Here is a 56224-nt window from a genome sequence, read left to right as displayed (position 1 = left end):
GATTAAGCAGATCCGCTACCCGTGAGGGTGTTGCGACGACCGCTAGAATCCGCCTGCGGGAGTGCGAAAGTTTCCCCTACTTTTCTCCAGGGGCGCATAGGCGGGCACGACCGTCGGCGGTAGACTGGCCGCCATGAAGAAGTCCTCCTTCGTCCACCTGCACAACCACACCGAGTACTCCATGCTCGACGGCATGGCGAAGGTCGACCTGCTGGCCGAGGAGGTCGCCCGGCAGGGGATGCCCGCCGTCGGCATGACCGACCACGGCAACATGTTCGGCTCCGACGCCTTCTACCGGGCGATGACCGGCGCGGGCATCAAACCCATCATCGGCATCGAGACCTACATGGCCCCGGACTCCCGCCTGATCAAGGACCGCATCAAGTGGGGCGAGCCCGAGCAGAAGCGCGACGACGTCGCCGGCGGCGGCTACTACCTGCACCAGACGATGATGGCGGAGAACGCCACGGGCCTGCACAACCTCTTCCGCCTGTCCTCCCTGGCCAGCTACGAGGGCCAGGTCTCGAAGTACCCGCGCATGGACGCCGAGATCGTCGCCGAGCACGCCGACGGCATCATCGCCACCACTGGCTGCCCGTCCGGCGACGTCCAGACCCGTCTGCGCCTCGGCCAGTTCGACAAGGCCCTGGAGGCCGCCGCGATGTGGCAGGACATCTACGGCCACGACAACTACTTCCTGGAGCTGATGAACCACGACCTGGACATCGAGAAGCGTGTCCGCGACGATCTCCTGGAGATCGGACGCAAGCTCGACATCCCGCCGCTGGTCACCAACGACTGCCACTACGTCCTGCAGAAGCAGGCCAAGCCGCACGAGGTCATGCTGTGCGTGCAGACCGGTGCGACCATGGACGAGCCGACGCTGGACCAGGGGGGACGCCGCTTCGCCTTCTCGGGCGACGGCTACTACATCAAGTCCGCCGAGGAACTGCGCAGCTACTGGGACCCGATCGTCCCCGACGGCTGCGACAACACCCTCTGGATCGCCGAGCGCGTCCAGGACTACGGCGAGGTCTGGGAGGAGCACACCCACGACCGCATGCCGAAGTACGACGTGCCGGAGGGCCACACACCGACGTCCTGGCTGCGGCGCGAGGTCGCCGAGGGGCTGACGGAACGCTTCAACGGCGGCGAGGTCCCGAAGGAGTACCTCGACCGGGCCGACTACGAGATCGACGTCATCGACATGAAGGGCTACCCGTCCTACTTCCTCGTCGTCGCCGACCTGATCAAGCACGCCCGCTCCATCGGCATCCGCGTGGGGCCGGGCCGTGGTTCGGCCGCCGGTGCGCTGGTGGCCTACGCGCTGACGATCACCAACATCGACCCCATCGACCACGGGCTGATGTTCGAGCGCTTCCTCAACCCGGAGCGTCCGTCCGCACCCGATATCGACATCGACTTCGACGACCGCCGCCGCGGCGAGATGATCCGCTACGCCGCGGACAACTGGGGCGAGGACAAGGTCGCCCAGGTCATCACCTTCGGCACCGTCAAGACGAAGCAGGCGATCAAGGACGCCGCCCGCGCCCACCACGGCCAGCCCGGCTTCCAGATCGCCGACCGGATCACCAAGACCCTGCCCCCGGCGCAGGCGGCCAAGGACATCCCGCTGTCCGGCATCATGGACCCCCAGCACGACCGCTACGCGGAGGCCGCGGAGATCCGCAGCCTCATCGAGACCGACCCGGTGGTCAAGGAGATCTACGACGACGCCCTGGGGCTGGAGGGCGTGGTCCGGCAGGCCGGCGTCCACGCCTGTGCGGTGATCATGGCGTCCGTGCCCCTGATGGACCACGTCCCGATGTGGAAACGCCAGCAGGACGGCGCGCTCATCACCGGCTGGCCCTACCCTGCCTGCGAGGCCATCGGCCTGCTGAAGATGGACTTCCTGGGGCTGCGCAACCTTACCGTCATCGGCGACTGCATCGGGAACATCAAGAAGAACCGGGGTGAGGACCTCGACCTGGAGTCCCTGACCACCGACGACCCGCGGGCCTATGAACTGCTGGCGCGGGGCGACACCCTGGGCATCTTCCAGCTCGACTCCGGCGGCATGCAGGAACTGCTGAAGCGGATGAAGCCCACCGGTTTCAACGACATCGTCGCCGCGCTCGCCCTGTACCGCCCCGGCCCCATGGGTGTCGGCGCGCACTGGGACTACGCCGACCGCAAGAACGGCCGCAAGCCCATCGAGCCGATCCACCCGGAGCTGGCCGAAGCGCTCGACGAGATCCTGGAGGAGACCTACGGTCTGATCGTGTACCAGGAGCAGATCATGAGGATCTCGCAGAAGGTCGCGAACTACACCGCCGGCCAGGCCGATGGTTTCCGCAAGGCCATGGGCAAGAAGAAGCCGGAGGTGCTGGCCAAGGAGTTCGAGAACTTCGAGGCCGGGATGAAGTCGAACGGCTTCTCGGACGCCGCGATCAAGACCCTGTGGGACACGATCCTTCCCTTCGCCGGCTACGCGTTCAATAAGTCGCACGCCGCCGGGTACGGCCTGGTCAGCTTCTGGACCGCCTACCTCAAGGAGCACTACACCGCCGAGTACATGGCGGCGCTGCTGACCTCGGTCGGCGACAAGAAGGACAAGTCCGCGATCTACCTGGCGGACTGCCGCCACCTGGGGATCAAGGTGCTGAGTCCGGACGTCAACGAGTCCGACTACACCTTCCAGTCCGTCGGCGAGGACATCCGCTTCGGCCTGGGCGCGGTGCGCAACGTCGGTGAGGACGTCGTCGACTCGATCGTCGCCACCCGTGAGGAGAAGGGTGACTTCAAGGACTTCTCCGACTACCTCGACAAGATCGATGCCACCGCCTGCAACAAGCGCGTCACCGAATCCCTGATCAAGGCCGGCGCCTTCGATTCCCTCGGCCACCCGCGCAAGGGGATGATGCTGGTCTTCGAGGACGCGGTGGACTCGGTCACCGCCACAAAGAAGGCGGCCGCCCGCGGCCAGTTCGATCTCTTCGCCGATCTGGGTGGGGATGACGGCGACGGTGTCGGGGACGCGTTCAAGGTCGACGTCCCCGACCAGCACTGGGAGCGCAAGCACGAGCTCACCCTGGAGCGCGAGATGCTGGGGCTGTACGTCTCCGGTCACCCGCTGGACGGCTTCGAGGCCTCGTTGGACGCCCAGGTCGACACCCCACTGACCACGGTGCTCTCCGGCGAGCTGCCGGACAAGCGGGCGATCAAGGTCGGCGGGATCATCTCGAGCGTGGACCGACGCGTGGACAAGAAAGGCAATCCCTGGGCGATCGTCACCGTGGAGGACCAGCACGGCGCGCAGATCGAGCTGCTGTGCTTCTCCCGGACGTACTCCCTGGTCGCACCCATGATCGCCGAGGACAACATCGTCCTCGCCCAGGCGGAGGTCAGTATCCGCGACGACCGCACCAGCCTGTTCTGCAACGACCTCAAGCCCGCCGAACTCTCCGCGGGCTCGGGCGCGGGCGTCCCGCTGCGACTGCGCATGCGGGTCGACCAGTGCACGCCGGACAACATGGACCGGCTGAAGACCGTACTGCACAACAACGAGGGTGACTCGGACGTCTACCTCACCCTCACCGACGGTGCGGAGGAGCTGCAGTACATGCTGCCGTCGACCCTCCGTGTCACCCGGTCGTCGTCGCTGATGGGGGATCTCAAGGCGACGACCTGGGCCGGGATCCTGGGGTGAACCCGGCAGAGCGTCCAGGGGAGAGCTACCGGCGACCCAGCACTGCCCGGCCTGTCGCGGAGACCGAGGTGAAGCGGTCCCGCTTCATCGCGCTGGCCGCCCGCACCGACGGTCCGGGCAGTACCGGTGAGGACGCCGCCCGGTCGTTCCTCGCCGAGGTCAGGGCGTCCTACCCAGACGCGCGCCACCACTGCAGCGCCTATGTCCTGCACGTCGACGGTGCGAACCCGGTGGAGCGCTCCAGTGACGACGGCGAACCGTCCGGTACCGCGGGCCAGCCCATGCTGGAGGTGCTGAGCGGCTCCGGGCTGCAGGACATCGCAGTGGTGGTGGTGCGCTACTTCGGCGGGGTCAAACTCGGCACCGGCGGGCTGGTCCGGGCGTACCAGGACGCGACCCGTGCCGTGCTGGACAAGGTGGATGTGGTGTCGCGGGAACCCCGCGTGCTGTGGACGGTGGATCTCGACCACGCCTCGGCGGGGAAGGTGGAGGCGGAGCTGCGGGGCAGGGGAGTGGAGGTCGAGGCGTCCTACGGGGCGAGGGTGACGCTGACCCTGACAACGGGCACGGCGGCCGGCGACGACCCGAACGGGCTGGTGGGTGAACTCACCGGCGGGGCAGTGGAGGCGGTCCGTGGGGATACCCGCTGGCGGGACGTGGCGCTGCCGTAGCCGCGTGGGTCTCTGACCCGCTATCCCACCCCGTTCCTCGTGGCCACCCGCTGCAGGGGGTGTGCCGCTGCTCTGGCTGGCAGGGGTCTGCCCTGGACGCAAGGGTGCTGCCCTACCGGAGAGGCACCGGAGTGAGAGGGCCCACCGGTAACTCCGCACCGCTTTGGCCATTTCTACTTCAGTCGATGTGCCGAAAACGGTGCGGTATTGCCGGTTCCGACTCCCGGACCTTCTCCTGCACGGAGACGCGTCCCCTCGGGCACCTGCAACGGTGCGGCCCCGCAGCTGTGACATTTAACGCGGATGCCCAGAAGCAGCCCGCGCTGCACGCAGCCTGCTGCGGTAGACTCGCCACATGACAATGGACAACTACCCCGACAATCCCGTCGCCCGCCGCAAGGCGGAGGTCCGCAAACGTTCCCGCGCGATCCAGGTGTCCGGGGGTGTCGCCGTGGTCGGTGGTGTCCTCGGGATTCTGAGCATTGCGCCCGGCCTCTTCTTCACCATCGCCATCGTGGCGCTCGTGGTCCTCGGCTACAACGGTGTGAAGGTCAGGGAGGTCATCAACCACAAGGACGAGTGGTGATGCCCCAGTGACCCGGATCGACGCCTGGGTGTGGTCCGTGCGACTGTTCAAGACCCGTTCGGCCGCCGCGGAAGCCTGCCGTGCCGGACATGTGAAGCTCAACGACGCGGCGGTGAAACCCGCCCAGACCGTGGTGGTCGGTGACCGGGTGCGTGCCTGGGTCAACCACCGCGAACACGTCTACGAGGTCACGGAGCTCGTCTCCAAGCGGGTGGGCGCTCCGCGGGCACGCGAGTGCTACATCGACCACTCGCCGCCGCCACCGCCGAAAGAGGTCCTGGCGTCCATCCCACGACGGGAGAGGGGAGCGGGACGTCCCACCAAGAAGGAGCGCCGCGAGATGGAGCAGTTCCGGGGGATGCGCTGACGGGCATGCGCTAGCTGCGGGGGTTGAAGAGCTTCTGCCCCATCCGCTGCCACCGGTTGCCGAGCCGCCCGGGCCGCGACGCCGGATTGTCGCCGATGTGCACCGTGCGCCGGATGTGGTCGCGGCCGTAGGTGAACAGCAGCAGGTCGTCGATCAGCCGGACCTGGCCGGGCGGGTAACCGAAGCCCATCACGTCCTTGAGCTGGTCGAGCGCCTCGGGTGAGCACAGCGTCTCCAGTTCGCCGATGGTGGTGACACCGTTCGCGGCAAGCATGTCCACCGCGAAGCCGTAGTACTCCGCCTTCGACATCGGGTACTCGCTGCCGACGACCATGGTCAGCACCCCGGGCAGGGTGGTGGCGGTCAGCTCCGTCTCCTCATTGCCCGCACCGTCCGCATTGGTCTGCCGGACGATCTCGTCGAATTGCTGGTCGGCGACCTCGATCAGTCCGGCGGCCAGGGTGAAAGCACGGTGGACTTCGGGGGTGAGCTCGTGGCCGGGGTTCTTGTAGCGCACGTCGTGCTCGAACTCGGCCCACGCGTGCTGCAGCACCGTCCGCAACTGGACCTCGATCAGCCGTCCGTCGAGTTCCTGCAGCGACGGCAGGGTCTCGCCGGTGATTCTGGCGATGACGTGGCGCGAGGCGTAGCCGAAGACACCCTGGGCCGCGGTCTGCGCCGACTTGTCCGTCACGGACTGGACGTCGAACAGGCTCCGCATCACGCTGACGAGCTGGGGGATCTCCGAGTTGGTGAACACGGTCACGCGCACGCCGAGCACATCGTGGGCGCTCTCGAAGTCGCGGTAGTCCGGGTGGCCGGGGTCGTTGAGCTTGCGCAGGTAGCTGCCGCGGTCCTTGATCCGCACGGACACCTGGTCGAAGGCGATGCCGTCGTCCGCAAGCTCCTCCGCGATGACCTGCTGGATGTCCGACACCACCGTCGGGTGCGCGGCGAGCCAGGCATCGAAGTCGCGGAGTGCGGCGCGTTGGGAAACGGCGGAATTCATACCGTCGACTCTATCCGCATCCGTTGGCAGTGCCCCGCAGACAGGTCGAGAGGACCGGAGATCGAGTCCGCGACGAGGTCGGCACACAGGCCGGGGTGCAGCCGGTGGGTCACCAGGAGACGCTGGTCACCGGTGATGTACACCGCCGCGTCCGCCAGGCCGCCGGGCAGGCACCCCAGGATGCGGTGGGTCGGGACGGCCAGTAGTGGGTGGGCGACCAGACCCGCTGCGGGGAACGGGGTGTCGATCACGGCGATCTCCCGTACCCCGTCGCCGGTGTCACGGTGGCGCAGGGCGGTGCCGTGGCGTGCGGTGGTCCGTCCGAGGACGGTGAGCATGTCGGTGGCTGCGTCCTGCCACAGGCGGGCGGCGGTGGTGCCCATCGCCGCCAGGTCGCCGTTGCTGACGGTTCCGGAGGGCCCGGAGCCGGGTTCGCCGTGGATCGTGGCGCACAGTCCTGCGCCCAGCGGGATCAGGACGGCGGCGTGGGGGTTGTAGGGGTCGTGGTCGGTGGTCGCGGGGACGGTCTGCACATGGAGTTTCCGGCTCATACCGGTAGAGAGACTCCTAGAACGGCGCTGAGGTTCCCTTGATTTCCTCGAGATCCGGGCGACGGCTCCTGCCGAGGGCATCCAGGAACTCGTCGAAGGTCCACAGGGTGATCTCCTGCCCCTTCTCCTTCAGCTCCCGGGCGCGCTTCTCCTTGCTGGTCACGGAGTTCCACTCGCCGATGACGAGCAGGGTGGTCTTCTTGGTGACGTTCTTCCCGACGGTCCCGCCGGCCCCGGCGATCATGTCCCACACCTCCCCCTTTTCGTAGGGGGCGAAGTCCCCGGTGACGGTCACGTTCTGCCCGAAGACCGGGTTGTTGGCGTCGGCGTCGGTGTTGGTCTCCGGGATCGTGTCCGGGGTGGCGACGGCACGCCAGTTCCCGCGCTTGGCGGAGGACGCTCCGCTGTCGTCTTTCCTGCTGTCCGTCGGCTCCTCGATCTCGACAGGGAAGAGGGTGTCCTGCTCTGCCTCCGCCGGCGGCTCCTTGGCGGCCTCCACCTCGGCCTCTGCCTCGTCGAGTGGGTACCCGGCCTGCAGGTTCACCAGGAGGTGCTCGGCGGCGGCGAACTCGTCGGCCTGCCCGGGGGCGAAGGTCACGATGTTCGCCGCGCCGCGGGTGGCGGGGAAACCGCGGACAGGACGTTCCACTGACCCGTCCGGTGCCTCCGAGAGCGAGAACTGGAGCCAGCCGGGGGAGGACTCTGTCGGGGCCTGGTGGTACCAGCCCCGCAGCCGGTCAGGGGAGAAGGACAGTTCCGCGGGCAGCAGGTTCTGGGCCATCGGTCCACGCCGGACGGTCACGCCGTCCGGGGTGATCCCGATGGTCGCCCCGTGGGCCGGGATGGTGCTGGTGTCGCTCGGGTCGCTGTCGCTCATGGGGACCGATTCTAGGCGGAATCCCCGTCGCGGTGTCCCGGTCGCGTCCGGACACGGAGGAGCCGGGGGAATGACAGCTGACTGTTACCCCGCGAAGCCGTTGAGCACGAGGTCCACCCCGGCGAGTACCTGGGACACCGGACGTGGGGTTGCACCGGCGGCAATGGCGTTCTGCAGATCCGTCGCCGCCCCGAGGAGGTAGCGCGAGAGCACCCAGCCGGCGAGCTCGGCGTCCTCGGCGCCGTCCCCGTCCAACGAGGACGCCAGGATGGCGGCGGGGTCGGCGGTGCACGTCCCGGCGGCCAGCGAGGCGGACACGATCTCCGCGCCATCGCGCGTGCCGAGCAGCCGGTCAAGCAGGTCGGATGCCGTCGCATGCGCCCCGGAACCGTCTCCACCGCCGACCGTCCCGGCCCCCTCCAGGATCCGGTCGGCGATGCCGCCCAGCAGTTCCTGCTTGCTGGGGAAGTGCCAGTAGAGCGCACCGGGGGCGACATCGAGGTTCCGGGCGAGCCGGCGCATGGTCAGGTCGCCGAGCCCGTACTCGTCGAGGATGTCGAAAGCGGCGGTGAGGATGCGTTCCCGGTTCAGTTGCACAACCCCCGAGTGTACCCAGGCACTAACGTTTCCGGGCCCGGAGGCGATAGAGTGTCGTACCGGCTATATTGCGCACCAGAAGGGAACCACGAATGTCACGACGCGGTATTGGGATCAGCAGGGCTGTGCTGGCGGGGGTCGTTGCCTCGACCCTGGCACTGTCCGCCTGTGGTGCCGAGGACGACAGTGAGGCCGACGAGGTCGACACCGCAACGTCGTCCAGTGCGGAGGGGACCAGCGAGTCGGCGGCCCCGGGCACGTCCGCGGAGTCCGAGCCGTCCTCCGGGGCGCGGGACGACACCCCCGCGCCGGAGGACGAGCCCCCGGCCGACGAGCCCGATCCGGAGGCCGAAGGCGCCCCTGACGCTCCCGAGGCCCAGGGCGAGGACGCCCCGCCGCCGCCACCGCCGGCGGCACCGCGGGCCTCCGGCGACGACGCCTCACAGATCCGGGGCGTCTCCGAGGGGCTCCAGGGTGACCGCAAGTACGCCGACTACTGGCAGTACGTGTACGACACCACCTGCACCGGCGATCTCGATCGCCTGGGAGGCAGGGAAGGCGTCCAGCAGGAGATCGACAGGGCCCGCGCCGAGAACCAGATGTGGAGCGAGGTCGCCGGCGGTGTGGAGAACATCCCCACCGTGCACGGCGTCAACGACATCGCCGTCGAGGGTGACCGGGCCACGGCTACCGTCGACCGGACCATCGGTGGCAACCGCGGCACCGAGAACGTGGTGTACATCCGCGAGGACGGCAACTGGAAGACCTGCAGCTCCGCAGCATGACGGTCACCGCACAAGAACGCACGGACAGTAAGCGCTCCCGCCGCCGCTCCATCGGACAGGCGGTGAGGGTGCCCACGCTCTTCCTCGGGGTGTTCGCCGTGGCCGGGCTGCTGTGGGGTTGGTGGCGTCCGGTGGTGACCGCCGTGGTCACCGACACCGGTGGTGCCGAGGTCGACCCGTCGTCGTCCACGGCCGCGTTCCAGTCCTTCGCCGTCTACGCGGTGGCCACGGCGGTCCTCGGGGCCCTCCTGGCCGGGTGGGCGTACTGGAGGATCCCGGCGCTGCGTGGCCCGCTGATGCTGTTGGGGGTGGTGGTGATGGCAGTGGTCGGTTCGGCGGTGTTCCTGCTGTTCGGCAACTGGTTCGCGGACTTCCTTCATGACAGTGACCTGTCCGGCGAGCTGTCCCCGGGCCAGGAGATCACAATCGTCTCGCGCATCACCGGTGCCGCCGGGTACCTGGCCGCTCCCGCAGCGGCGGCGGTGGTCTACTGGACCTGTGCCCTGTTCTCCCCGGACGAGGCCTTCTCCCGGAAGTAGGGCCTCTCCCGCTGCGCCGCTAGTTGCCGCGCAGGTGGCGCAGCTCGTGGTAGGCCTGCCAGGCGGTGTGGTCCAGGTCGTCGGCGTCGCCGTCGCCGACCTCATCGGGCACCCGCAGCAGCTCACCGTGGGCCCGGTCCAGGGCCGTGTCGCAGGACGACCCGTCGCCGCGTTCCAGGTGCATCGACGCCGCAGCCACCCAGTTCGCCGCCGCACTGCTGTGGTCCTGGGCGTCGGTGAAGGAGCGGGCGGCCCGGGTGGCGTAGTCCAGCGCCAGGTCCTCGCGTCCGGCCTCCTCCCAGATCGCCGACATGTCCTCGTTCCAGTCGCCGAGGTGCCAGGAGAGCATCGGGTCGTCCCCGGCCTCCTCCAGGATCGTGCGGGAACGCTCCATCAGCTCCACTGCCCGCGACGTGCGGGACGCGGTGAGGTACTCGCGGGCTGCGGTGCGCAGCGACTGGGCGGCGGCCAGCGGGCGTTCCAGGTCGAGGTACAGCGAGCAGCTGCGCTCCAGCAGTTTCGCGGTCCGCTCGTGCTGTTCGGAGGTGGACGCCGCGACCGAGGCCATGGTCAGGCACGCCAGGGTGCGTTCCACGTCCGGGGTGAGCAGTGACCAGTCTGCCGTGGCGGTGGCCAGCGCCAACCCCTCCTCGGTGTGGCCCAGGCCGATCGCGGCCCGGGCCTGCACGGCGCGCAGGTTCAGCACGGCCGGGGAGACCGGTGCCCCGGCGGCGGCGATGTCGTAGCGGACGGCGAGGTCATGGGAGTCGGCGTAGTCGCCGGCGGCGTTGAGCAGCTGGCAGGTCTGCTCCGCGCGGTGCATGCCCTCCAGGGGCGCACCGAGCTCCAGTGCGAGTTCGGCACAGGCCCGCCAGTGCTCCAGCACTGAATCGTTGCCGGTGCCCTCGGGGCCGTCGGCGCCCGGGCCACCGGTCAGTGCGAAGTACCCCAGCAGGTCGTGGGCCTCGTAGCGGGTGGTGGGGGACTCGGAGGCGAGCATGCCGGACGCGACCTCGACCGCCGCGGCCACGTCCCCGTCCGCGTGGAGTTGCTGGGCGCGGGTCAGTTCGCGGTCACCGGGTGCCGCCGAGGCGACGGTGAAGCGGTCGGCAAGTTCGCTGAAGACGGGACGCAGCGCGTCCGCCTCCGGGGTCTCCAGTGAGGTGGCACAGGTCAGCCCGCCCATCGCGGCCAACGAGAGGCACGTCGCCTGGTTCTTCGCCAGCGTGGACCCGGTGATCGTGGGGTCGTTCGCCACGCTCGCGGAGTCCGGGGTGGGCCTGAAGGACATGATCGAGCCCTGCAGGTCCTCCAGCAGGCCGATCGCCGGGGGGAGAGCGTCCATGACGACGCCGTCGGACTCCACGACCATCGCCACCAGGCACAGCGCGGAGTTCGCCAGTACCGCCGAGGCATGGTCGCCGGATTCGCGGGCCAGGTGGCGCCACTGGAAGACGGCCTCGGCGGATTCCTCGTGCAATTCCAGGCGGTCGGCGACGGCGGCACGCAGGACGAAGAACTCGGTGCGCAGGGTTGCCGGGACGTCCTGCGGAAGCTCTGAGGGCTCGGACAACCAGAAGCGCGTCCCGAACTCGCTGGTGAGACGCCAACTGGCGGCGTGGTCGCCGGCGGATGCCGCATCGGCCGAGGCCTGCAGCAGTTCCGCGAGTGTTGTCTGTGATGCCACTGGCGACCCTCCATCCTTTCCATGTCCTGTACGGGGGCTAGAATCACAACACGTTACCCGACGACATCAGGAGACGATCACTCACCATGCTTCCACGCCTGGACCTGAGGGGGCAGCGCCCCTCGACCGCTGAACTCCGCCGCATCCTGCCCCGCGGAGGCACGGACATCGACCATGTCCTCCCCGCGGTCACCCCGGTGGTCGAGGCGGTGCGCGAGCGTGGTGCCGAGGCGGCCCTGGAGTACGGCGAGACGTTCGACAAGGTCCGTCCTGCGTCGGTGCGGGTTCCGGGCGACGTCATCTCCGCGGCGCTGGAGGAGCTGGATCCGGCGATCACCCAGGCGCTGCAGGACGCGATCGCCCGCGTGCGCGCCTTCCACGACGCCCAGGTGCCGCAGGACGCCACGGTGCAGATCGCCCCGGGCGGGACGGTGTCCGAGCGGTGGATCCCGATCAACCGCGTGGGACTGTACGTCCCCGGAGGCAAGGCCGTGTACCCGTCCTCGGTGATCATGAATGTGGTCCCCGCGCAGGCGGCCGGGGTGGGCAGCCTGGTGGTCAGCTCACCGCCGCAGGCCGATTTCGGTGGCTGGCCGCACCCCACCGTCCTGGCCGCCTGCGCCCTGCTGGGCGTGGACGAGGTCTGGGCCGTCGGCGGCGGGCAAGCCGTGGCGCTGATGGCCTACGGCTCCGACGGCTCCGGTGACCGGGACCTGGAGCCGGTGGACATGATCACCGGGCCGGGCAATATCTTCGTCACCGCCGCCAAGAGGCTGTGCCGTTCGGTGGTGGGCATCGACTCCGAGGCCGGCCCCACCGAGATCGCGGTGCTCGCCGATGACAGTGCGGACCCGGTGGCCGTGGCCTTCGACCTGATCAGCCAGGCCGAGCACGATCCGATGGCCGCGAGTGTGCTGATCACCGACTCCGCGGAGTTCGCCGAGGCCGTGGACCGCGAGATCGAGTCCCGCTGGAAGGTCACCCTGAACCACGACCGCGTCGAGGAGGCCCTGACCGGCCAGCAGTCCGGGATCATCCTGACCGACACGCTGGACGAGGCCGTCCGGGTGGCGGACGCCTACGCCGCCGAGCACCTGGAGGTCCAGACGCAGGACGCAGCCGCCGTCGCCGCCCGGATCACGAATGCCGGGGCGGTCTTCGTGGGCCACTACTCGCCGGTGCCGCTGGGTGACTACGCCGCCGGCTCGAACCACGTGCTGCCCACGTCCGGCACCGCGCGGCACTCCTCGGGGCTGTCCACGCACACCTTCCTGAAGCACGTGGACGTCATCGACTACGACCGCACCGCGCTGAAGGAGGTTGCGGACACCGTGACCACCCTGGCCGATGCGGAGCAACTGCCCGCCCACGGGGAAGCCGTGCGGGCCCGTTTCGAGGAAGGGGATCTGCGATGAGCAGCTCCGTGAGTCTCAACGACCTGCCGTTGCGTCCGGAACTGCGGGGCAAGTCCGCCTACGGCGCCCCGCAGCTGACCGTCACCAACCAGCTGAACACCAACGAGAACCCCTACCCGCCGTCTGATGCGCTGGTGGACGACCTCGTCGCCGAAGTGCAGCGCCTGGCGACGACCCTGAACCGCTACCCGGAGCGCGACAGTGTGGAGCTGCGCACCGAGCTGGCGTCCTACGTGAGCCGGCAGACCGGCGTGGACGTCGGCGTGGACAACGTGTGGGCGGCCAACGGCTCCAACGAGGTCCTGCAGCAACTGCTGCAGGCCTTCGGCGGGCCGGGGCGCAGCGTGCTCGGGTTCACCCCGAGCTATTCGATGCACCCGATCCTGGCGTCCGGCACGCAGACCGAGTTCCTCGATGTGCCGCGGGTTGGCCCGCACTTCGAGATCGACGTGGACGCCGCGGTCGCGGCGATCGGGGAGAAGACCCCCGCAATCGTCTTCGTGACCACGCCGAACAATCCGACCGGCGGGGTCACGGGCGTGGCTGACCTGCGGCGGATCATCGATGCGGCTGGTGAGGCCGGGGCCATCGTGATCGTCGACGAGGCCTACGCCGAGTTCTCCGACGAGCCCAGCGCGACCGAACTGCTCGCCGACTACCCCACGACGCTGGTGGTGTCGCGCACCATGTCGAAGGCCTTCGACTTCGCCGGGGGACGTCTCGGCTACTTCGTCGCGGACCCTGCCTTCATCGAGGCCGTGATGCTGGTACGCCTGCCGTACCACCTGTCGACCCTGTCGCAGGCGGCGGCGACCGTGGCACTGCGGCATTCCCACGAAACCCTGGAGACCGTCGCTGCGCTGCGTGAAGAACGCATCCGCGTGGTCGACTCCCTGGTGGACCTGGGATACGATGTGGTCCCGAGTGAGTCGAACTTCGTGTTCTTCGCGCTGCCGGACGGTTCAGACGCACACGAGCTGTGGCAGAGGTTCCTCGACCTGGACGTCCTGATCCGGGACGTGGGCGTGCCCGGCCACTTGCGGATGACCGTGGGGCTGCCGGCGGAGAACGACGCCTTCCTCGCCGCCGCCGACAAGATCATGGGAGAGTACAAGTGAGTGACAGAACAGCACGCATCGAGCGCGCGACGAAGGAGTCGTCGATCGTCGTCGAGATCAACCTCGACGGCACCGGCGCGACCGATATCGCCACCGGCCTGCCGTTCTTCGACCACATGTTGACCGCGTTCGGCTCCCACGGCTGCTTCGACCTGACCGTGCAGGCCACCGGCGACATCGAGGTGGACGCCCACCACACCGTCGAGGACACCGCCATTGTGCTGGGCCAGGCCATCGGCGAGGCTCTGGGTGACAAGAAGGGCATCCGGCGCTTCGCCGACGCCTGGATCCCGATGGACGAGACCCTGGCGCAGGCCGTGGTGGACGTCTCGGGCCGGCCCTACTACGTGGGCACCGGTGAGCCGGAGACGATGCTGACGTCCGTCATCGGCGGTCACTATGCCACGGTGATCAACCAGCACTTCTTCGAGACCCTGGCCTTCAATGCCCGGATCGCCCTGCACGTGCGCTGCCTGTACGGTCGCGACCCTCACCACATCACCGAGGCGGAGTACAAGGCCGTGGCCCGTGCCCTGCGCGCCGCCGTCGAGTCCGATCCGCGGGTGACGGGGGTGCCGTCCACGAAGGGTGCTCTGTGAGCGTTCTGAAGGTCAGGGGCCTGCCCCTGATGCTGCTGAGCGTGTTCTGCGCGTTCCTCGGCTGGTCGATGCTGTTGCCGGTGATCCCGGTGGCGATGCTGGACGCAGGCTACGGCGATTCGTTGGCTGGCCTGTCCACCGGTGTGTTCATGGCCGCGACGGTGATCACGCAGATCTTCATCCCGCGGTTGCTGCGGCTGTGGGGCTACGTGCCGGTGATGGTCTCCGGGGCGGTACTGCTCGGTGTGCCGTCGGTGCTCTACCTCATCGACGGCGGATCCTGGCTGGTCCTGGCCATCTCCGCGGTGCGCGGCGTGGGCTTCGGTGCGGTGACCGTGGCGCAGTCCGCGCTGCTGGCGGAGCTGGTGCCGCCCCGGCAACTGGGACGGGCGAACGCCTTCTTCGGCGCGGCGATCGGCGTGGGCGAGATCATCGGCTTCACCATCGGGCTGCCGCTGTACACCAACGCCGGTGACACGGTCTTCCTGATCGCCGTGGTCTGCGGCGTGGTCGGCGGACTGGGCGCGCTGGGCATCCCCGCGCTGCGCGCGGCACCGGTGGAGAAGAACAAGACCAAGGCGCAGGACGGTGGGGCGCAGGACGCGCCGGACGCGCCGGTTCGCGCCCCCGTGTGGAAGCTCGCCCTGGTGCCGATCGTGGGTCTGTGCACCGGTGCGATGGGCTTCGGTGCCTTCTCCACCTTCACCGCGCCAGCGGTCAGTGGCATTGACGCGTCGGCGGCGGCGACACTGGCCGGTGTGACCCTGGCTGTGATTGGTGCCGCACAGATCCTGGGCCGCACGATCTCCGGCTGGTGGGCGGACCGGGTGGGGGAGCCGGGACGGTTGGTAGTGTGGGCGTCGCTGTTCTGTGTCGGCGGGATGCTGTCGATGTCGGCCCTGATCTACACGGCCCCGACGGGGACGTCTCTGGTGGTGGGGGCGCTGGCCGCTGCTGCGGTGTTCGGCCTGGGGTTCGGGGCGATCCAGTCGGAGACGCTGCTGATGATGTTCTCCCGGATGCCGAAGGAGCGGGTGTCTGATGCCTCGGCGATCTGGAACATCGGCTTTGACTCCGGCACCGGCACCGGTTCGTCCGTGCTGGGTGTTGCGGCATCCTCGAGTGGCTACGGTGGTGCGTTCGTGGTCGGTGCCGGGCTGGTGGGCATGGGCACTGTGGCCCTGGCCGGCGACCGGTTCCTGGGGCGTCACCGGGTGACCGAGCACCAGAACGTGCGGACGAGGCTGCGGCGGCTGCGGTCGGGGGGCGCAGGGTAGCAGTGTCGCTCGATTTCGGTCCCGACGGACGGATATAGTGGGCCGAAAGGGAATGGTTCTATGTCAGGGTCTCCCCGGGAAAACTTGAGAGCGGGCAGCTCAATCTACGATACCACGAGTTTACAGTTATGAATAAACTACAACAAGTAATCAATACGTACATTGGATGGCAGCACAATACATACGTTGGAATTATTATCGACGGCCGATGGGTTGGGCGGCCCGGAGATTTTAGATTTATTATAGACGAATGGTCTATCGAAAATGGAATATATATAAAATTCGACGTTAATTATATAGGCGGACATTCTCCTGAAGTGTACATTGGGGAGATTTCCGACGTATCTATCGAAGGCGATCGTATTCTAGTAAAGTCCAGTATCGGTTACTTTAAGTACTCCACTTTGGACAGAGAGTGGTCTAAACCAACTATAGTTGAGTTTCGTTACGACTAATATACGAGAATGTTCACTGCTTTCTGTGTTGCTTGTCTAGATTTCTCTTCTGTCTGCTGAAGGTAACTAGAAAGAGATGTCTGGCTGTCCGACGTTAGCCGAATGAAATATCTGGGTTATTCCATGTCGAGGAGGTAGACCATGAAATGAAGCGCGGCAATCTTTGGTATTTCTATCCACTTCCTTGGCCGGGAGTCGCTGATGTGGAATTGGAATCTCCTGACGGATTCGAGAAGGACCACGAGGGACGCGATGTTCCGAAATTGCTCGTTGTCTAATTGTCTCCCACTGATGAAGCAGTGCGACGCTGATCATCGGCAGTTTTCACGATCCTGCTAGTGCGGGCAAGTGGCTTAGCTCCACAACGTAGGTGACGCTCTCAGTTGGATTGAAAACGTCCGGGGTGTGGCGGCGAGAAGAACTGTAGAGCCGCTTATCGGTGTGACTGTCGCTCCCATGGGTTTTTGTGTGACGCATTCGCATTCCCCGGGGAGCGCATCTCGCCTATCCAGGCAGCGGCGTCCCCCTTCGTGATGACGCCCGGTTGCGACAGTCTCAGTCACCGGGCGAAATCGAGGTGGCCTGCGTGTAGGGCTCTGTCAAAGTCGTTGATCGATGGGAACCAGCAGGTCTACCGGAAACTGCCGGGGACATTCTGGGAACGATCTTCGTCGAGGGTGACATCCCGGACCCAGTTCAGTCTGTTTTCGATATGTCAGTGCGAGCAGATCCAGTCTGCGACATGTGGATAGGTGCGGAGACGTGGGGCAGTGGGTACAGGTTGTTGGCGCTCCCCACCGACGTCTGCGGCTCCTCGGCACCTTGTGTGTTCTTCACGTAGGTCGTCCGAGGCCCATGAACCTGGATGATCTGTTTGGTGTGCGGGAACTCTTATCAACCTGTTCAAGTTGCATGCCTTTCGCCGACTGGGTCACCCTGCCTCCTGGCCACGATCTGTGTCGGCAGTCTGGGTAGCCCCACCAGTCCCGCCGAAAAGCCCTGCCACGCTGCCAGCTCACATGTGCGTGTAGACCACGCGGGACCGGCGTCCCAGGTGACGGAGGAGCTCCTGTTCCATGGCGGGGTCAAGCAACGGCGTTCCGTCCAACTTCGGCGTGGCGTGGAAGGTGATGGAGGCGTGTGTGAAGAAATTCCCGTAAGAGTCTGACCAGTCGCCAATCAGCGATTTCTCCCCGCAGTCGATGCAGGTGATGAAGGGTTCCTCCTGAGTCTGAAACCAGTCCTTGATCTTGTCCATTTGCTGCGGAACCACCCTGCCGCAGCGCGGGCAGGTAAGGGCTGAATCAACTGAGTTCCCAAGGCCGCTGACATGGTGCCATTCGGCAGATCCGGTGACTTCGTCGTTCACCCTGGAGGACGCGTCCGGGTCACGATTCGGTGAGGTGATCCACGCAAGCACATCATCGACGAGGGCCTGCGCATCATCGGCAGGGCAATCGAGACTGAGGTACGTGGTGTAGTTGTCAGACATACCCTGCGACCCAACAACCGCCGCATTTTGTCGCGTCCTTCGCTGCGCACCGCAACGCCCGGTTCATCCCCCGCATCACACCGGGTACACGTGGCCGCACCCGCGCAACCAAGATACGGTCAAGCAGCTCGGCACCCACACTGGTCAACAACTTCGTCACTGTGTGTTGCAGTACTATCCACTGATCACGCCCGACCTACTCGATACATACTTCCTGGACTCTCTTCTCGAGGCGGGCAATGGGTGGACCTTCGTCGCCCGCCAGAAGCGCATGACCATCGACAACGACGACTTCTATCTCGATCTTCTGTTCTCATCAGGACAGTTACGAGCGGCACGAGGGGGAGGAAGTACGCATCGGGTTGATTCTGTGCACGGAAGCCGGCTGCGAGCAGGTGGAACTCCTGGAGATGCATGAGGATGGCATCGTCGTTGCCGAATACTGGACAGCACTGCCGCCGAAAGCGGAGTTGGAAGCCCGGGCCTTAAACCTGGGTGGCTTACGGCTCGCCAGGCACTCTTTGCGCAGTCATTACGTGTAAAAGCTAGGGCCGATTCTGAGGGGTTCGTTGAGTCTTTCCGACCGTTTCGGCTTGAGTTCTTACCGTCGCCTGCACGAGGGCGAGATATCGAGTGCCGCGACGCCCGCTCATCGTCGTGCCAGACGTTCCCAGGCGTCTCCTTGACTATCATCCTCGGCTCGGAGCGAGCGAATCTCTTCAATCCAGGCAGTGGCATCTTCCACTGGATGTCGATGAATACCGGTGTTACCGGTGATACCGGCTCTGCCGAGCGCTGCTGAGGGGAACCGAAAACACTCATACCCACGGCGCAGCAGCCCATAGGCACAACCGCACCCGCCGCCTTGTAGAATCACCGGGCATGGCGGAAAAAGCAGCACCCACGGTCGCGCTCCTGGACTACGGCTCCGGCAACCTGCGCTCGGCGCAGCGCGCACTCGAGCACGCCGGTGCCCAGGTCACCGTCACCGCCGACCCCGACACCGTCCTTAAAGCGGACGGCCTGCTGGTCCCCGGCGTCGGCAACTTCAGCGCGTGCATGACCGGTCTGCGAGCGGTCCACGGACCCCGGATGATCGGGGAGCGGCTCGCCGGCGGGCGTCCCGTCCTCGGCATCTGCGTGGGCATGCAGGTCCTGTTCGACTACGGCGTCGAAGGCACCGCCACCGAAGGCTGCGGTGAATGGCCCGGCACCGTCACCAAACTCAGCGCCACCGTCCTGCCGCACATGGGGTGGAACACCGTGGAGGTACCCGGGGACACCACCATGTTCGCGGGTGCGGAGCCGGACGAGCGCTACTACTTCGTGCACTCCTACGCCGCCCGCACCTGGGACCTGGAGACCGACGGGCACACCACAGCACCGTCGGTGACCTGGGCACAGCACGAGGACTGCCGCTTCGTCGCCGCCGTGGAGAACGGTCCCCTGTGGGCCACCCAGTTCCACCCGGAGAAGTCCGGCGCCGCCGGCGCGCTGCTGCTGCGTAACTGGATCAACACCTTCTAGCGATAGGATCATTTCCATGACACTTACCCTGCTCCCCGCCGTTGACGTCGCCGACGGTCAGGCCGTGCGCCTGGTCCAGGGCGCCGCCGGTACCGAGACCAGTTACGGCGCCCCGCTGGACGCCGCACTGGCCTGGCAGAACGCGGGAGCGGAATGGGTGCATCTGGTGGACCTGGACGCCGCCTTCGGCAAGGGGAGCAACTTCGAGATGCTCAACGAGGTCGTTGGTTCACTCGACGTGGACGTGGAACTCTCCGGGGGCATCCGGGACGACGCCTCGCTGGAGCGCGCCCTGTCCACCGGGTGCCGCCGGGTGAATATCGGCACCGCCGCCCTGGAGAACCCCGAGTGGTGCGAGAGGATCATCGCCGAGCACGGCGACCGTGTGGCCATCGGCCTGGACACCCGCCAGATCGATGGGCAGTGGCGGCTGCGCGGGCGTGGCTGGGTCTCCGACGGCGGCGACCTGTGGGAGGTCCTGGAACGACTCGACTCCCAGGGCTGCTCCCGGTTCGTGGTCACCGACGTCTCCCGCGACGGGATGCTCTCCGGGCCCAACATCGACCTGCTGCGCGATGTCGCCGCGGCGACGGATGCCCCGGTCGTCGCGTCCGGCGGCATCTCCAGCCTCGAGGACCTGCGTGCGCTGGCCGCCGTCGTCGAGGAGGGCGTGGATTCGGCGATCGTGGGCAAGGCCCTCTACGCCGGGAAGTTCACCCTCGAGGAGGCTCTGGCGGTGGCCGGTGGTGAGAAGATTGGCTGAGGACAGCACCGGAGTCGACACCCGGGCACTGCTCTCGATCGCCGAAGCGGCGGTCGATGAGGCGGAGACGACCTTCAGCGCCGCCGTCGGCGCCGAACCGTCGGTGATCAAGAGCCCCGGCGACTTCGCCACCGAGGCCGACCTGACCGTGGAGCGCCAGCTGCGCACCCTGCTCACCCAGTACACCGGGCTGCCGGTGCACGGCGAGGAGTACGGGGTGGTACGCCCCGGCGACCCGGTGGAGATCAATCCCAACGACGACATGGCCGACGACCTCGACGGCCCGCGCCGTGAACGCACCGACCTCGCCGACCGCACCGACGCGGAGAAGAACCCCGGCCTCGACGAACTCCCGGAGACCTGCTGGGTCGTCGACCCCATTGACGGCACCGCGAACTACGCCGTCGGCAACCCGTTCTGCTGCATCCTGGTCTCCCTGGTGCACCGCGGTGAAGCCGTGGTCTCGGTGACGGAGATGCCGCTGCTCGGCCAGCGCATCACCGCCCGCAAGGGCCACGGACTCTACGTGGACGGCCACCCCGCCCGTTCCATGCTGCCCTCGGACCCGGGCATCACCCAGATCAGCTTCGGCTCGATCCTGTCGCAGCGCCGCGGCAACCTGCCGATCTCGTACCGCCAGGACATGCTCAACGCGATCGGGAAAACGTACCCGCGGATGCGCGTCACCGGCTCCTGCGGCATCGACCTGGCCTACACCGCCGCCGGTGTCTTCGGCGGCACGGTCACCTTCAGCCCGAACCTGTGGGACAACGCCGCCGGGATCCTGCACGTCCGGGAGAACGGGGGAGTGGTCACCGACTTCAACGGTGACCCGTGGCGTCCCGGCGTCTCCGGTCTGGTCGCCGGTGAGCCCGAGGTCCACCAGCGACTGCTGGACCACATCCGGTCGGTGCCGATCGGCACCGCCGCACGCAATGCCCAGGAGATCATGGACCGGGGAGGAATAAGGTGAGCAGTACATGAGTGTTGCAGTACGAGTCATCCCGTGCCTGGACGTCGACGACGGCCGGGTGGTCAAGGGCGTCAACTTCCTGAACCTGCGCGACGCCGGTGATCCGGTGGAGCTCGCCGCCCGCTACGACGCCGAGGGCGCCGACGAACTGACCTTCCTCGACGTCTCCGCGTCCAAGGACGGCCGTGGCACCATGCTGGACGTGGTGCGCCGCACCGCTGACCAGGTGTTCATCCCGCTGACTGTGGGAGGTGGCGTGCGTTCCGAGGAGGACGTGGACCAGCTGCTGCGGGCCGGGGCGGACAAGGTCTCGGTGAACAGTTCGGCGATCGCGCGGCCCGAGTTGCTGGCGGAGCTCTCCGCACGCTTCGGCGCGCAGTGCATCGTCCTGTCCGTCGACGCCCGCCGCACCGGCAACCAGCCCAGCGGCTTCGAGGTCACCACCCACGGCGGCACCCGCTCGGCGGGTCTGGACGCGATCGAGTGGGCAGTGAAGGGCCAGGAGCTCGGCGTCGGCGAGATCCTGCTGAACTCCATGGACGCCGACGGCACCAAGGACGGCTTCGACCTGGAACTGATCCGCCTCGCACGCGACGCGGTCAGCATCCCGGTGATCGCCTCCGGTGGGGCGGGCCGGGCCGCGGACTTCCCTCCGGCCGTGGAGGCCGGGGCGGACGCCGTGCTCGCCGCCTCCATCTTCCACTTCGGCGAGGTCGCCATCGGTGACGTGAAGAACGACATGGCCACGCAAGGAATCGAGGTACGGCAGTGACTGACACGAGTGATCCCGCGTCCTACGATCTCGACCCCGCCATCGCCGGGCGTCTCAAGCGCACCGGTGACGGCCTGGTCGCCGCGATCGTGCAGGAGAAGTCCACCCGGGACGTCCTGATGATGGCCTGGATGGACGACCACGCCCTGGCCCACACCCTCGCCACCCGCAAGGGCACCTACTGGTCGCGTTCACGCGACGGGTACTGGGTGAAGGGTGAGACCTCCGGGCACACCCAGTACGTCCACGAGGTCCGCCTCGACTGCGACGGCGACACCGTGCTGCTCACCGTCGACCAGACCGGCGGGGCGTGCCACACAGGCGACCACACCTGCTTCGACGCCGACCGGCTGCTGTAAGAGGAGAAGCCAGTGACAGACCCCTACCAGGTCACCAGTCTGGAGACCTTCCGCACCCTCGCCGCCCGCCACCGGGTGGTGCCCGTCGCGCGCAAGGTCCTCGCCGACGGTGAGAGCGCGATGAGCGCCTACACGAAGCTGGCGGGTGGGCGTCCCGGCACCTTCCTGCTGGAGTCCGCCGCACCGGGCCAGTCCTGGTCGCGGCACTCCTTCATCGGCGCCGGCGCCCGCTGCGCCCTGACCGCCAAGGACGGCGACGCGCACTGGATCGGAACCCCGCCGTCCGGCGCCCCGTCCGGTGCCGACCCGCTGGCGGTGATCCGCGAGACCCTGGAACTGCTGCACACCGACCGCATGCCCGGCCTGCCCACCCTGACCTCCGGACTGGTGGGCTACATGGGTCATGACGTGATCCGCTACATCGAGGACATCCCCGACACCTGCACCGATGACCTGGACGTCCCGGACATGGTGCAGCTGCTCGCGGACACCCTCGCCGTGGTCGACCACCACGAGGGCACGATCTGGCTCATCGCCAACGCGGTGAACTGGGACGGCTCCGACGATCGGGTGGACGAGGCCTACGCCGACGCCGTCGCCCGCGTGGACGCCATGGCGCAGCGGCTGTCGCAGGACACGCACCTGCCGTCCGCCACGTTCTCCACCCCGCCGCCGCAGCCCCGCCGCCAGCGCAGCCAGGACGACCACATGGCGCGCATCGAACAGTGCAAGGAGCACATCCGCGCCGGCGACGCCTTCCAGATCGTCCTGTCCCAGCGCTTCGAGCTGGACACCGACGTCCCCGGCCTCGACGTCTACCGCATGCTGCGCGTCGCCAACCCCAGCCCCTACATGTTCCTGCTCAACGTGCCGTCCGACGACTTCTCGGAGACCGCGTTCCAGATCATCGGCTCCTCCCCGGAGTCCCTGGTGCAGGTCGAGGACGGCCGGGTGACCACGTTCCCCATCGCCGGGTCGCGGCCGCGCGGTTCCACCTACGAGGAGGACGAGCTGCTCGAGAAGGAGCTGCTGGGCGACGAGAAGGAGAACTCCGAGCACCTGATGCTCGTCGACCTGGGGCGCAATGACGTCGGCCGGGTCTGCGCGCCCGGCAGCGTGGAGGTCCACGACTTCCGGCACGTGGAGCGCTACAGCGCGATCATGCACCTGGTTTCCGGGGTCAGCGGTCGCCTGGCGGAGGGCAGGACCGCGGTGGACGCCTTCATCGCCACCTTCCCCGCGGGCACGCTGTCCGGGGCGCCGAAGCCCTCCGCGTTGACCATCATCGACCGGTTGGAGGACACCCGCCGCGGTGTCTACGGTGGGACCGTGGGCTACTTCGACTTCTCCGGCAACGCCGACCAGGCCATCGCCATCCGCACCGGCCTCTACAAGGACGGGACCGTGTACGTGCAGGCCGGGGGAGGTATCGTCGCGGACTCCGACCCGGTGGCCGAGGACGAGGAGACCCAGAACAAGGCCCTGGCTGTGCTGCGCGCCGTGGCCGCCGCGGAAACCATGGAGAACCTCGGGGACACAGGGAACACCGTGGCGGTGGCACAGTGAAGCGGCTCAGCGGACGCACCCTCGCCATCCTGCTGACCATCCTCAGTGCCGCAGGGCTCTGGGGGGCCGGCCAGATGACCTGGCTGACCGTCACCGTCGACGACGACAAGAGCGGCGAGACAACCGAGACACTCGTCGGCTCGGTGTGGGACGCCGCCGGCACCCCGCTGGCGCTGGCGATGCTCGCCGCGATGATCCTGTCCCTGGCGGTGCCGCCGTGGACGCGGCGGGTGCTGGGCGGAGTCTCCGCCGTGCTCGCCGGGGCCGCGGGATTCGCCGCGGTGAACCTGCTGTCCGGGGACCCCGACCTGGAGCGTGCCCGGTCCCTGCTGACCAGCGGCGGCGCCAGCCAGCGGGAGAACGACCCCGTGCAGATCTCCGAGTGGGCGACCGTCCTCGACGGCGAGGTGCACACCGGCCCGGTCATCCTGCTGCTCGCCGCCGCTGCCATCGGCGTGGTCGGCGGCGTCCTGCTGGCGATGAAGCCGGGTGAGGCGCGCAAGGGGCACTCCAGGTACGAGACGCCGGAGGCCCGGCGCGAGGGCGTCGAGGAGGACCTGGACGCCAACCCGGGCTCCGGGCGGGTGCTGTGGGACGCCCTGGACGCCGGGGTGGACCCGACCGACCGTGACCCGGATCACGCCGATGACGACCCCGATTCCGATGCAGCGTCCCCGCGGGGATAACATGAGCCGCATGAGACAGCAGACGTCCGTCCTCGACGACATCATCGCCGGCGTGCTGGAGGACACCGCGCGCCGCGAGGCCGAGGTCCCCTTCGCCGACATCAAGGCGATGTCCCACAACGCCCCGGCACCCCTGGATGCGCTCACCGCCCTGCAGACCCCCGCGGTCAGCGTGATCGCCGAGGTCAAACGGGCCAGCCCGTCCAAGGGGCACCTCGCCGACATCCCCGAGCCCGAGGTGCTCGCCAAGGCCTACGAGACCAACGGCGCCACCGTGATCAGCTGCCTGACCGAGGAGCGCCGCTTCCACGGCTCGCTGGCCGACTTCGACAAGGTCCGGGCGACGGTGGACGTCCCGCTGCTGCGTAAGGACTTCATGGTCAACCCGTACCAGATCCACGAGGCCCGGGCCCACGGTGCGGACGTGGTCCTGCTGATCGTCGCCGCCCTGGAGCAGGAGCGGCTGACCGCCCTGCTGGACCGCACCGAGTCACTGGGCATGACCGCCCTGGTCGAGGTCCACACCGAGGAGGAGGCCGAACGCGCCGTCGAGGCCGGGGCGAAGGTGATCGGCGTCAACGCCCGGAACCTCAGGACCCTCGAGGTCGACTCCGGGGTGTTCACCCGGATCGTCCCGCAGCTGCCCGCCGACGTCGTGAAGATCGCCGAGTCCGGGGTGCGCACCACCAAGGACATGCAGGCGTACGCCACCGCAGGCGCGGACGCCATCCTGGTCGGTGAGGGGCTCGTCACCGCGTCCAACCCGGGGCAGGCCTGCCGGTCGCTCGTCGCCGCCGGACAGCACCCCGCCTTCCGTCCCGAGCCGTAGGGGTTGTCGGGTACAGTTCACCGGTGTGAGTACACCATCCGGGAACGACAAACGCGACTTCAAGAACACGCTCGGCCTGCCGACCGCGGGGGAGGTCCTGGCCGTGCCCACCACGCACGACTCGGACGACCTGGGGCACTGGGGGGACTACGGCGGACGCTACGTCCCCGAGGCGCTGATGGCCGTGATCCAGGAGATCCAGGACTCCTGGGCGAAGGCCCGCGCCGACCAGGCCTACCTCGACGAACTCGATGAGCTGCACCGCAACTACACCGGCCGTCCGTCGCCGCTGTACTACGGTGCACGGTTCTCCGACGCCGTCGGCGCGGACGTGTGGTTCAAGCGCGAGGACCTCAACCACACCGGCTCGCACAAGATCAACAACGTGCTGGGCCAGGTGCTGCTCGCCAAGCGGATGGGCAAGGAGAACGTCATCGCCGAGACCGGCGCCGGCCAGCACGGTGTTGCCACCGCGACCGCCTGCGCCCTGCTGGGCATCAACTGCCGGATCTACATGGGCGAGGTCGACGCGAAACGGCAGGCCCTGAACATCGCCCGCATGCGGCTGCTCGGCGCGGAGGTCGAGGAGGTCACCATCGGCTCGGCGACGCTGAAGGACGCCATCAACGAGGCGATGCGCTACTGGGTCTCCCACGCGGACGACACCTACTACTGCTTCGGCACCGCCGCCGGACCGCACCCCTTCCCGCAGATGGTGCGCGACCTGCAGCGCATCATCGGCGTCGAGGCCCGCGAACAGATCCTCTCTGCCACCGGGCACCTGCCGGACGCCGTGATGGCCTGCGTGGGCGGCGGCTCCAACGCCATCGGCCTGTTCCACCCCTTCATCGACGACGAGTCCGTGGCGTTGATCGGCGGCGAGGCCGGGGGAGACGGGGTGGAGTCCGGGCACCACGCCGCACCGATCACCGTCGGACGCGAGGGCGTGTTCCAGGGGTCCTTCGCCGCCCTGATGCAGAACGAGGACGGCCAGATCATCGAGTCCCACTCGATCTCCGCGGGCCTGGACTACCCCGGCGTCGGTCCCGAGCACTCCTTCCTGGCCACCGACGGCCGGGCGGAGTACCTGCCGGTCACCGATGCCGAGGCGATGGAGGCCTTCCGTCTGCTGACCCGCACCGAGGGCATCATCCCGGCCATCGAATCCGCCCACGCGGTGGCGCTGGCCATCCGGGTCGGCGCGGAGTACGCCGACGGGACCCGCACCCGTGCCGACGGCGCGTCCGGCGAACGTCCCGTGTTCATCGTCAACGTCTCCGGACGCGGCGACAAGGACGTCGACACCGCCGCAACGTGGTTCGGCATGCACCCCGAGGAGAAGAACTCATGAGCCGACTGTCCGACATCTTCACCTCGGCGCGCGCCGAGGGGCGTGCCGCCTTCGTCGGCTACCTCCCGGCGGGCTACCCCACGGTCGGGGACTCGATCGGGTTGACCACCACACTGGCCCGCCACGCCGACCTGATCGAGGTCGGCATCCCCTTCACCGACCCGATGATGGACGGTCCGACGATCCAGGACGCCGCCACGGTCGCACTGGACGTCGGATTCCGCGTCCGCGACACCATCGAGGTCGTCCGGGCGATCACCGACGCCGGCGGCAACGCGGTGATCATGACCTACTGGAACCCGATCCTGCAGTACGGCCCGGAGAAGTTCGCCGAGGAGCTCGCGGCCGCCGGCGGTCTCGGCTCGATCATCCCGGACCTGCTGCCCGAGGAGGCCGGACGCTGGAGCGCTGCCTGTCAGGCCAATGGCCTTGACGTGGTCTACCTCGTCGCACCGTCCACCACGCCGGAGCGCATGGACCTCACCGTCCACGCCGCCGGTGGCTTCATCTACGCCCAGTCGCACATGGGCGTCACCGGGGCACAGGAGGACGTCCCGTCCGAGGCGAAGGAACTCGTCGCCCGCACGCGGGCCGCGACCGACCTGCCGGTGGCCGTGGGCCTGGGCGTGAGGACCGGCGACCACGCCGCAGCGATCGCCACCTTCGCCGACGGGGTGATCGTGGGCTCCGCACTGATCTCCGCCGCGTCCCTGGGTGTTGGGGCACTCGACACCCTGGCCGCCGAACTCGCCGAAGGAGTCCGCCGATGAACCAGGAGATCCTCGCGGCCATCCCGTCCCCGCCGCAGGGGGTATGGCAGATCGGTCCGGTCCCGCTGCGCGCCTACGCCCTGTGCATCCTGCTCGGCATCGTCATTGCCGTCTGGTGGACTGTGCGGCGCTACGTTGCCCGTGGCGGATACGCCGACACCGTCATCGACGCCGCGATCGCCGCCGTGCCCGCCGGCATCGTCGGTGGACGGATCTACCACGTGATCACCGACAACCACCTGTACTTCGGGGAGGGGCAGAACTGGGTCGACGCATTCAAGATCACCAACGGTGGCCTGGGCATCTGGGGCGCGGTAATCGGTGGTGGCCTGGCGGTGTGGGCCGTGCTGGCCTACAAGAAGGTCCCGCTGGCGCCCTTCGCCGACGCGGTGGCGCCGCCGATCCTGCTGGCCCAGGGGATAGGACGCCTCGGCAACTGGTTCAACCAGGAACTCTACGGCGGGGAATCGGACGCCCCCTGGGCCCTCGAGATCTACCGGCGACTGGACGAGGACGGCAATATCGACCAGATGGACGGGGTGTCCGACGGCTTCGTGCTGTCCACCGTTCAGCCGACGTTCCTCTACGAACTGCTGTGGAACGTGCTCGTCGTCCTCCTGCTGGTGTGGGCGGACCGCCGCTTCCGTCTCGGCGGCGGCCGGGTGTTCATGCTCTACGTCGCCGGCTACACCTTCGGCCGCTTCTTCATCGAACTGGTCCGCACCGACCCGGCGACGACCGTCTTCGGCGACATCCGGATCAACACCGTCGTCTCCGCGGTGGTCTTCGTCCTCGCCGTGGCACTGTTCGTCCTGACCCGCAGGCGCACCCGGGAGGACCCGGGGACCGTCGCCGGCCCCGGGGGTGCCGACGAGGACACGGAGGATCCCGGGGACGGGCCGGAGGACACCGAGGTGGACGCCGCGTCCGACGCCCCAGCGTCCGACGTGTCGAAGGACACCGGCGCAGAACCACCCCAGCAGTAGCGGGGGCACGGGGGCGCGGTTATCCTCGGGAAGGTGAGTAGACGCACCAAGATCGTATGCACCCTGGGCCCGGCAGTGGCCTCCGCCGACAAGATCCGGGAGCTGGCCCTGGCGGGTATGAACGTCGCCCGCCTGAACTTCTCCCACGGTGAACACGCGGACCACCAGCAGAACTACGAATGGGTCCGGCAGGCCGCGGAGGACACCGGCCGATCGATCGGCGTGCTCGCCGACCTGCAGGGGCCGAAGATCCGGCTGGGCCGCTTCCAGGAGGAGAAAACCTACTGGGAGACCGGTGAGGAAGTCCGCATCACCGTGGACGACATCACCGGCACCCACGACCGGGTGTCCACCACCTACAGGCAGCTCGCACGCGACGCCAAGCCCGGCGACCGCCTGCTCGTCGACGACGGCAAAGTCGGGCTGGTCTGCAAGGCCGTCGACGGCAACGACGTGGTCTGCGAGGTCGTCGAAGGCGGCCCGGTCTCCAACAACAAGGGCGTGTCCCTGCCCGGCATGGACATCTCCGTGCCCGCCCTGTCCGAGAAGGACATCTCCGACCTGCGCTTCGCCCTGACCATGGGGGCGGACGTCATCGCCCTGTCCTTCGTCCGCTCCCCGGCGGACGTCGAGCTCGTCCACGAGATCATGGACGAGGTCGGACGGCGCGTCCCCGTCATCGCGAAGCTGGAGAAGCCCGAGGCCGTCGACGCCCTCGAGCCGATCATCCTCGCCTTCGACGCCGTCATGGTCGCCCGTGGCGACCTCGGTGTCGAGGTGCCGCTCGAGGAGGTGCCGCTGGTGCAGAAGCGTGCGGTGCAGATCGCCCGCGAGAACGCCAAGCCCGTCATCGTGGCCACCCAGATGCTGGACTCGATGATCGAGAACTCCCGACCGACCCGCGCGGAGGCGTCCGACGTCGCCAACGCCGTGCTCGACGGGGCGGACGCCGTGATGCTCTCCGGCGAGACCTCCGTGGGCAAGTACCCCGTCGACACGGTGAAGACCATGTCGCGCATCGTGCTCGCCGCCGAGGTCGACGGCGAGGTTCCGCCACTGTCGCACGTCCCGCGCACCAAGCGCGGCGTGATCAGCTTCGCGGCGAAGGACATCGGCGAGCGTCTCAACGCCCGCGCGCTGGTGGCGTTCACCGCCTCCGGTGACACGGCCCGCCGCGTCGCCCGGCTCCGCTCCGACCTGCCTCTGCTGGTGTTCACCCCCTTCCAGGAGGTGCGCAACCAGCTCGCCCTGACCTGGGGCGCGGAGTCCTTCCTGACCAACGAGGTCAGCACCACCGACCAGATCATGAAGGAGGTGGACTCGATCCTGCTCGGCCACGCCGGCTACTCCACGGAGGACGCCGTGGTCATCGTCGCCGGCTCGCCCCCCGGCACCGAGGGCAACACCAACATGGTCCACGTCCACCTGCTCGGGGAAGACACCGCCTAGAGACACCACGTACGAAAAGGAGCCGGACGCCCATGACCGATGCGCGGGACACCGCACTGCTGCTCGAGGGTGGGGGAATGCGTGCGTCCTACGGCACGGGGGTACTTGACCTGCTGCTGGAGCATGACGTCCGGTTCGGATGGGCCGGGGGAGTCTCCGCCGGCGCGACCCACCTGATCAGCTACCTCACCCGGGAGCGCGACCGGCTGCGGCACAGCCTGGTGGACTTCGCCATGGACCCGAACTTCGGCGGGTGGACGTGGCTGCTGAGGGGCAAGGGCTACTTCAACGCCGACTACATCTACGAGCAGGCCCCGGAGCTCGATCTGCCGCGTCCCTACGACTTTGCCGCGGCAATGGACAGCGGCACGGAGTTCCGCATCAGCGCCACCCGCGCCGACAACGGCGACCCCGTGTACTGGGGACGCGAGGACGTGTCCAGCACGGCGGACCTGATGACCCGGGTGCGGGCGTCGTCCACCATCCCGCTGGCGATGCCGGTACCGCGCATCGACGGGGTGCCGTACGTGGACGGCGCGCTGGGGCCGAGTGGCGGGATCCCGCTGGACGCCGCCCTGGCCGACGGCTACGGCCGCTTCTTCGCGGTGCTCACCCACCCGCGCGGCTACGTGAAGCCACCGATGGGCAAGACCCGGGTGTGGCGCGCGCTGCTGCGGCGCTACCCCGCGGTCGCCGAGGCCATGGCCACCCGGCACATCCGCTACAACGCGACGATGGACCGGCTCTACGCCCTGGAGAAGGCGGGGCGGGCGTTCCTGTACTTCCCGGAGGATGAGGCGCCGGTCAGCTCCACCGAACGCAACGTGGATGTGCTGCGCGATTCCCTGGCCCGCGGGATGGTGCAGGCGCAGCGTGACTGGCCCGGGATGGCCGCATTCCTCAGTGGCGCCCACGACACCTCCGTGCGCAGCGCCGTCCCCCAGCCCTGAGCCGAGACGGCCTCACCTGCTCCACCGGCTCCAGCAGCCTCACCGATCTCATCGGCCCCATCGATCTCACCGGTACAGTAGCGCCGCCCCGTGTCCCCGCCGGCCCCTCCCGTCCCTCTTCAAGCCTCAGCATCGGCAACTCCGCACCGGTTCGGACACTTCTTCTTAAGTCGAAGGAGTCAAACCGGTGCGGAGTTGCCGCCGCGACCTTATTTCTGCGTGAACCGTACGATTGAGCCGCAGGATCACGGCACCGTGAGACCGCATGATCGGCGGAATTGGGGCAAGACTGATTCGCGATGGGATAGTGTTGCGGTCAGCGGAGGGAGGGACCGCGGGGAAGAAAAGATGGCAATCAGGGGAACGACGACGAGGGGAACCCATGGGGGAGAAGACCGGTGATGTCGAGAAGACCAACGACGTCAACGACGTCGTGGCAGGCCGGAAGATCATCTGGCTCACGAAGGAGTTGGACGCGGCGGGGAAGACGAGGCACCAGATCCAAGGCGCAGTGGACACAGGGAAACTGTTCCGGGTCTCACAGGGGATCTACACCCTGGAGAATCCGGATGACCTCCTGAAGCTTCAGGCACTCTCCCATGCGCACCCGGATGCGACATTCACGGGCCGGGGAGCAACATTCGTATACGAACTCGGGCACCGATCAACTGTCGAGTGGCCGACGCCGGTCCGGATGCCCCGTGGAAAAACCCGGGACGGCGGAGTTCTGTTGCAGGTCACGCCATCGCAGATCACGCACGCCTGGACAGTCAACGGAGTGCGGGTCACCTCTCCGATAGAGACTGCCGTCCATGTCGAGGACCGCGACCCTGATGATCCATTCCTTGGATCGGAGGGCCAGCGCCGTCGACGGCTCGGCGAGTTCCTCCAACAGGCGTATGCCGGGGCGAAAGGCAATGATGTTCTGGCCGAGGACCTGGCCGCACTTCCACCCCGACATCGCAGGTCCGCGTTGCGGCTGCTGGACGGCGTGATCACCGGGACCGCTAGCAAACTGGAGTTGAAGGCCATCACCCTGATCCTGAATGCGCTGGGGGACACCGATGTCACGGTACTGGTCAACCACAAGGTCCGTGGCTACCGCTTCGACATCGTCTTCAAGGAGGCGAAGGTACTGGTGGAGATCGACAGTTATGCCTTCCATGCCGCCGGCGGGGAGGAGGCTGGCGAAGAGATCTTCATCTCGGACCGTTGGAAGGGTAATGCCGCGGCACGATGGGGGTGGACGCTACTGCGGTACACGGATCGATGTGTGCAGTATGTCCCCCGGCACATGGCTGACCAGGTGGTGGACACGGTGAGGTTGAGGCTCCGCTGGAAGCGATGGTTGAAGAAGCCCTTCCAGCTATTGGAGTCGGATGACCTGGTGTGGTGGTGGCATCCGTGGCTGAGTCGTCGGTGAGCCTCGTCCAGGTCAGGCTCGTGCAACCGGAAACATCGCACCGGAATCGGCGGCCCTACTTAAGTCGAGGGAGCCAAACCGGTGCGAAGTTTCCGGTCCCGGGCGCAGGACAGGACGCGGCGTGGGACCCCGGCGGCTACTTCCAGAGGTAGGCGAGGACGGCCGCAATGGCGGAGCGGATCGACGCGTCCAGCGTGCCGGCCGCGGGCAGGAAGCGCGGGGAGTGGTTGCCGGGGATGTCCTCGGAGACGCGTCCGGCCGCCACAGCCTCTGACCAGGTAGTCCGGTCGGTGCACCCGGTCAGCCAGAACTCGTAAGGGACGCCGAAGTGACGCGGGATCTCGGAGAAATCCTCCGAGGCGGTCCAGCGCATCGCGTCCACCGAGTCCTCGCCGAAGACGGCGTCGAACGCGGGACGGACCTGCTCGTGCACCCCTGGGTCGTTGTCGGTCAGCTCGCCGTGGGCCGAGTAGGCGATGTCGGCGGGCTTCGGCGTCCCGGAGGCCGCGCACTCCGCCTGGATCACCCGCTCGATCGCGGCATACGTCCTGTCCCGCACGGATGTGTCGTAGAAACGGCAGTTCAGCACCAGTGTGGCGGTGTCGGGGATGGTGTTGTTCGTGTGCCCGGCGGACAGCGTCCCCACGGAGACTACGCCGAACTCCTCGGCGGGGATCTCGCGCCCCACGATGCCCTGCAGCCGCACCACGATCATCGCGGCGAGGAACGTCGGGTCGATGGAGTTGTGCGGGGCGGAGGCGTGGGAGGACACCCCGTGCAGGGTGACGGTGACGGTGTCGCACGCGGCCATCACCGGCCCGGCGGCGGAGTACACCGTGCCGACCGGCCCGGGCATGATGTGCTGGCCGAGGCACACGTCCGGCGCGGGGATCCTCTCGGCGAGGCCGTCCTCGATCATCGTGGTCGCGCCACGCGTGATTTCCTCGGCGGGCTGGAACAGGGCGATGAAGGTGCCGGACCAGGCGTCGCGGCGTGCATCCATGATCTCGCACAGCGCCATCAGTGCGCTGGTGTGCACGTCGTGGCCACAGGCATGCATCACGCCCGGGTTCTTCGAGGAGTAGGACGCCCCGGTGTCCTCGGTGACCGGCAGGGCGTCGAAGTCGGCGCGGTAGAGGATGGTCGGGCCGTCCCCGTTGCGCCAGACGGCGGTGATGCCATGGCCGCCGATACCGGTGGTGACCTCACCGTCGAGTTGGGCGAGGCGGGAGAGGACGTGCTGCGCGGTCTGTTCCTCGTGCTCGCTGAGCTCGGGGTTCTCGTGCATCCATGTGTAGAAGCTGTCGGTCCAGGAGAGGTCCACGCCGTGGTTCTCGACGAACTCCGCGATGTCGGGTGTGCTCATGGCACCGAGTCTAACCCCGGATCCTTAACCCTGGACGGCAGGGTTGTAGCGCAGGGAATTGCGATGGAAGTCGATCTCGTTGCCCAGCCGGATACCGGGGGCCAGGCGTCCCTCCTGACGTGCCTCCAGGAGGCGTCCGAGGACCTTCACCTTCAGGTCGCCGGGGCTGAGAGTGTTGATGTAGATCTTCGTCCCGCCCTCGAAGCCGGCCATGGTGGAGTCGCGCCACTTGATCACGATGCGCCAGGGCATCGGCACGTCCACGTCCAGCGGGCGGTGCAGCCACTCCTCGTTGGACGGCATGTGCGGGCCTGCGGCGACATGGCAGGCGTGGACCAGGTCGGCGACGGCGTCCCGCTCCTCCTCGCTGATCAGCCACGGTTCGGTCGTCCCGGAGCGGGAGAACACCTCCAGGGTCGGCCAGCGGTGCCCGAAGCCGGCGAAGGCGACCGCGTGGTCGTTCTCGGCGAAGATCAGGTTGTTGTGCCCGGCGTAGTCCACCGCCCACTCGTTGTACATGTTCGGGTTCGCGCGGACCTGCGCGATCTCCGTCTCGTTCTGCAGGCCGTGCTCGTCGATGGCGACCAGCTGCTTGTGCAGGTGCTCGATGGACGCCCCGGCCGGCTCCAGCCAGTTCTGGAACGCGGCGACGTAGCGGACGTAGGGGTTCGCGCGGTACAGCCGGTCCATCGCGTCCACGGTGAAGGCGATGTAGAGACGGTGGTCCGACCAGCTCATCTCGCCGGACCCGGCGAGTTGGTCGCTGCGGGTCGCACCGGGGACGTAGTGGTCGCGGGCGAGGATGATGTCGTGTCCGCCGCCGAAGAACGCGCCACCGAGCTCGTTGACGGTCTGGACCGCATTGTCGTAGCTGAACAGGTCCCCGATCTCCTCGGCGGAGCGTCCCGCGCGGGTCAGCTTGGCGCGCAGCAGCTGCTCGACGTGGTCACGTCCGGCGTCCTCGGAGAGGTACTCGGCCATGTGCCGGGCGGCGGTGGCGTCCATCCGGTGCCCGTAGTTCAGCGACCAGTAGTTGTAGGTCAGGATCTCGTAGAGGTTCGCGACCCGGCGGAACAGCGGCACGGTCCCGTCCAGCTGGGAGACGGTCAGACCGCGCAGGATGCGGGGGTCGCCGTTGTCGTCGATGACCATCCGCGCCTTCTCCGGCGTGGTCTTCAGCAGGTTGCCGATGCCGAAGTCCGTCTGGATGTCCCGGTTCGCGTCGGTGACCTCGAAGGGTTCGGTGTGGTGCTCCGAGACGGGACGGTGGCTGCGACTGGGTACCGTCCACACCTCGGTGCCGGAGAACGGGTTGACCTGTTTGATGGTCCCGTCGGGCAGCGTCGTCAACGGGGGTACTGGCGCGGGGGACATTGGTGAGTGACCGATCACAGTGAGACAGCCTAGTCGTTGGGAGCCTGGATGTGGGTGGGTGAGTGGTGCTTTACTGGAACCCATGCCACAGATCGTGTTCAGCATCCTCGCCACCGCGCAGCAGCGCTCCCTGATCGTCGATGACTTCCGCCGGGTCCTCGACGCCAACACCGACATTCTCACCGCGGAACTCCAGGTCAACACCGATACAACGGCCGACCCGAGCCTGGAGGGGGTCTGGAAGGACTACGGCTTCGTGGATCTCACCGACGACGCGCCCGAGCCGGCGAGCATCGTCATCGACGTTCTGGAGCACACGGGGTCCGTCAGTGGGCTGTCGATGCGCCTGTCGGAGGTGCTCACCGAGCGTGAGGAGCAGCCGGCCGAGGCCCTGTACCAGCAGATCCTCGATGATCCGGGCACGCCGCGCGTCCCGTGGCACGTGGACGTCCGGCCGTAGCCGGATGACACAGTAACTTTCGCACCGGCGGCGGCGGACGCTGCCGTGAAACCCCAGGTCGCGATCGGCGTGTCGCCGCGAGCTGTGCGAAAGTTCCCCGGTGCCCGAGCCGCTCCCGTCAGTCCAGGATGCTGGACAGGAACGACCGCGTCCGCTCCTCGGCCGGGTCGGTGATCACCGAGCGGGCGGGCCCGTGCTCCACGATGCGGCCACCGTCCATGAACGCCACGTGGTCGGCGACCTCGCGGGCGAAACCCATCTCGTGGGTGACGACCAGCATCGTCATCCCGTCGTCGGCGAGTTTGCGCATCACGTTCAGCACCTCGCCGACGAGCTCCGGGTCCAGCGCGGAGGTCGGCTCGTCGAAGAGCATCAGCTTCGGCTTCATCGCCAGCGCCCTCGCGATAGCCACGCGCTGCTGCTGACCGCCGGAGAGCTGGATGGGCCACGCCTCGGCCTTGTCCGACAGGCCCACCATCTCCAGCAGCCCGCGGGCGGTGGCCTCGGCCTCCGCCTTCGGTACGCCCTTGACCTTCACCGGAGCCTCGATGATGTTCGACATCACCGTACGGTGCGTGAACAGGTTGAACTGCTGGAAGACCATGCCGATGTCGGCGCGCTGCCTCGAGGCGTCCTTCTCGGAGATCTGGTGCAGCCGGCCGTTCCTCTCCCGGTAGCCGATCAGGTCGCCGTCGACCTCGATGCGTCCGGCGTCGATGCTCTCCAGGTGGTTCACGCAGCGCAGCAGCGTGGACTTGCCGGAGCCGGACGGGCCGATCAGGCAGGTGACGGTACCGGTGGGCACCTCCAGGTCGATGCCCTTGAGCACGTCGAGGTGCCCGTAGCGCTTCCACACGTCCTGCACGGAAATCATGGGGGTGCTCATCGGCGGTTCTCGCTCTCGGTGTTGTCGTCGACGGTGATGTTGCGCGGCGGCACGGCTTCCGCGTCGGTCAGGACGGCCAGCTGGCGGCTGGTCAGGGCCCGCGAGGACCCGCGTGCGTAGAAGCGCTCCAGGTAGTGCTGGCCCACCATCAGGATCGAGGTGACCACCAGGTACCAGGTCGCGGCGACGAGCAGCATCGGCACGGGCTCGAACATGGCGTAGGCGATGTCCATCGACCGGCCGTACAGCTCACCGGCGTACGGCAGGGCAACGACCAGCGAGGTCGTCTTCAGCAGGCTGATCAGCTCATTGCCCGTCGGCGGGATGATGATCCGCATCGCCTGCGGCATCACGGTGCGCCGCATGTTCTGCCACCAGGTCATGCCGAGCGCCTTGGACGCCTCCGACTGGCCCTCGGGCACGGCCTGGATGCCGGCGCGGACGATCTCGGCCATGTAGGCGGACTCGTTGAGGGCCAGGCCGACCACGGCGAGCCAGAACATGTTGGACAGGGCGTCCTCCAGGTTTAGCTCGGTGAAGCCGAGGTCGACGGAGGTGTAGATCGCGCCGATGAGACCCCAGAACACCAGCTGCACGTAGATCGGGGTGCCGCGGAAGACCCACAGGTACACCCAGGCGATGCCGCTGGTCACCGGGTTGGGTGACATGCGCAGCACGGCCAGGACCGCGCCCAGGACGACACCGATGATCATCGCCAGCACGGTCAGCAGCAGGGTGTGCCCGGCGGCTTCGGCGATGCGTGTGTCGAAGAGGTAGTCGAGGTAGATGTCCCAGCCGTAGGCGTCGCGGTGGGCGGCGTCCCAGATGAACAGGACGACCAGGGCCAGCAGGACCACCGCGCCGATGATGCGACCGGGGTGGCGCAGCGGGACGACCTCGTTGTCGGCGGGGCGCCGACGTTCGGCCGGGTCCACCGTGGTGTGCTCGCTCATGATTCTTCTCCTGTTGCAGCATCCGGCAGGTCGATGTCCTGCGTGTTCACGGTGACCGTGTCGATCATTCCGTCGGTGAGCCCCCAGGGCTCGAGGATCTCCTCGTACTGGCCCGAGGTGACCAGGTACTCCATGGCCGCGGCGAAGGCCGGGACAAGGTCGGACTCCTTGGCGAACGCCCAGCCGAACGGCAGCAGGTCGAAGGGGTCGCCGGCGGGGATGAGCTTGCCCTCGGACAACCGGATGGCGTACTCGGTGACCGCCGAATCGGAACTCAGCGCGTCGGCGCGTTCCAGCGCGGTGGCGTTGGCTGCGGCGTTGGCGGACTCGTAGACCAGCTTGTCGATCGCCGGTTCACCCGCGGCCACGCACTCGTCGGACTTCACCTGGACGTCGTCCGTGTCGGAGTAGGTCCCCTTCTGCACGGCGACGGTCAGCCCGCAGGCGTCGTCCGGGTCGACGGTCTTGCCGGGGGTGGTGGCCCAGGAGATGCCGGAGTTGTAGAAGTCCACGAAGTCGTAGGACCGCTGGCGTTCCTCGGTGTCGGAGAAGCCCGACGTCCCGACGTCCACCGTCCCCCCGGTGATCGACGGGAGGATGAGGTTGAAGTCCTGCTGCTGGAAGGTCACGTCCAGACCCAGGACGGCACCGGCGGCGCGGACCAGGTCGATCTCGAAGCCGATGATCTCCCCGTGGGGGTCCTTGAACTGGTTCGGTGGGAAGGTGGGGTTCGTCGAGGCCGCGATGCGTCCGGAGTCACGGTATTCCTGCGGCACCAGCTCGGCGAGCCCGGGGACGGCTTCGGGCAGGGTGTCGACCCAGCCGTCGGGGTTCCCGGATTCCTCGTTGGTGACGCAGGACGCCAGGGTGGCGGCGAGCGTGATCGTCATCATCGTCCCGAGAACCGCGGTGATCGCGCGGCGCGGTCGCGATGGGCGGGTTGTCATGCAGGTGAGTATATCCGTGCGGCGTCCGTTGACCGGAGTCCGCCCCATTACGGTTCTGTTACGCTCGGGCGGCATGCAGATCCCCATCGCCGACTATCTGAACGAGATCCTCGACCAGCTGCGGGACCGGGATTCCGGGGAGGTCGCCGACTACATCCCCGAGTTGGCGTCGGCGGACCCCACTCCGCTCGCCGCGGCCCTGTGCACCACCCAGGGCCGGATCTACAGCGCGGGCGACGATGGGCGGGAGTTCACCATCCAGTCGATCTCCAAGCCCTTTGCCTACGCCGTCGCCCTGCAGGAGTGCGGGGTGGGGAAGGTGCTCGGCACGGTCGGGATGGAACCGTCCGGCGAGGCCTTCAACGAACTCTCGCTGGACGGGGAGACCCACCAGCCGGTGAACCCGATGATCAACGCCGGGGCGATCACCGTCAACCAGCTGATCAACGGTGAGGACTCCGGGGTGGACGACCGGGTGGACGTCATCGTGGACTACTTCTCCCGGCTGGCGGGACGTGAGCTGCGGGTGGACGAGAGTGTGACCGGTTCGGAACTCGACACCGCCGACCGCAACCTCGCCCTGGCCCACATGCTGCGCAGTTACGGCATCATCAGCGACAGCGCCACGGACGCCGTGACGTCCTACACCCGGCAGTGCTCGGTCCTGGTGACGGTCAAGGACCTGGCGGTGATGGGGGCGACGTTGGCGCTGGGTGGTGTGCAGCCGGTGACCGGTGAGCGCATCCTGGAGCCGCTGGTGTGCCGTCAGGTGCAGGCGGTGATGGCGTCGGCGGGGATGTACGACGGGGCGGGGAAGTGGATGGCGTCGGTGGGCATCCCGGCGAAGTCCGGCGTGGCCGGCGGACTGATGGGCACGCTGCCCGGGCAGCTCGGACTGGCGACGTTCTCGCCGCGGCTGGACGCCTCGGGCAACAGCGTGCGGGGCGCGAAGATCTTCCGGAAGCTGTCGGACGACATGGGCCTGCACCTGATGTCCTCGGTCACCAGGCGGGGCTCATCGGTGCGCAGCATCCGGCAGCGTGGTCTGGTGACCGTGTTCCGGCTGCAGGGTGGGCTGGACTTCTCCGGCGCGGAGGAGTTCCTGTCGGCGGCGGCCACCCACGACATCACCACCACACGGGTGGTGGTGGATGTCCGCCGGGTCAACGAGTGCAACCCGGTGGGCCGCCGGATGGTGAAGGAGGGGCTGCGCCGCATCCGGGAGGACGGCAGGAGGGTCGCCGTGCTCGACCCGGACGGCGTCCTCGGCGACCGGACGTTTTCCGACGGGACAACGGTGGACGCCGCCGACGAGGAGGAGCTCGGAGGCTAGGGCAGCAGCCCGGTGATGTAGGTCACCAGGTCGCCGAGGTAGGCGAACGGTGCGGCGATGAGTGATCCGCCGATGAAGACGGCATTGGACGCGTAGGCGCCGATCAACTCGGGATCGGGGACGGGAAGGTCCATGGTGGTTTTCCTTTCTGTGCATCTGCCAAATCGTGGAATGGCCGCACATCGTTATCATTGGGACGAACCGACCCCGTTCTGGAGTGCCACTGCATGGTCATGGAGACGACCGACACAGAAGTCAGCGACGTCAGCTCGCTGGCCGCGGAGCTCAGCGCGTCGCTGGCGAGGACACTGAAGGGAAAGCAGGACGTCATCGACGCGGTGATCCTGACGTTGCTGGCCGGCGGGCACATCCTGCTCGAGGACGTCCCCGGGGTCGGCAAGACGACCCTGGCGACCACACTGGCCGGCTCGTTCAACGCGAAGGTGCGGCGCCTCCAGTTCACCTCGGACATGCTGCCCACCGACGTCACCGGTGTCACCGTCTACGACGACGACACCCACGGCTTCCGTTTCCACGCCGGACCGGTGTTCACCAACATCGCCATCGCCGACGAGGTCAACCGCGCCACACCCCGGACGCAGTCGGCGCTGCTGGAGGCGATGGCCGAGCGGTCCGTGACGGTGGACGGCACGTCCTACCCGCTGCCGGAGCTGTTCGTGGTGGTGGCCACCCAGAACCCGCAGGACATGGAGGGCACGTTCCCCCTCCCGGAGGCGCAGCGGGACCGGTTCATGACCCGGATCTCCGTGGGCTACCCCGATGAGGCGTCCGAGATCGCCATGGTCACCGGACGCAGCGACCCCGGTGACCCGGCATCCGGGGAAGTTCCCGGGGACGGCCCGGCGGTCACCGTCGACGACGTGGTGCGTGCCCAGGACACCGTCAACCGGGTGACGGTCACCGACGAGGTCGCCCGGTACCTGGTCCGGATCGTCGCCGCGACGCGCACCCATCCGGGCATCACACTGGGCGCGAGCCCCCGTGCGGCCCTGCACCTGACCCAGATGGCGCGGTCGCGCGCCGCGGTGGCGGGGCGGAGCTACGTGATCCCCGACGACATCGCCACACTCGCGGCCACCGTGCTGCCGCACCGTCTGGAGCTGCAGGGACGTCACGCCACGGTGGAGGATTTCCACGCCGCGGCGGCGGGGATCGTCTCGGACATCGTCTCCTCCACCGGGCTGCGGTGAGGGGCAGGTGAGAGGCAAGGGCCTTCCCGTCGCCCCCACCCGGCGGGGCTGGGGGTTCCTGGTGTCCGCGGCGGCGGTGGGCGTGCTGTGGTGGTTCGCTGAACTGCAGGACCTGCGCTACCTCGCCGCACTGCCGGTCGCGATGGTCGTCGTGGCGGTCGTCTGGGTGCTCCTGCTGCCCCTGCTGGCCGGGTTCACGGTCCGTCTGTCCGTGTCGGACCCGACCCCGGCGGTCGCGGACCGGGTCGACTGCACGGCGACGGTCCACCACCGGCTGCCCGTCACCGCACACCTCCTGGTCGTCTGGGACGCGGACGGCCGGCGGGTGTCCGTCCCGTTGGCGGTCGGGAAGGGGCAGGCCGGGACGTCGGGTCTGGTCTACCCGGCGATGCGCCGTGGGCCGTCCACCATCGGGGTCTCCCGGGTGGAGGTCCGCGACCCACTGGGCCTGGTCGTGCGGCGGGTCCGTGCGTCCTCGTCGGTCCGTCTGCTCGTCCTGCCCGTACCACTGACCCACCTGCCACCGGAGGTGCCGGACGCGGCGGTGCACAACCACCGCGACGGAACGGCCGCGCGCCGGGGACTGGCCGCCGATCCGGGGACCCCGGGTGGTGCGGTCCGTGAGTACCGGCACGGCGACGCTATCCGGCAGGTCCACTGGAAACAGAGCGCCCGCCACGGCAAACTCCTGGTCAACCAGTACGATTCCGGCGCCACGACGGACGCCCGCGTGCTCCTGGCCACCGGCGAGGACGACTACCCCGGCGCCGGGGACATCGAAACCGCGGTCAGCGCCACCGTCACCGTCACCGACCGCCTGTTCGCCTCCGGTGCACAGGTGTCCGTCCTCGTTGGGCGGGTCGCGCCCGTGAGGTGCGTGGACGGCGGGGATGTCCGCCGACTCCTGGCCACAGCGACCCTGCACCCCGGGCCGGCCGACACCGCGCACATCGACGCCCTCCAGCGACGGGACACCGTGGTGACCGGCACCGTAAGTCAGACGCTGGTGCGGGAGCTCGACCGTGCCGGCTTCTCTGGTGATGTGTTGTCCACCGGAGGGGACGGCACCGGGCACCCCTGGCGCCACACGCGGCTCGCCGACGGGGACAACCACGCCGGATGGGGTGGAAGGCCATGACCGCGATGCGACCGCTGCTGCACGGCGTACTGCTGTCCGCGCTGTGGCTCATGGTTCTCCTGGCGTTCACGGAGGTGTTCATCCACGGCCCCTGGCTGTGGCGCGCCTGGTCGATTGCCGCGGTGGTGACACTGGTGACCACCCTCGCCGTCTCGGTACTGCCCGCCCGCCGCCACTGGCTCGGCCAGGTCTCCGGACTGTCCTCGGGCCTGCTGCTCTGGGCCCTGTGGCTCGTGTGGGGCGGGCGCGCCGGGGAGTGGATCGGTGATCCCGGCGCGATGGCCGACGCCATTTCCGACACCGTCGAGTACTCCACCACACCCCTTGACCCTGCCGGGGCGGTGGAGGATCTGCTGCTGACGTTCGTCCTGCTGCTGGCGACCGTGACAACGGTGATCCTGGTGGGGATCGGGTCACCGGGGCTGGCCGGCGGCACCACCGCACTGCTGCTGGTCGTCCCCGCCGCGGTCAGCGGGATCCCGGTCGACAGGATCCTGCTGATTGTCACGGGGGTTCTGCTGGTTGTGCTCCTGTGGACGGCGAGCGCGCGGATCAGTGGTCCGGGGTTCCTGGCCGCGGCGGTGTCGGCGGTGCTGGCTGTCGCGGTGGTCGCCGCGTTGCCGGACGGACGCGACCGGGTGTGGAACACCGCGATCGTGTCCGCACCGGTGTCGGGTTCCGTGCCCGATGTCACGGTCTCGTTGGCGGACGACCTGAAGACCAGGAGCAAGACGCGGGCGTTCCGGTTCACCGCGGACGTGCCCGGGCCGTACCATTTCACGCTGGCCACGCTGGCCGACTTCGATGACGGCCGCTGGCTGCCCCAGGACGACCCTGACCCGTCCGGCAGGACCGTCGACCAACCGCGCGGGGACGTGGGTGAGATGGACCCCATGCTGTCCAGGACGGTGTCGGTGACGATGGACGGTTTGCGCAGCGAATGGCTGCCGTTGCCGCAGTCGGCCCGGCAGGTCGTCTCGTCGTCGTTCGATCCGGGGGACTGGACGTGGACGGACGGTTCCGGGACCGCGGCGTCCGACAGCGCGGTCTCTCGCGACGGGGACCGCTACACGGTGGACGCGTCGCCGTCCTTCTCCGGGGGCCCCATGCCGGGCTTCGGAATGGGGGAGATGGAAGGGACAGCGGCAGGCGGGGATTCCGGTGATGTCGCCCAGTACCTCGAGCTCCCGGGGGAGGTACCCGCGGCGATCTCCGATGCGGCGGAGGAAGCGACGGGTGCTTTCCGGGACAGGCTCAGTTCGCTGGGGGAGACCGCCGAAGACATGGGACTCCCCGCTGACGTCGGGGATGAGACGGATGCACGGGGGCTCGGCATGGCGCTGCAGTCCTGGTTCCAGGGTGGTGGCTTCGTCTACGACGAAAGTGCCCCGTACACGCCGGGCTCCGAGACCGGTGGACCGTACTCCGTCATGGAGGGGCTGCTCGAACAGCGCAGCGGTTTCTGCGTGCACTACGCCTCCACCTTTGCCGTGATGGCCCGCGACCTGGGGGTCCCGGCACGGTTGGCGGTCGGGTACGCCAGTGAGGCCTCCAGCGGGGACGAGACCGTTGTCCGGGGCGGCGACCTGCACGCGTGGCCGGAGTTGTTCATCGACGACGTCGGATGGGTCGCCTTCGAGCCCACACCGGGTGGCGCCGGTGGGCCCGAGGAGGAGGATGACGACATTGTCCGGGACGCCCCGGCGACACCGTCGCCGACGGAGCCCGGAACCGGATCGTCCGATGCCCCCGAGCCCACGGACGAGACCACCGAGCCGGGTGCCGCCACCCCGTCCGGGACGGACGCGGACACCTCCGGGAACGGGTCGTCGGCGTCCCCCGGTGGTGTGGGGACCATTCTCCTGCTGACCGGCGGTGCCGCACTGGGCATCGTGGCCATCCTGCTCATCCCGGCGGCGCTGCGCTGGTTCGCGGGGAGGAGGCGGCTGCACGCTGTCGATCACGGGCAGCGTCCTGCGGAAGGTGCCTGGCTCGAACTGCTGGCCACCGCAGCGGATCTCCATGTGCTCGCCGCGGGCAGGGAGCGGGACGTCGGTCTGCGGGCACGGACGCCGGAGGCCATGGCGGAACACCTGGAGTCGGCGGCGGAGCTGGACGCGGGCGCGGCCGGTGCCGTGCGGGAGCTCGCGGCCGCGGTCTCGGCGGAACGCTACGGCGGCCGGGACCTGTCGTCCCGGCGGGAGGAGATCCGGGCCCTGCTGGAGGAGGCGGTCGACGGACTCCGTGAGCGGGAGGGGGGACCCCACACATGGCGGGTGGTCCTCGCGCCACGGTCGGTCCGGACGGTGGACGGGCTGAGAGGACCGGAATAATGACGGGATGATTGGTGCCCCGGGTGGGACTCGAACCCACACACCCGTAGATACCGCATTTTGAGTGCGGCGCGTCTGCCAATTCCGCCACCGGGGCAAGCCAGGGAAATATTACGGGAGCACGGTCGGGGCGTCCAACATGGGGTACGGCTTACGTCGGTAGGCTGGTGAGCACGACGCAACCGACAACGAATGGGAGGCACACGACATGCCCGACGACATTCTCACGGAAGCTGACATCCGGGCGGAGGAGCTCGAGGACTGGCGTATCGAGGAGGGGGAACTCCGGGCGGGCTTCGCCACCGGGGATTTCGCCACGGGACTGCGCCTGGTGAACCTCATCGGTGCCGCGGCGGAGGAGGCGGACCACCATCCCGACGTCCTGCTGACCTTTCCGAGGATCGGGGTGGGTCTCATCAGCCACGATGTGGAGGGGGTGACGCGCCGGGACGTGGACATGGCCCGGCGGATCAGCGGGATGGCGGCGCAGGAGGGCGTGGAGGCGGAGGGGTCCTGACAGCCTGGCGTCCTACCGTCCGATGCCCTCACCGTCGAGGACGTTCTGGATCAGCCCGCCGTAGTAGGCGATGAACGCCTCCAGGTCCGTGCACCTGAAGTACTCCTGGGTCACGAGCCGGCGCATCAGGGCCACGCCGCTGGCCATCGAGATCGCCGCCTCCGCGCGCATCTCGGCGTGCGATGTCGCAGCAGCCGACGCGTCCCCGGCCTCGTCCACCACGCGCTTCATGACGGGGGCGACCATCTGCTCCCGGAACACCTTGCCCAGGGTGTCGACGATGTGGCGGTTGCCGCCGGCGTCGGCGAGCTTGCGGATCAGCGAGTTGGGGGAGTCGTCGGGGGATTCGACGACGATCCGCGCCATGTAGGCCCCCAGCGAGGAGTACTCCACCTCGGCGATGCGTGCTGCCGCGGGGGAGAAGTCCAGCTGCGCCTCGTAGAGGTGCTCCTTGGATCCGAAGTACTTGATGATCAGTGGGGCACTCACCCCCACGTCGACGGCGATGTCCTTCAGCGAGACCTCGCTGTACGGACGCTGGTTGAAGGCGGTGCGGGCGCATGTGAGGATACGGCTCCGGGTTTCGTCGGCCCGCCGGCGGCTCACCTGGTCGTCGGACGCTGCCTCGTTCGGCGCACTGTCGGTCACGTCTGTCATGGCGACTAGGATAGCCCCGACGGACGCGTAAAAGCGATAAGCAACTAACACAAGTGTGTCTGATCCCACGGATCGCACGGGAAGGCTCTATGCCGGACAAGCCCACTCTCCTGCTGCTCGACGGTCATTCCCTGGCCTTCCGCGCCTTCTATGCACTGCCCGCACAGAACTTCTCCACGACGGGCGGGCAGTACACCAACGCGGTCTACGGCTTCCTGGGAATGTTCCTCGGTCTGGTCGAGACGGAGAAGCCCACCCACATCGCCGCCGCCTTCGACCTGTCCGGTCCGACGTTCCGGGAGAAGGACCTTCCGGAGTACAAGGCACAGCGCCCGCCGTCGCCGGAGGAGTTCCACGGGCAGATCGACCTGATCAAGCAGACGATGGAGTCCCTGGGCATCGCCACGCTGACCAAGGAGTCCTACGAGGCGGACGACATCATCGCCACGCTGTCCTGCCGCGGGACCGGTGCGGGGATGCGCACGGTGATCTGCACCGGCGACCGGGACAGCCTGCAGCTGGTCAACGATGACGTCACCGTGCTGTACACGCTGCGCGGGGTCTCCGAGCTGGACCGGTTCACCCCGGCACGGGTGGAGGAGAAGTACGGGGTCACGCCCACGCAGTACCCGGATCTGGCGTCCCTGCGCGGGGACACGTCCGACAACATGCCCGGTGTGCCCGGGGTGGGTCCGAAGACGGCCCAGAAGTGGATCGTGAAGTACGGCAGCCTCGATGCGGTGATCGACAACCTCGACGATTTCAGCGGGAAGGTCGGCGAGGCCCTGCGCGACAACATCGACAACGTGGTCCTGGCGCGAAGGATCACCGAGATGGTGCGTGACCTCGACCTGGGTGACCTGGACGGTGACGGCGACCCGTTGTCCGGGCTGCGGCCACGGGCCGTGGACGCCTCACACGCGGTGGAGGTCTTCGATGACCTGCAGTTCGGCAACAACCTGCGCAACCGGACGTTCCGCACCATGGGCATCGAGTTCGAGGACGGCGCCGCGGTCGAGGTCAGTGTCGACGAGCCCGCCGACGGGAAGCTGGCGAAGTGGCTCAGTGACCACGCCGGGGTCAAGCCCAACCGCAACGGTGGGGACGCCGCGGTGAACCGTCCGCTCGCCGTTGCGGTGATCGGGGCGGGGACGCCCGTCGGCGGGCACGCCGACCGCGTCGCGCTGCTGGATCCGGAGGCCTCGGACGACGGCACGCTGCACGCCGTCGACATCGACCTGTCCGACCAGGACCCGAAGGACGAGGACGCGCTGGCGTCCTACCTCGCGGACGCTGGGGCGCCGAAGTGGCTGCACGACGCGAAACTCGCCTGGCACGCCCTGCACGGCTCCGGCCTGGAGCTCAACGGTGTGGAGCACGACACGGCACTGGCGGCCTACCTGCTGCGTCCGGACGTCCGGTCCACCGGGCTGGCGGACGTCCTGCAGCGCCATGTCGGACACGAACTGGCGCAGGACGCGCCGGCGACCGTACAGGCACAGTCCGTGCTCGAACTGGTCACCGCCCTCACCCCGGAGATCGCAGGGATCGGGGCGATGGAGCTGTACCTCGACCTGGAGGTGCCGCTGGCGACCGTGCTGGCGAAGATGGAGGGCCACGGCATTGCGGTGGACAAGGGTTCGCTGCAGGAACTGTCCAACGACTACGAGGGCAAGATCGCCGAGGAGGTCGGCGAGGCGCGGAACCTGGCGGAGGACCCGGACCTGAACCTGTCCAGCCCGAAGCAGCTGCAGAAGGTCCTGTTCGAGGACTTCGAACTGCCGAAGACGAAGAAGACGAAGACCGGCTACTCCACCGCCGCGGGGGAACTGGAGAAGCTCACCGAGCAGACCGGGCACCCCTTCCTGGCGCACCTGATGGCGCACCGCGAGTACCAGAAGATGAAGACCACCATCGACGGTCTCATCGAGGCCACCGCAGACGACGGCCGCATCCACACCACCTTCAACCAGCGTGGGGCGGCGACCGGACGGTTGTCGTCCTCGGACCCGAACCTGCAGAACATCCCGGTGCGGACCGAGGCCGGACGCCACATCCGCGGGGCGTTCCACGTCGGATCGGGGTACACCACCCTGCTGACCGCGGACTACTCGCAGATCGAGATGCGCGTGATGGCGCACCTGTCGCAGGACCCCGGCCTGATCGAGGCCTACCGGGAGGGCGAGGACCTGCACAACTTCGTCGGCTCGAAGGTCTTCGACGTGCCCGTCGACCAGGTGACCCCGGAGCTGCGCCGCCGGGTGAAGGCCATGAGCTACGGACTGGTCTACGGTCTCAGTGCCTTCGGTCTGTCGCAGCAGCTCAACATCGCCGCCGGTGAGGCGAAGAAGATCATGGACACCTACTTCGAGCGCTTCGGCGGGGTGAAGACCTACCTGGACGAGGTGGTGGAGCAGGCGAAGATCGACGGCTACACCGGGACGCTGTACGGGCGGCGGCGCTACCTGCCCGAGCTGAACTCCACGAACCGGGTGGCCCGCGACAATGCCGAGCGCGCCGCACTGAACGCCCCGATCCAGGGCACCGCGGCGGACATCATCAAGCGGGCGATGCTGCGCGTTGACCGGGAGATGACGCGTCGCGGGATGGAATCACGGGTGCTGCTGCAGGTCCACGACGAGTTGGTCGTGGAAGTCGTCGACGGCGAGTTGGACGAGATGACCGGGCTGCTGCAGGCCGAGATGGACGCCGCAGCCGAACTGCGCGTGCCGCTGGACGTGTCGACCGGTGTCGGGGAGAACTGGGAGACCGCCGGGCACTGAGTTGCCATCCCGCGTGGTCACCCCGCGCTGAGCAGTACCGGGACGAGCGCGGCGGAGGCAATGAGGTTCACCGTGCTGTGGAGGGCCAGGCCGCCCCAGAGCGACCGGTGCCAGCGGGTGAGGATGGCGCAGCCCACTCCGAGGAAGAATGTCCACACCATGACGGGGGCGACCATGTGCAGTGCCCCGAAGACCGCGGAACTCAGCAACACCGATACTGCGGCGGCGAGGCGGGGCCGCCCGACCGAGGTGTTGAGTCTGTCCTCGATCCAGCACATCGTGAGCCGGCGGAGGAGGATTTCCTCGATGACGGGGCCGAGAACGAGATAGCCCACCAGGACGATCAGTGCCGTGGCTGGCGTCCCCACCGACTCCGTCGTCGTGTCGTCCGCCGGGGTGAGGCCGAGGAGTGCCGCGACGAGAGCGGTCGCGGTCAACGCCGTCACCATGGCGACCGGAACCTGCCAGAACAGATGGAGTCCGCGGCGCCCCAGAGGAGTGAAGCCGAGTTCGGCGGCCGACCACCGGCGCAGAGCCCACCACACCGTGAGTGTGCTGGCGGTGATCACCACGAGCGTCGCCACCCACGTGAGAGCGTCGGGGAAGTGACGCTGGAGATCGAAGGTCGTCACCGGGACAACGGAGAGGACGAGCAGGAGGATCGGGGCGAGGAACGCACCCCAGACCCGCACCAGATCTGCGGTGCGTACCGGACGTGGAAACAGCCGACCTGTGTTCGTCGGCGGGGTGGATCGCTGGATGGACGTCATGGTGACAGCGTGGGCCGGTCGTGCGCTTTCCGGTAGCGGTCGAAGGTCGCATGTTCCCGATACTTTCGGCTGACACCGTGGGCGGCCGGGACCCCGCTACAGTGGCATCCGTGCGTATCGCTCCTGCCCTCGACCGCCGTTCCGGAATCCTGATCTGGTTGGGCGCCGCCGTCACGGGTGTACTCCTCCTGCTGTTCTCCGTGCCCGTCCTGTACGACTGGCAGGACCCCGACACGCTACCGGACGACCGCAACCTCGCCCTGGCCAGGTTTCTGGGACTGCAGATCTACACCGGCATCGCATCGTTGGCGCTGTTCGCGGTATCCCTGTCGCGCGGACGGCGTCCCGCGATGCTGTTGACGGTGTTCCTTGGCGCGGTCGGTGCCCTGGGAGCAGTCGCCTCGGTGGTGGCGCTGGTTCGGTTATCCAGGCATGGACGTCCACGGGACGCCGTGTGTGGTGGCGTCGCCGTTGGGGCCGGCGGGTTGCTCGGGTTGATCCTGGATCCGGATGGCGTGGCCGCAGGAGAGCTCGTCTTGCTTCTGGTCGTCGCTGTGGTGACGGTGTCTCTCGGACGATTCTGGGCGTCGCGGGACGCGAACGAACACGAACTCGACCGTCTGCGGATGGAGCAGGTCGTGGCTGAGGACAGGTTGCGACTGGCACGTGACATCCATGACTCGCTGTCCCACCGTCTGGGGCTGATCGCCATTCACAGCGGTGCGCTCGACTACCGCGGTGATCTCTCCGGCGCCCAGACGACCGACGCGATCGCCACGATCCGCCACCAGTCGGAGGCCGCATCCAATGACCTCCGCGACATCATCACGGCCCTGCGGATCACGCGGGAGGACGAGGATGAGCAGCGCACGCCGGGCCACGTCATTGAGGAGGCACGCGAGCGGGGGACAGTGGTGGAGGTTTCCGCAGGGTTCCCCGATGATGTGCTGGTGGAATCCGGGCTCTCAGCACTGGCGATGTCCGCACTGGGCGCGATGCTCCGGGAGACTCTGAACAATGCTGATCGCCATGCACCGGGGGTCCGGGTTTCGGTGGGCTCAGATGTCTCGGAGGGATCCCTCACCGTGAGTGTGTCGAATCCCGTTGGTGGTGGGACCCGTGGTGACGGTGCGGTCGCCTCGTCGGGGTTCGGCCTGGTCGGTGTCCGTGAACGTGCCGTCCTGGCGGGTGGTCACCTGAGAGTCAGCGACGCCGGAGAGCACTTTGCCGTCACGATCGGGCTGCCGTGGCAGGGGGTGGACGCGTGATGGTGCGGATTCTTCTGGTCGATGACGACACCCTGGTCCGATCGGGACTGCGGCTCCTGCTGGACGGGGCACGGGATGGTCGGTTCAGCGTCGTGGGTGAAGCCAGGGACGGGGATGATGCGCTGTCGCGGATCACGGAGCTGCACCCGGACGTGGTTCTCATTGACATCCGGATGCCCGGGAAAACCGGGATCGATGCGCTGCGTGAACTGCAGGGGAGCCCCGACGCTCCACCGGTCCTGATGCTCACGGCCTTTGACGCGCGCGAGGACATCATCGCGTCGCTAGCCGCAGGAGCCCGCGGCTTCCTGCGGAAGGTCGCGAGTCCCGGGGCCCTGGTCTCGGCCATCGACACCGTCGCGACAGGGCAGACTGCGCTGGGCCCGGAGGTCGTGGAGCACCTGCTGGAGAGGCAGCACCGTGTGGGAGGGGCCGCGCGGGACAGTGCCCGGCATGTGCTCAGCGACAAGGAGCGGCAGGTCGCCGAACTCGTGTCCCAGGGGATGACGAATGAGCGGATCGGGGAGGAGCTTCACCTCGCGTTGCCGACGGTGAAGACCTACATGTCCCGGATCATGGAGAAGCTCGGTGCGGAGAACCGCGTCCAGGTCGCGGTGACCTACCTGGACAGGCTCTGACAGGGTCCTCCCGGACTTACCGGTTCTCCTGCGCCCGCAGCCGCTTGCGCTTCATGACCTGCTCGGTGATGACCATCGCGGCGACCACGGCGGCGCCGAGGACGATCATCAGCACCGCGGTGCCGACCTGGTCGCCGGGGGCCTGCAGGTTGGAGTCGCCGTCCTGCCACGGCCACAGCGCGCGCAGGGACCCGAGCAGCATGCCGGTCATGGTGAACAGGGTGAGGGTGCGGTGCCGGGTGAGCAGCCACTCCATCACGCGGACGAACAGGACCAGGCCGGTCAGTGCGCCGAGCATGAACACGGCGATGTAGGTCAGGTCCAGGTCACTGACCGCGGTGAGTGTCGCGGAGTAGATGCCGATGGCGTAGAGGAAGAAGGACCCCGACACACCCGGCAGGATCAGTGCGCACACGGCGACGGCCGCGGCGACGAAGACGAGCAGCAGGTTCGGGTTGTCGTTCTCGGTGGAGGAGAAGCCGGTGGCGACGAAGGTGAAGATTCCGCCGACGATGAACAGTGGCACGGCCTTCGGCAGGCGACGCTTCAGGTCGGCGGTGTCGATCATCAGGACCGGGACGACCACGGAAACGGCGACCATACCCAGGAACAGGCCCTTCGCGGCGATCTCGTGGTCCTCGACGAAGGTGCCGACGATGCCGGCCATGGCGAAGACCATCACGACCATGCCGATGCCGAGCGGCAACAGCATCGCCCAGTCCACGGCCTTGATCTTCTTCCATCCGTCGGCACGGTCCCTGGTGAGGGCCTTGACGCCGTCGAGCAACCGGTTGGCGTTGTACAGGACGCGTTCGTAGGCGCCGGTGACCAGGGCGACGGTACCGCCGGAGATGCCGGGGACCAGTTCGGCGGTGCCGATCAGGCCACCGCGCAGTGCGTTGAGCACCACGGTGCCGGGGTTCAGCGGGGTGGGCTTGAAGGCGGGGGGACGGGCCGCGGTTTCGGCTGCGGCCTCTGTGCCGGGAGCTTCTGTGCTGGAGGGGTTGTCGTTCACGGCGATAATCGTAACGGTATCGGGACGTTCAGTGGGTACCGGCAGGCTCCGTCGGCGTTGCGGTGCAGGGAGAATCACACCGACGATGATTTTCAGTAGGTACGGGCAACGCTGTGACCTGGCAATCTCACGATGTGAAACTCGTCCGCGGTGTGAAAGTCGCACAGCCGCGGACAGGCCGGGGAACAGGGGAGTGGACCGCGGAGGTATTTTGGTCCCATGGCAGCAGAGGCAACCGGGGACGTCACCGACGGGCGCAGTGGGGTCACGCTGGGCTACTGGCCGGGAGAGGGGGTGGGCCCGGAGATCGTGGCGCCGGCGATGACCGCTGCTGAGCTTGCCCTGTCCCGGGACGGCGCCCGGGTGAACTGGGTGCCGCTGGAGCTCGGTCGCTCGGCCTTCGACAGGACCGGCCAGGTCGTCCCCGCGGAGACGTGGCGGGCGGTCAGGGGTTTGGACGGCTGGATCCTCGGTCCGCACGACAACGCGTCCTACCCGGACGGTGCCCGTGAGCAGCCGAACCCGTCGGCGGCGTTGCGTACGGGCATGGACCTGTGGGCGAACATCCGTCCGGTGCGGGGACTGCCCGGTGCGGTTGCCCCGGACATGGACCTGGTCATCGTCCGGGAGAACACCGAGGGGATGTACGCCGACCGCAACATGTACGCCGGATCCGGTGACGTCCGGGTCACGCAGGACGTTGCCCTCGCGATCGGTACGTTCACCCGGGATGCGGTGCGGCGGATCGTCCGGCGGGCAGGACGCATGGCTGAGGCGCGCGGCGGGGTGCTGACCGTGGCACACAAGGCGAATGTGCTGGCCAGGACGTCCGGAATGTACCTGGAGGAGGCCGGGGTCATGGCCGCGGAGACCGGGGTGGAGCTGCGGCCGGTGCACATCGACGCGCTGTGCGCGGACCTGGTGACGGATCCGGGGCGGCACCGGACGATCGTGGCGGAGAACATGTTCGGGGACATCCTGTCCGACCTCGCGGCGGCGCTGGGTGGGGCGCTGGGCGCGGCAGGCAGCGTGAACGCCGGGGATGGGGCGGTCATGGCGCAGGCGGCGCACGGGTCGGCGCCGGACATTGCGGGACGCGGCGTGGCGAATCCCGCCGGCGTGATGAACTCCACAGCGATGCTCCTGGAGAACCTGGGCTTCCCGGCGGCCGGGCAACGGGTGTCGGACGCGGTGCGCGTGGCGCTGGAGGTGACACCGACACCTGATGTGGCCGGTGGGGCCCGTGGGGCAACGACCGAGGCCTTCTCCGAGACCGTATTTGCGCAGATCGGGGGGCCGGTGTAGGGTCCAGTCTGTTAAGCGCCTGTACGCGGGTGCGCGACCGGCCGGGGAGGGTGAACGCACCTTCGCCGGCACCCCTGTCCATCACTAAGACCTATCCGTTTCGGAGCACATCTACATATGCCCACCACCAACGTTCCTCAGGTTGCCGTCAACGACATCGGCTCCGCTGAGGATTTCCTCGCCGCAATCGACTCCACCATCAAGTACTTCAACGACGGTGACATCGTCGAAGGTACCGTTGTCAAGGTCGATCACGACGAGGTCCTGCTTGACATCGGCTACAAGACGGAGGGTGTGATCCCCTCCCGTGAGCTGTCGATCAAGCATGATGTCGACCCCGGCGAGGTTGTCGAGGTCGGCGACGAGGTCGACGCCCTCGTCCTCACCAAGGAGGACAAGGAAGGCCGCCTGATCCTGTCCAAGAAGCGCGCTCAGTACGAGCGTGCCTGGGGCACCATCGAGCAGCTCAAGGAGAACGACGAGCCGGTCACCGGTACCGTCATCGAGGTCGTCAAGGGCGGCCTCATCCTCGACATCGGCCTGCGCGGCTTCCTTCCCGCCTCCCTCGTTGAAATGCGCCGTGTCCGCGATCTGCAGCCGTACATCGGCCAGGAGATCGAGGCCAAGATCATCGAGCTGGACAAGCAGCGCAACAACGTTGTCCTGTCCCGCCGTGCATGGCTCGAGCAGACCCAGTCCGAGGTCCGCTCCGAGTTCCTGCACCAGCTGCAGAAGGGCCAGGTCCGCAAGGGCGTCGTGTCCTCCATCGTCAACTTCGGCGCCTTCGTCGATCTCGGCGGTGTCGACGGCCTGGTTCACGTCTCCGAGCTGTCCTGGAAGCACATCGACCACCCGTCCGAGGTCGTCACCGTCGGTGACGAGGTCACCGTCGAGGTGCTCGACGTCGACCTGGACCGCGAGCGCGTCTCCCTGTCGCTGAAGGCCACTCAGGAGGATCCGTGGCGCGTCTTCGCCCGGACCCACGCGATCGGTCAGATCGTCCCGGGCAAGGTCACCAAGCTGGTTCCGTTCGGCGCCTTCGTCCGCGTCGAGGAGGGCATCGAGGGCCTGGTCCACATCTCCGAGCTGGCCGAGCGCCACGTGGATGTCCCGGACCAGATCGTCACCGTCGGCCAGGAGCTCATGGTCAAGGTCATCGACATCGACCTCGAGCGTCGTCGTATCTCCCTGTCGCTGAAGCAGGCCGACGAGGACTTCGCCGAGGAGTTCGACCCGTCCAAGTACGGTATGGCCGACTCCTACGACGAGCAGGGCAACTACATCTTCCCGGAGGGCTTCGATTCGGAGACCAACGAGTGGATGGAGGGCTTCGAGGAGCAGCAGCGTGAGTGGGAGGACCGCTACGCCGAGTCCGAGCGCCGCCACAAGACGCACGCCGCCCAGATCGAGCGCCACCGTGCCCAGGCCGCCGAGGCCGAGGGTGCCGAGGACAACGGCAGCTACTCCAGCAGCAGCTCCGACAAGCCGGCTGCGCCGCAGCAGGCCGAGGAGCCCCAGGATGACTCCGGCTCCCTCGCCTCCGACGAGCAGCTCGCCGCACTGCGCCAGAAGCTGGCCGGCGGTGCCGAGTAGTCTGATCGGTCGCGCTTAAGTCGGACCCCGCGTCCGTTCGTGCCGCACCGCGAACCCGCCCCATCCCGGAACAGTCCGGGGTGGGGCGGGTTCGTTCTGTGTACGGCCGGCGTCCCGGTCCCGTTCCGTCGCGTACCTCCCCATCGCACGTGGGGGGTCGTTTCAGCGCTGAGGACACCGTGGGTGTGATGGTTGGGTACGCGACAGGACGGTATGGGCCGTATCCATCGCGTGGCTCCGGAGTCAACGGCGACCGTGGGGGTAGTAACCGGATGGGGGCATGAAGGGGGCACCATTGCCGGGGGACGTATTGTGTTCTGTATGCCCGATTCGCCGATCGGCACCCGACTGGGCGCCCCGATGTGGGGGTGGTTGTCGGATTCGAATTCTTCATCAATCACGTGGGGCAGTCCTACGATGAGGAAACAACTGCCCCATCCGGGCAGCATCGACCTCGACGTGCAAAGGCGGAATGCCCCATGGCATCCATGACAACCACGGAGACCTCCCGACACATCCTCCGCGAGATCGGCGGAGCAGAGAACGTCTCCTCCCTCACTTTCTGTGCAACACGACTCAGATTCACCATCAACGATATGTCCAAGGTCGATACCGACGCGCTCGACAGCGACCAGAGCGTCCTCGGGGTCGTGGAACAGGGCAGTACCGGCATCCAGGTCGTGATGGGCGGTGGCGTGGCCGAGTACTACAACGCCATCGTCAAGGAACCCGGGATGGGGGAGGAGAAGAAGAAGGACGATTCGTCCGGCAAGAAGGAGTACGGGGGAGTCCGTGGACGGTACGACAAGGTCAACTACGCCTTCGAGTTCCTCTCCGACACCTTCCGCCCGGTGTTGTGGGCACTGCTCGGTGCCTCGCTGATCATCACGATCCTGGTGCTGGCCGACACGTTCGAACTACAGGATTTCCGTGCCCCCATGGAGGACCAGCCGTCCGGCTACGTCCTGCTGCACGCGATGTACCAGTCGGTGTTCTTCTTCCTGCCGATCATGATCGGTGCCACCGCAGCGCGGAAGCTCGGGGCGAATGAGTGGGTCGGCGCGGCAATCCCCGCCGCACTGCTCACCCCGGAGTTCACCTCGCTCGGCGAGCAGGGGGACACGGTCCACATCTTCGGGATCCCGCTGGTGCTGAATGACTACTCCTCGCAGGTGTTCCCGCCACTGATCGCGGCGATCGGACTCTACTGGGTGGAGAAGGGGCTGAAGAAGATCATTCCCTCGGCCATCCAGATGGTCTTCGTCCCGTTCTTCTCGCTGCTGATCATGATTCCGGCGACGGCGTTCCTGCTCGGGCCTTTCGGTATTGGTGTGGGCAACGGAATCTCCGACTTCCTGCTGTGGCTCAACGGTGTGTCGCCGTTCATCCTGGCGATCGTGATTCCGCTGATCTACCCCTTCATGGTGCCCCTGGGGCTGCACTGGCCACTCAACGCCATCATGATCCAGAACATCGCCTCGCTGGGCTACGACTTCATCCAGGGGCCGATGGGTGCCTGGAACTTCGCCTGCTTCGGCG

The 56224-nt window shown here is 67.8% G+C and carries 51 protein-coding genes and 1 tRNA gene; 36 read left to right on the top strand and 16 right to left on the bottom strand.

What is annotated here, in order from left to right; all coding sequences use genetic code 11:
• Positions 1-133: 133 nt before the first annotated feature.
• The 4 genes from dnaE (at position 134) to ACTIL2_RS05955 (ending at position 5333) form a co-directional block, all read left to right on the top strand.
• Positions 134-3709 carry a DNA polymerase III subunit alpha gene (dnaE, locus tag ACTIL2_RS05970; protein ID WP_442336532.1) on the top strand — a complete coding sequence of 1192 codons (3576 nt, stop codon included), beginning with the start codon at positions 134-136 and terminating at the stop codon, positions 3707-3709.
• Positions 3688-4380: an IMPACT family protein gene (locus ACTIL2_RS05965; protein WP_442336535.1), complete on the top strand. Its 693-nt coding sequence runs from the start codon at positions 3688-3690 to the stop codon at positions 4378-4380. The genes dnaE and ACTIL2_RS05965 overlap by 22 nt, the downstream gene beginning before the upstream one ends.
• 355 nt (positions 4381-4735) lie before the next feature.
• Positions 4736-4966: a hypothetical protein gene (locus ACTIL2_RS05960; RefSeq protein WP_442336531.1), complete on the top strand. Its 231-nt coding sequence runs from the start codon at positions 4736-4738 to the stop codon at positions 4964-4966.
• 7 nt (positions 4967-4973) lie between these two features.
• Positions 4974-5333 carry an RNA-binding S4 domain-containing protein gene (locus tag ACTIL2_RS05955; protein ID WP_442336530.1) on the top strand — a complete coding sequence of 120 codons (360 nt, stop codon included), beginning with the start codon at positions 4974-4976 and terminating at the stop codon, positions 5331-5333.
• A gap of 10 nt (positions 5334-5343) precedes the next feature.
• Here ACTIL2_RS05955 and ACTIL2_RS05950 read toward each other — a convergent pair whose 3' ends face one another.
• The 4 genes from ACTIL2_RS05950 to ACTIL2_RS05935 all read right to left on the bottom strand — a co-directional run bounded on the left by ACTIL2_RS05950 (position 5344) and on the right by ACTIL2_RS05935 (position 8367).
• Positions 5344-6342 (bottom strand): GTP pyrophosphokinase, encoded by a 999-nt coding sequence (locus ACTIL2_RS05950; RefSeq protein WP_442336529.1) that lies wholly within the window; start codon positions 6340-6342, stop codon positions 5344-5346.
• Entirely contained in the window at positions 6339-6893 is a 555-nt protein-coding gene (locus ACTIL2_RS05945) for a hypothetical protein (protein WP_442336528.1), read from the bottom strand. Before ACTIL2_RS05945 ends, ACTIL2_RS05950 begins: the two co-directional genes overlap by 4 nt.
• Before the next feature lie 16 nt (positions 6894-6909).
• Positions 6910-7770, bottom strand: a complete 861-nt coding sequence (locus ACTIL2_RS05940) for a BRCT domain-containing protein (RefSeq protein WP_442336527.1) — start codon at positions 7768-7770, stop codon at positions 6910-6912.
• An 84-nt stretch (positions 7771-7854) separates the two neighbouring features.
• Complete coding sequence (locus tag ACTIL2_RS05935; protein WP_442336526.1) at positions 7855-8367, bottom strand: TetR/AcrR family transcriptional regulator; 513 nt, start codon at positions 8365-8367, stop codon at positions 7855-7857.
• Positions 8368-8459: 92 nt separating this feature from the next.
• On the opposite strand from ACTIL2_RS05935, the gene ACTIL2_RS05930 reads away from it, so the two are divergent.
• Together ACTIL2_RS05930 and ACTIL2_RS05925 are read left to right on the top strand one after the other, a co-directional pair.
• Positions 8460-9152: a hypothetical protein gene (locus ACTIL2_RS05930; protein ID WP_442336525.1), complete on the top strand. Its 693-nt coding sequence runs from the start codon at positions 8460-8462 to the stop codon at positions 9150-9152.
• The gene (locus ACTIL2_RS05925) at positions 9149-9691 is read left to right on the top strand and encodes a hypothetical protein (protein WP_442336524.1); all 543 of its coding nucleotides are present in this window, start codon (positions 9149-9151) and stop codon (positions 9689-9691) included. The genes ACTIL2_RS05930 and ACTIL2_RS05925 overlap by 4 nt, the downstream gene beginning before the upstream one ends.
• A 19-nt stretch (positions 9692-9710) precedes the next feature.
• Here ACTIL2_RS05925 and ACTIL2_RS05920 read toward each other — a convergent pair whose 3' ends face one another.
• A complete protein-coding gene (locus ACTIL2_RS05920; protein WP_442336523.1) occupies positions 9711-11378 on the bottom strand; it encodes a hypothetical protein in 1668 nt (555 codons plus the stop codon).
• Between the two features lie 86 nt (positions 11379-11464).
• Between ACTIL2_RS05920 and hisD the strand changes: the two genes are divergently transcribed.
• The 4 genes from hisD to ACTIL2_RS05900 are packed head-to-tail and all read left to right on the top strand — an operon-like array spanning position 11465 to position 15787.
• Positions 11465-12793 carry a histidinol dehydrogenase gene (gene hisD, locus ACTIL2_RS05915; RefSeq protein ID WP_442336522.1) on the top strand — a complete coding sequence of 443 codons (1329 nt, stop codon included), beginning with the start codon at positions 11465-11467 and terminating at the stop codon, positions 12791-12793.
• Positions 12790-13911: a histidinol-phosphate transaminase gene (locus ACTIL2_RS05910; RefSeq protein WP_442336521.1), complete on the top strand. Its 1122-nt coding sequence runs from the start codon at positions 12790-12792 to the stop codon at positions 13909-13911. The genes hisD and ACTIL2_RS05910 overlap by 4 nt, the downstream gene beginning before the upstream one ends.
• The gene (gene hisB, locus ACTIL2_RS05905; RefSeq protein WP_442336520.1) at positions 13908-14510 is read left to right on the top strand and encodes an imidazoleglycerol-phosphate dehydratase HisB; all 603 of its coding nucleotides are present in this window, start codon (positions 13908-13910) and stop codon (positions 14508-14510) included. Before ACTIL2_RS05910 ends, hisB begins: the two co-directional genes overlap by 4 nt.
• Before the next feature lie 29 nt (positions 14511-14539).
• The gene (locus ACTIL2_RS05900) at positions 14540-15787 is read left to right on the top strand and encodes an MFS transporter (RefSeq protein ID WP_442336534.1); all 1248 of its coding nucleotides are present in this window, start codon (positions 14540-14542) and stop codon (positions 15785-15787) included.
• A 1470-nt stretch (positions 15788-17257) separates the two neighbouring features.
• Here the strand turns inward: ACTIL2_RS05900 and ACTIL2_RS05895 are convergent.
• Entirely contained in the window at positions 17258-17734 is a 477-nt protein-coding gene (locus tag ACTIL2_RS05895) for a hypothetical protein (protein WP_442336519.1), read from the bottom strand.
• A gap of 882 nt (positions 17735-18616) precedes the next feature.
• Here ACTIL2_RS05895 and hisH point away from each other — a divergent pair.
• From hisH to ACTIL2_RS05825, 14 genes are all read left to right on the top strand, one after another.
• Positions 18617-19261, top strand: coding sequence for an imidazole glycerol phosphate synthase subunit HisH (gene hisH / locus ACTIL2_RS05890; RefSeq protein WP_442336518.1), 645 nt, complete (start codon positions 18617-18619; stop codon positions 19259-19261).
• Positions 19262-19277: 16 nt separating this feature from the next.
• Positions 19278-20024, top strand: coding sequence for a bifunctional 1-(5-phosphoribosyl)-5-((5-phosphoribosylamino)methylideneamino)imidazole-4-carboxamide isomerase/phosphoribosylanthranilate isomerase PriA (priA, locus tag ACTIL2_RS05885; RefSeq protein ID WP_442336517.1), 747 nt, complete (start codon positions 19278-19280; stop codon positions 20022-20024).
• Positions 20017-20997 (top strand): inositol monophosphatase family protein, encoded by a 981-nt coding sequence (locus tag ACTIL2_RS05880; RefSeq protein WP_442336516.1) that lies wholly within the window; start codon positions 20017-20019, stop codon positions 20995-20997. The genes priA and ACTIL2_RS05880 overlap by 8 nt, the downstream gene beginning before the upstream one ends.
• A 7-nt stretch (positions 20998-21004) precedes the next feature.
• Positions 21005-21769: an imidazole glycerol phosphate synthase subunit HisF gene (gene hisF, locus ACTIL2_RS05875; RefSeq protein ID WP_442336515.1), complete on the top strand. Its 765-nt coding sequence runs from the start codon at positions 21005-21007 to the stop codon at positions 21767-21769.
• Complete coding sequence (gene hisI, locus ACTIL2_RS05870) at positions 21766-22128, top strand: phosphoribosyl-AMP cyclohydrolase (protein WP_442336514.1); 363 nt, start codon at positions 21766-21768, stop codon at positions 22126-22128. Before hisF ends, hisI begins: the two co-directional genes overlap by 4 nt.
• A gap of 12 nt (positions 22129-22140) precedes the next feature.
• Positions 22141-23694, top strand: a complete 1554-nt coding sequence (locus ACTIL2_RS05865; RefSeq protein WP_442336513.1) for an anthranilate synthase component I — start codon at positions 22141-22143, stop codon at positions 23692-23694.
• Positions 23691-24380, top strand: a complete 690-nt coding sequence (locus ACTIL2_RS05860; RefSeq protein WP_442336512.1) for a TIGR02234 family membrane protein — start codon at positions 23691-23693, stop codon at positions 24378-24380. The genes ACTIL2_RS05865 and ACTIL2_RS05860 overlap by 4 nt, the downstream gene beginning before the upstream one ends.
• Positions 24381-24390: 10 nt before the next feature.
• On the top strand, positions 24391-25209 hold the full coding sequence (trpC, locus tag ACTIL2_RS05855; protein ID WP_442336511.1) for an indole-3-glycerol phosphate synthase TrpC: 819 nt from the start codon (positions 24391-24393) through the stop codon (positions 25207-25209).
• Positions 25210-25234: 25 nt separating this feature from the next.
• Positions 25235-26560, top strand: coding sequence for a tryptophan synthase subunit beta (gene trpB, locus ACTIL2_RS05850; protein ID WP_442336510.1), 1326 nt, complete (start codon positions 25235-25237; stop codon positions 26558-26560).
• A complete protein-coding gene (gene trpA, locus ACTIL2_RS05845) occupies positions 26557-27330 on the top strand; it encodes a tryptophan synthase subunit alpha (RefSeq protein WP_442336509.1) in 774 nt (257 codons plus the stop codon). The genes trpB and trpA overlap by 4 nt, the downstream gene beginning before the upstream one ends.
• On the top strand, positions 27327-28316 hold the full coding sequence (gene lgt / locus ACTIL2_RS05840) for a prolipoprotein diacylglyceryl transferase (RefSeq protein ID WP_442336508.1): 990 nt from the start codon (positions 27327-27329) through the stop codon (positions 28314-28316). Before trpA ends, lgt begins: the two co-directional genes overlap by 4 nt.
• A gap of 33 nt (positions 28317-28349) precedes the next feature.
• Positions 28350-29765 carry a pyruvate kinase gene (gene pyk / locus ACTIL2_RS05835; protein WP_442336507.1) on the top strand — a complete coding sequence of 472 codons (1416 nt, stop codon included), beginning with the start codon at positions 28350-28352 and terminating at the stop codon, positions 29763-29765.
• 32 nt (positions 29766-29797) lie between these two features.
• Complete coding sequence (locus ACTIL2_RS05830; RefSeq protein WP_442336506.1) at positions 29798-30715, top strand: patatin-like phospholipase family protein; 918 nt, start codon at positions 29798-29800, stop codon at positions 30713-30715.
• A 265-nt stretch (positions 30716-30980) separates the two neighbouring features.
• A complete protein-coding gene (locus ACTIL2_RS05825) occupies positions 30981-32138 on the top strand; it encodes a hypothetical protein (protein ID WP_442336505.1) in 1158 nt (385 codons plus the stop codon).
• A 136-nt stretch (positions 32139-32274) separates the two neighbouring features.
• Here ACTIL2_RS05825 and ACTIL2_RS05820 read toward each other — a convergent pair whose 3' ends face one another.
• Together ACTIL2_RS05820 and ACTIL2_RS05815 are read right to left on the bottom strand one after the other, a co-directional pair.
• Positions 32275-33504, bottom strand: a complete 1230-nt coding sequence (locus tag ACTIL2_RS05820; protein WP_442336504.1) for an amidohydrolase — start codon at positions 33502-33504, stop codon at positions 32275-32277.
• A gap of 24 nt (positions 33505-33528) precedes the next feature.
• Positions 33529-34896 (bottom strand): DUF4921 family protein, encoded by a 1368-nt coding sequence (locus tag ACTIL2_RS05815; protein ID WP_442336503.1) that lies wholly within the window; start codon positions 34894-34896, stop codon positions 33529-33531.
• A gap of 64 nt (positions 34897-34960) precedes the next feature.
• Between ACTIL2_RS05815 and ACTIL2_RS05810 the strand changes: the two genes are divergently transcribed.
• The gene (locus ACTIL2_RS05810; protein ID WP_442336502.1) at positions 34961-35338 is read left to right on the top strand and encodes a hypothetical protein; all 378 of its coding nucleotides are present in this window, start codon (positions 34961-34963) and stop codon (positions 35336-35338) included.
• A gap of 118 nt (positions 35339-35456) precedes the next feature.
• Here ACTIL2_RS05810 and ehuA read toward each other — a convergent pair whose 3' ends face one another.
• The 3 genes from ehuA to ACTIL2_RS05795 are packed head-to-tail and all read right to left on the bottom strand — an operon-like array spanning position 35457 to position 38124.
• Positions 35457-36224, bottom strand: a complete 768-nt coding sequence (gene ehuA, locus ACTIL2_RS05805; RefSeq protein WP_442336501.1) for an ectoine/hydroxyectoine ABC transporter ATP-binding protein EhuA — start codon at positions 36222-36224, stop codon at positions 35457-35459.
• Entirely contained in the window at positions 36221-37177 is a 957-nt protein-coding gene (locus ACTIL2_RS05800; protein WP_442336500.1) for an amino acid ABC transporter permease, read from the bottom strand. The genes ehuA and ACTIL2_RS05800 overlap by 4 nt, the downstream gene beginning before the upstream one ends.
• Positions 37174-38124: an ABC transporter substrate-binding protein gene (locus ACTIL2_RS05795; protein ID WP_442336499.1), complete on the bottom strand. Its 951-nt coding sequence runs from the start codon at positions 38122-38124 to the stop codon at positions 37174-37176. The genes ACTIL2_RS05800 and ACTIL2_RS05795 overlap by 4 nt, the downstream gene beginning before the upstream one ends.
• 73 nt (positions 38125-38197) lie before the next feature.
• Here ACTIL2_RS05795 and ACTIL2_RS05790 point away from each other — a divergent pair, with 73 nt between their 5' ends.
• Positions 38198-39457: a glutaminase gene (locus ACTIL2_RS05790; protein ID WP_442336498.1), complete on the top strand. Its 1260-nt coding sequence runs from the start codon at positions 38198-38200 to the stop codon at positions 39455-39457.
• Here ACTIL2_RS05790 and ACTIL2_RS05785 read toward each other — a convergent pair.
• Positions 39454-39591, bottom strand: a complete 138-nt coding sequence (locus ACTIL2_RS05785) for a hypothetical protein (protein WP_442336497.1) — start codon at positions 39589-39591, stop codon at positions 39454-39456. The two genes, ACTIL2_RS05790 and ACTIL2_RS05785, sit on opposite strands and share 4 nt — an antisense overlap.
• Before the next feature lie 93 nt (positions 39592-39684).
• Between ACTIL2_RS05785 and ACTIL2_RS05780 the strand changes: the two genes are divergently transcribed.
• The 3 genes from ACTIL2_RS05780 to ACTIL2_RS05770 are packed head-to-tail and all read left to right on the top strand — an operon-like array spanning position 39685 to position 44139.
• Positions 39685-40668 carry an AAA family ATPase gene (locus ACTIL2_RS05780; protein ID WP_442336496.1) on the top strand — a complete coding sequence of 328 codons (984 nt, stop codon included), beginning with the start codon at positions 39685-39687 and terminating at the stop codon, positions 40666-40668.
• 7 nt (positions 40669-40675) lie between these two features.
• Entirely contained in the window at positions 40676-41806 is a 1131-nt protein-coding gene (locus ACTIL2_RS05775; RefSeq protein ID WP_442336495.1) for a DUF58 domain-containing protein, read from the top strand.
• Positions 41803-44139, top strand: coding sequence for a transglutaminaseTgpA domain-containing protein (locus ACTIL2_RS05770; RefSeq protein ID WP_442336494.1), 2337 nt, complete (start codon positions 41803-41805; stop codon positions 44137-44139). The genes ACTIL2_RS05775 and ACTIL2_RS05770 overlap by 4 nt, the downstream gene beginning before the upstream one ends.
• Positions 44140-44151: 12 nt before the next feature.
• Here the strand turns inward: ACTIL2_RS05770 and ACTIL2_RS05765 are convergent.
• A tRNA-Leu gene (locus ACTIL2_RS05765) sits at positions 44152-44236 on the bottom strand.
• A gap of 111 nt (positions 44237-44347) precedes the next feature.
• Here ACTIL2_RS05765 and ACTIL2_RS05760 point away from each other — a divergent pair.
• Entirely contained in the window at positions 44348-44656 is a 309-nt protein-coding gene (locus tag ACTIL2_RS05760; protein ID WP_442336493.1) for a 4a-hydroxytetrahydrobiopterin dehydratase, read from the top strand.
• A 12-nt stretch (positions 44657-44668) separates the two neighbouring features.
• Here the strand turns inward: ACTIL2_RS05760 and ACTIL2_RS05755 are convergent, their stop codons facing one another.
• A complete protein-coding gene (locus ACTIL2_RS05755) occupies positions 44669-45313 on the bottom strand; it encodes a TetR family transcriptional regulator (RefSeq protein ID WP_442336492.1) in 645 nt (214 codons plus the stop codon).
• Between the two features lie 89 nt (positions 45314-45402).
• On the opposite strand from ACTIL2_RS05755, the gene polA reads away from it, so the two are divergent.
• Positions 45403-48096: a DNA polymerase I gene (gene polA, locus ACTIL2_RS05750; protein ID WP_442336491.1), complete on the top strand. Its 2694-nt coding sequence runs from the start codon at positions 45403-45405 to the stop codon at positions 48094-48096.
• Positions 48097-48113: 17 nt separating this feature from the next.
• On the opposite strand, the gene ACTIL2_RS05745 is transcribed toward polA, so the two are convergent.
• A complete protein-coding gene (locus tag ACTIL2_RS05745; RefSeq protein ID WP_442336490.1) occupies positions 48114-48866 on the bottom strand; it encodes a CPBP family intramembrane glutamic endopeptidase in 753 nt (250 codons plus the stop codon).
• Between the two features lie 110 nt (positions 48867-48976).
• Here ACTIL2_RS05745 and ACTIL2_RS05740 point away from each other — a divergent pair, with 110 nt between their 5' ends.
• Both ACTIL2_RS05740 and ACTIL2_RS05735 read left to right on the top strand, forming a co-directional pair.
• Complete coding sequence (locus ACTIL2_RS05740; RefSeq protein ID WP_442336489.1) at positions 48977-50134, top strand: sensor histidine kinase; 1158 nt, start codon at positions 48977-48979, stop codon at positions 50132-50134.
• Complete coding sequence (locus ACTIL2_RS05735; RefSeq protein WP_442336488.1) at positions 50134-50772, top strand: response regulator; 639 nt, start codon at positions 50134-50136, stop codon at positions 50770-50772. The genes ACTIL2_RS05740 and ACTIL2_RS05735 overlap by 1 nt, the downstream gene beginning before the upstream one ends.
• Before the next feature lie 16 nt (positions 50773-50788).
• Here the strand turns inward: ACTIL2_RS05735 and ACTIL2_RS05730 are convergent, their stop codons facing one another.
• Positions 50789-51697 carry a DUF368 domain-containing protein gene (locus ACTIL2_RS05730; RefSeq protein WP_442336533.1) on the bottom strand — a complete coding sequence of 303 codons (909 nt, stop codon included), beginning with the start codon at positions 51695-51697 and terminating at the stop codon, positions 50789-50791.
• 309 nt (positions 51698-52006) lie between these two features.
• Between ACTIL2_RS05730 and ACTIL2_RS05725 the strand changes: the two genes are divergently transcribed.
• From ACTIL2_RS05725 to ACTIL2_RS05715, 3 genes are all read left to right on the top strand, one after another.
• Positions 52007-53092: an isocitrate/isopropylmalate family dehydrogenase gene (locus tag ACTIL2_RS05725; protein ID WP_442336487.1), complete on the top strand. Its 1086-nt coding sequence runs from the start codon at positions 52007-52009 to the stop codon at positions 53090-53092.
• Between the two features lie 117 nt (positions 53093-53209).
• Positions 53210-54685 (top strand): 30S ribosomal protein S1, encoded by a 1476-nt coding sequence (gene rpsA, locus ACTIL2_RS05720; RefSeq protein WP_442336486.1) that lies wholly within the window; start codon positions 53210-53212, stop codon positions 54683-54685.
• A 479-nt stretch (positions 54686-55164) separates the two neighbouring features.
• Positions 55165-56224: PTS transporter subunit EIIC (locus tag ACTIL2_RS05715; protein ID WP_442336485.1), on the top strand; the 1060-nt coding region annotated here is incomplete at its 3' end.

The sequence above is a fragment of the Corynebacterium sp. genome, assembly GCF_052107835.1.
Taxonomy (GTDB): Bacteria; Actinomycetota; Actinomycetes; order Mycobacteriales; family Mycobacteriaceae; genus Corynebacterium.
The sequence above is the reverse complement of the archived record's forward strand: the minus strand, read 5'-3'. Positions and strand labels throughout refer to the sequence as shown.

Bases quoted from the DNA above. Each gene is read 5' to 3' on its own strand.
- dnaE (WP_442336532.1), top strand. From the start codon at position 134: ATGAAGAAGTCCTCCTTCGTCCACCTGCACAACCACACCGAGTACTCC.
- ACTIL2_RS05960 (WP_442336531.1), top strand. From the start codon at position 4,736: ATGACAATGGACAACTACCCCGACAATCCCGTCGCCCGCCGCAAGGCG.
- ACTIL2_RS05950 (WP_442336529.1), bottom strand. From the start codon at position 6,342: ATGAATTCCGCCGTTTCCCAACGCGCCGCACTCCGCGACTTCGATGCC.
- ACTIL2_RS05945 (WP_442336528.1), bottom strand. From the start codon at position 6,893: ATGAGCCGGAAACTCCATGTGCAGACCGTCCCCGCGACCACCGACCAC.
- ACTIL2_RS05940 (WP_442336527.1), bottom strand. From the start codon at position 7,770: ATGAGCGACAGCGACCCGAGCGACACCAGCACCATCCCGGCCCACGGG.
- ACTIL2_RS05930 (WP_442336525.1), top strand. From the start codon at position 8,460: ATGTCACGACGCGGTATTGGGATCAGCAGGGCTGTGCTGGCGGGGGTC.
- ACTIL2_RS05925 (WP_442336524.1), top strand. From the start codon at position 9,149: ATGACGGTCACCGCACAAGAACGCACGGACAGTAAGCGCTCCCGCCGC.
- hisD (WP_442336522.1), top strand. From the start codon at position 11,465: ATGCTTCCACGCCTGGACCTGAGGGGGCAGCGCCCCTCGACCGCTGAA.
- ACTIL2_RS05910 (WP_442336521.1), top strand. From the start codon at position 12,790: ATGAGCAGCTCCGTGAGTCTCAACGACCTGCCGTTGCGTCCGGAACTG.
- ACTIL2_RS05900 (WP_442336534.1), top strand. From the start codon at position 14,540: ATGCTGCTGAGCGTGTTCTGCGCGTTCCTCGGCTGGTCGATGCTGTTG.
- ACTIL2_RS05895 (WP_442336519.1), bottom strand. From the start codon at position 17,734: ATGTCTGACAACTACACCACGTACCTCAGTCTCGATTGCCCTGCCGAT.
- hisH (WP_442336518.1), top strand. From the start codon at position 18,617: ATGGCGGAAAAAGCAGCACCCACGGTCGCGCTCCTGGACTACGGCTCC.
- priA (WP_442336517.1), top strand. From the start codon at position 19,278: ATGACACTTACCCTGCTCCCCGCCGTTGACGTCGCCGACGGTCAGGCC.
- hisF (WP_442336515.1), top strand. From the start codon at position 21,005: ATGAGTGTTGCAGTACGAGTCATCCCGTGCCTGGACGTCGACGACGGC.
- trpC (WP_442336511.1), top strand. From the start codon at position 24,391: ATGAGACAGCAGACGTCCGTCCTCGACGACATCATCGCCGGCGTGCTG.
- trpA (WP_442336509.1), top strand. From the start codon at position 26,557: ATGAGCCGACTGTCCGACATCTTCACCTCGGCGCGCGCCGAGGGGCGT.
- lgt (WP_442336508.1), top strand. From the start codon at position 27,327: ATGAACCAGGAGATCCTCGCGGCCATCCCGTCCCCGCCGCAGGGGGTA.
- ACTIL2_RS05830 (WP_442336506.1), top strand. From the start codon at position 29,798: ATGACCGATGCGCGGGACACCGCACTGCTGCTCGAGGGTGGGGGAATG.
- ACTIL2_RS05825 (WP_442336505.1), top strand. From the start codon at position 30,981: ATGATCGGCGGAATTGGGGCAAGACTGATTCGCGATGGGATAGTGTTG.
- ACTIL2_RS05820 (WP_442336504.1), bottom strand. From the start codon at position 33,504: ATGAGCACACCCGACATCGCGGAGTTCGTCGAGAACCACGGCGTGGAC.
- ACTIL2_RS05810 (WP_442336502.1), top strand. From the start codon at position 34,961: ATGCCACAGATCGTGTTCAGCATCCTCGCCACCGCGCAGCAGCGCTCC.
- ehuA (WP_442336501.1), bottom strand. From the start codon at position 36,224: ATGAGCACCCCCATGATTTCCGTGCAGGACGTGTGGAAGCGCTACGGG.
- ACTIL2_RS05800 (WP_442336500.1), bottom strand. From the start codon at position 37,177: ATGAGCGAGCACACCACGGTGGACCCGGCCGAACGTCGGCGCCCCGCC.
- ACTIL2_RS05795 (WP_442336499.1), bottom strand. From the start codon at position 38,124: ATGACAACCCGCCCATCGCGACCGCGCCGCGCGATCACCGCGGTTCTC.
- ACTIL2_RS05790 (WP_442336498.1), top strand. From the start codon at position 38,198: ATGCAGATCCCCATCGCCGACTATCTGAACGAGATCCTCGACCAGCTG.
- ACTIL2_RS05785 (WP_442336497.1), bottom strand. From the start codon at position 39,591: ATGGACCTTCCCGTCCCCGATCCCGAGTTGATCGGCGCCTACGCGTCC.
- ACTIL2_RS05780 (WP_442336496.1), top strand. From the start codon at position 39,685: ATGGTCATGGAGACGACCGACACAGAAGTCAGCGACGTCAGCTCGCTG.
- ACTIL2_RS05770 (WP_442336494.1), top strand. From the start codon at position 41,803: ATGACCGCGATGCGACCGCTGCTGCACGGCGTACTGCTGTCCGCGCTG.
- ACTIL2_RS05760 (WP_442336493.1), top strand. From the start codon at position 44,348: ATGCCCGACGACATTCTCACGGAAGCTGACATCCGGGCGGAGGAGCTC.
- ACTIL2_RS05755 (WP_442336492.1), bottom strand. From the start codon at position 45,313: ATGACAGACGTGACCGACAGTGCGCCGAACGAGGCAGCGTCCGACGAC.
- polA (WP_442336491.1), top strand. From the start codon at position 45,403: ATGCCGGACAAGCCCACTCTCCTGCTGCTCGACGGTCATTCCCTGGCC.
- ACTIL2_RS05745 (WP_442336490.1), bottom strand. From the start codon at position 48,866: ATGACGTCCATCCAGCGATCCACCCCGCCGACGAACACAGGTCGGCTG.
- ACTIL2_RS05735 (WP_442336488.1), top strand. From the start codon at position 50,134: ATGGTGCGGATTCTTCTGGTCGATGACGACACCCTGGTCCGATCGGGA.
- ACTIL2_RS05725 (WP_442336487.1), top strand. From the start codon at position 52,007: ATGGCAGCAGAGGCAACCGGGGACGTCACCGACGGGCGCAGTGGGGTC.
- rpsA (WP_442336486.1), top strand. From the start codon at position 53,210: ATGCCCACCACCAACGTTCCTCAGGTTGCCGTCAACGACATCGGCTCC.